Annotated in this window: 48 protein-coding genes; 18 read left to right on the forward strand and 30 right to left on the reverse strand. The window is 39.7% G+C overall.

Annotation, left to right across the window (positions count from 1 at the left end):
* Positions 1–82: 82 nt before the first annotated feature.
* On the reverse strand, positions 83–1,978 hold the full coding sequence (locus tag ACLN19_RS06215) for a M13 family metallopeptidase (protein ID WP_413384420.1): 1,896 nt from the start codon (positions 1,976–1,978) through the stop codon (positions 83–85).
* 176 nt (positions 1,979–2,154) lie between these two features.
* Here ACLN19_RS06215 and ACLN19_RS06220 point away from each other — a divergent pair, with 176 nt between their 5' ends.
* The 4 genes from ACLN19_RS06220 to ACLN19_RS06235 all read left to right on the forward strand — a co-directional run bounded on the left by ACLN19_RS06220 (position 2,155) and on the right by ACLN19_RS06235 (position 5,453).
* A complete protein-coding gene (locus ACLN19_RS06220) occupies positions 2,155–2,880 on the forward strand; it encodes a metal ABC transporter ATP-binding protein (protein ID WP_413384422.1) in 726 nt (241 codons plus the stop codon).
* Complete coding sequence (locus ACLN19_RS06225) at positions 2,877–3,728, forward strand: metal ABC transporter permease subunit (RefSeq protein WP_413384424.1); 852 nt, start codon at positions 2,877–2,879, stop codon at positions 3,726–3,728. Before ACLN19_RS06220 ends, ACLN19_RS06225 begins: the two co-directional genes overlap by 4 nt.
* 10 nt (positions 3,729–3,738) lie before the next feature.
* Entirely contained in the window at positions 3,739–4,668 is a 930-nt protein-coding gene (locus ACLN19_RS06230) for a metal ABC transporter substrate-binding lipoprotein (RefSeq protein ID WP_413384426.1), read from the forward strand.
* Positions 4,669–4,811: 143 nt separating this feature from the next.
* A complete protein-coding gene (locus ACLN19_RS06235) occupies positions 4,812–5,453 on the forward strand; it encodes a metal-dependent transcriptional regulator (protein ID WP_413384428.1) in 642 nt (213 codons plus the stop codon).
* 24 nt (positions 5,454–5,477) lie between these two features.
* Here ACLN19_RS06235 and treC read toward each other — a convergent pair whose 3' ends face one another.
* Positions 5,478–7,106: an alpha,alpha-phosphotrehalase gene (gene treC, locus ACLN19_RS06240; RefSeq protein WP_413384430.1), complete on the reverse strand. Its 1,629-nt coding sequence runs from the start codon at positions 7,104–7,106 to the stop codon at positions 5,478–5,480.
* A gap of 17 nt (positions 7,107–7,123) precedes the next feature.
* Entirely contained in the window at positions 7,124–9,139 is a 2,016-nt protein-coding gene (gene treP / locus ACLN19_RS06245; RefSeq protein ID WP_413384432.1) for a PTS system trehalose-specific EIIBC component, read from the reverse strand.
* A gap of 156 nt (positions 9,140–9,295) precedes the next feature.
* Here treP and treR point away from each other — a divergent pair, with 156 nt between their 5' ends.
* Positions 9,296–10,015, forward strand: coding sequence for a trehalose operon repressor (treR, locus tag ACLN19_RS06250; RefSeq protein ID WP_413384434.1), 720 nt, complete (start codon positions 9,296–9,298; stop codon positions 10,013–10,015).
* Positions 10,016–10,049: 34 nt separating this feature from the next.
* Positions 10,050–10,778, forward strand: coding sequence for a peroxide stress protein YaaA (gene yaaA, locus ACLN19_RS06255; RefSeq protein ID WP_413384507.1), 729 nt, complete (start codon positions 10,050–10,052; stop codon positions 10,776–10,778).
* 320 nt (positions 10,779–11,098) lie between these two features.
* Here yaaA and nrdG read toward each other — a convergent pair whose 3' ends face one another.
* From nrdG to argR, 17 genes are all read right to left on the reverse strand, one after another.
* Positions 11,099–11,716, reverse strand: coding sequence for an anaerobic ribonucleoside-triphosphate reductase activating protein (nrdG, locus tag ACLN19_RS06260; RefSeq protein ID WP_413384509.1), 618 nt, complete (start codon positions 11,714–11,716; stop codon positions 11,099–11,101).
* Complete coding sequence (locus tag ACLN19_RS06265; RefSeq protein WP_413384436.1) at positions 11,682–12,212, reverse strand: GNAT family N-acetyltransferase; 531 nt, start codon at positions 12,210–12,212, stop codon at positions 11,682–11,684. The genes nrdG and ACLN19_RS06265 overlap by 35 nt, the downstream gene beginning before the upstream one ends.
* 57 nt (positions 12,213–12,269) lie before the next feature.
* Positions 12,270–12,404, reverse strand: coding sequence for a hypothetical protein (locus ACLN19_RS06270; protein WP_413384438.1), 135 nt, complete (start codon positions 12,402–12,404; stop codon positions 12,270–12,272).
* A gap of 1 nt (position 12,405) precedes the next feature.
* The gene (nrdD, locus tag ACLN19_RS06275; RefSeq protein ID WP_413384440.1) at positions 12,406–14,619 is read right to left on the reverse strand and encodes an anaerobic ribonucleoside-triphosphate reductase; all 2,214 of its coding nucleotides are present in this window, start codon (positions 14,617–14,619) and stop codon (positions 12,406–12,408) included.
* Positions 14,620–14,718: 99 nt separating this feature from the next.
* Positions 14,719–16,248: a DUF2079 domain-containing protein gene (locus tag ACLN19_RS06280; RefSeq protein ID WP_413384442.1), complete on the reverse strand. Its 1,530-nt coding sequence runs from the start codon at positions 16,246–16,248 to the stop codon at positions 14,719–14,721.
* 295 nt (positions 16,249–16,543) lie between these two features.
* On the reverse strand, positions 16,544–16,849 hold the full coding sequence (locus ACLN19_RS06285) for a DUF1292 domain-containing protein (protein ID WP_413384444.1): 306 nt from the start codon (positions 16,847–16,849) through the stop codon (positions 16,544–16,546).
* A gap of 59 nt (positions 16,850–16,908) precedes the next feature.
* Positions 16,909–17,328, reverse strand: a complete 420-nt coding sequence (gene ruvX, locus ACLN19_RS06290) for a Holliday junction resolvase RuvX (RefSeq protein WP_413384446.1) — start codon at positions 17,326–17,328, stop codon at positions 16,909–16,911.
* Positions 17,325–17,591, reverse strand: coding sequence for an IreB family regulatory phosphoprotein (locus tag ACLN19_RS06295; RefSeq protein ID WP_413384448.1), 267 nt, complete (start codon positions 17,589–17,591; stop codon positions 17,325–17,327). Before ACLN19_RS06295 ends, ruvX begins: the two co-directional genes overlap by 4 nt.
* 188 nt (positions 17,592–17,779) lie before the next feature.
* Positions 17,780–18,178, reverse strand: coding sequence for a transcriptional regulator Spx (gene spx / locus ACLN19_RS06300; protein ID WP_413384450.1), 399 nt, complete (start codon positions 18,176–18,178; stop codon positions 17,780–17,782).
* Positions 18,179–18,322: 144 nt separating this feature from the next.
* On the reverse strand, positions 18,323–19,501 hold the full coding sequence (gene recA, locus ACLN19_RS06305) for a recombinase RecA (protein WP_413384452.1): 1,179 nt from the start codon (positions 19,499–19,501) through the stop codon (positions 18,323–18,325).
* Positions 19,502–19,584: 83 nt separating this feature from the next.
* Positions 19,585–20,844, reverse strand: coding sequence for a competence/damage-inducible protein A (locus ACLN19_RS06310; protein WP_413384511.1), 1,260 nt, complete (start codon positions 20,842–20,844; stop codon positions 19,585–19,587).
* Positions 20,845–20,924: 80 nt separating this feature from the next.
* Positions 20,925–21,476, reverse strand: coding sequence for a DNA-3-methyladenine glycosylase I (locus ACLN19_RS06315; protein ID WP_413384454.1), 552 nt, complete (start codon positions 21,474–21,476; stop codon positions 20,925–20,927).
* A 10-nt stretch (positions 21,477–21,486) separates the two neighbouring features.
* Positions 21,487–22,080 (reverse strand): Holliday junction branch migration protein RuvA, encoded by a 594-nt coding sequence (ruvA, locus tag ACLN19_RS06320; RefSeq protein WP_413384456.1) that lies wholly within the window; start codon positions 22,078–22,080, stop codon positions 21,487–21,489.
* 10 nt (positions 22,081–22,090) lie between these two features.
* On the reverse strand, positions 22,091–24,040 hold the full coding sequence (gene mutL / locus ACLN19_RS06325; protein ID WP_413384458.1) for a DNA mismatch repair endonuclease MutL: 1,950 nt from the start codon (positions 24,038–24,040) through the stop codon (positions 22,091–22,093).
* A 21-nt stretch (positions 24,041–24,061) separates the two neighbouring features.
* Positions 24,062–26,614 (reverse strand): DNA mismatch repair protein MutS, encoded by a 2,553-nt coding sequence (mutS, locus tag ACLN19_RS06330; protein ID WP_413384460.1) that lies wholly within the window; start codon positions 26,612–26,614, stop codon positions 24,062–24,064.
* Entirely contained in the window at positions 26,604–26,954 is a 351-nt protein-coding gene (locus ACLN19_RS06335) for a YlbF family regulator (RefSeq protein WP_413384463.1), read from the reverse strand. Before ACLN19_RS06335 ends, mutS begins: the two co-directional genes overlap by 11 nt.
* Entirely contained in the window at positions 26,951–27,388 is a 438-nt protein-coding gene (gene argR, locus ACLN19_RS06340; protein WP_413384465.1) for an arginine repressor, read from the reverse strand. Before argR ends, ACLN19_RS06335 begins: the two co-directional genes overlap by 4 nt.
* A gap of 179 nt (positions 27,389–27,567) precedes the next feature.
* Between argR and argS the strand changes: the two genes are divergently transcribed.
* Entirely contained in the window at positions 27,568–29,259 is a 1,692-nt protein-coding gene (gene argS / locus ACLN19_RS06345; RefSeq protein WP_413384468.1) for an arginine--tRNA ligase, read from the forward strand.
* Positions 29,260–29,294: 35 nt separating this feature from the next.
* Here the strand turns inward: argS and ACLN19_RS06350 are convergent, their stop codons facing one another.
* Genes ACLN19_RS06350 through aspS form a run of 3 tightly spaced genes read right to left on the reverse strand, consistent with a single transcriptional unit; the run spans position 29,295 to position 32,874 of the window.
* Positions 29,295–30,170: a YitT family protein gene (locus ACLN19_RS06350; RefSeq protein ID WP_413384469.1), complete on the reverse strand. Its 876-nt coding sequence runs from the start codon at positions 30,168–30,170 to the stop codon at positions 29,295–29,297.
* 18 nt (positions 30,171–30,188) lie between these two features.
* Positions 30,189–31,133, reverse strand: a complete 945-nt coding sequence (locus tag ACLN19_RS06355; protein ID WP_413384471.1) for a YitT family protein — start codon at positions 31,131–31,133, stop codon at positions 30,189–30,191.
* A complete protein-coding gene (gene aspS / locus ACLN19_RS06360; RefSeq protein ID WP_413384474.1) occupies positions 31,123–32,874 on the reverse strand; it encodes an aspartate--tRNA ligase in 1,752 nt (583 codons plus the stop codon). Before aspS ends, ACLN19_RS06355 begins: the two co-directional genes overlap by 11 nt.
* Before the next feature lie 242 nt (positions 32,875–33,116).
* Here aspS and ACLN19_RS06365 point away from each other — a divergent pair, with 242 nt between their 5' ends.
* Positions 33,117–33,338, forward strand: a complete 222-nt coding sequence (locus ACLN19_RS06365; RefSeq protein ID WP_413384476.1) for a hypothetical protein — start codon at positions 33,117–33,119, stop codon at positions 33,336–33,338.
* Positions 33,339–33,356: 18 nt separating this feature from the next.
* Complete coding sequence (locus ACLN19_RS06370; RefSeq protein WP_413384479.1) at positions 33,357–33,731, forward strand: hypothetical protein; 375 nt, start codon at positions 33,357–33,359, stop codon at positions 33,729–33,731.
* Positions 33,732–33,739: 8 nt separating this feature from the next.
* On the opposite strand, the gene ACLN19_RS06375 is transcribed toward ACLN19_RS06370, so the two are convergent.
* From ACLN19_RS06375 to ACLN19_RS06385, 3 genes are all read right to left on the reverse strand, one after another.
* Positions 33,740–34,309, reverse strand: a complete 570-nt coding sequence (locus ACLN19_RS06375; RefSeq protein WP_413384481.1) for a TetR/AcrR family transcriptional regulator — start codon at positions 34,307–34,309, stop codon at positions 33,740–33,742.
* 11 nt (positions 34,310–34,320) lie between these two features.
* A complete protein-coding gene (gene hisS / locus ACLN19_RS06380) occupies positions 34,321–35,604 on the reverse strand; it encodes a histidine--tRNA ligase (RefSeq protein WP_413384484.1) in 1,284 nt (427 codons plus the stop codon).
* Between the two features lie 97 nt (positions 35,605–35,701).
* Entirely contained in the window at positions 35,702–36,022 is a 321-nt protein-coding gene (locus tag ACLN19_RS06385; protein ID WP_413384486.1) for a DMT family transporter, read from the reverse strand.
* Between the two features lie 250 nt (positions 36,023–36,272).
* Here ACLN19_RS06385 and rpmF point away from each other — a divergent pair, with 250 nt between their 5' ends.
* Together rpmF and rpmG are read left to right on the forward strand one after the other, a co-directional pair.
* The gene (gene rpmF / locus ACLN19_RS06390; protein WP_115271487.1) at positions 36,273–36,449 is read left to right on the forward strand and encodes a 50S ribosomal protein L32; all 177 of its coding nucleotides are present in this window, start codon (positions 36,273–36,275) and stop codon (positions 36,447–36,449) included.
* A gap of 15 nt (positions 36,450–36,464) precedes the next feature.
* Positions 36,465–36,614, forward strand: coding sequence for a 50S ribosomal protein L33 (rpmG, locus tag ACLN19_RS06395; RefSeq protein ID WP_002262412.1), 150 nt, complete (start codon positions 36,465–36,467; stop codon positions 36,612–36,614).
* Positions 36,615–36,785: 171 nt separating this feature from the next.
* On the opposite strand, the gene ACLN19_RS06400 is transcribed toward rpmG, so the two are convergent.
* From ACLN19_RS06400 to ACLN19_RS06415, 4 genes are read right to left on the reverse strand one after another with little or no spacing between them, the layout of a single operon-like run.
* A complete protein-coding gene (locus tag ACLN19_RS06400) occupies positions 36,786–38,612 on the reverse strand; it encodes an ImmA/IrrE family metallo-endopeptidase (protein ID WP_413384492.1) in 1,827 nt (608 codons plus the stop codon).
* 15 nt (positions 38,613–38,627) lie between these two features.
* On the reverse strand, positions 38,628–41,762 hold the full coding sequence (locus ACLN19_RS06405) for a type I restriction endonuclease subunit R (RefSeq protein WP_413384495.1): 3,135 nt from the start codon (positions 41,760–41,762) through the stop codon (positions 38,628–38,630).
* Positions 41,755–42,864 carry a restriction endonuclease subunit S gene (locus ACLN19_RS06410; RefSeq protein WP_413384498.1) on the reverse strand — a complete coding sequence of 370 codons (1,110 nt, stop codon included), beginning with the start codon at positions 42,862–42,864 and terminating at the stop codon, positions 41,755–41,757. Before ACLN19_RS06410 ends, ACLN19_RS06405 begins: the two co-directional genes overlap by 8 nt.
* Entirely contained in the window at positions 42,851–44,455 is a 1,605-nt protein-coding gene (locus ACLN19_RS06415) for a type I restriction-modification system subunit M (RefSeq protein ID WP_413384501.1), read from the reverse strand. Before ACLN19_RS06415 ends, ACLN19_RS06410 begins: the two co-directional genes overlap by 14 nt.
* A 526-nt stretch (positions 44,456–44,981) precedes the next feature.
* Between ACLN19_RS06415 and ACLN19_RS06420 the strand changes: the two genes are divergently transcribed.
* From ACLN19_RS06420 to ACLN19_RS06450, 7 genes are all read left to right on the forward strand, one after another.
* Positions 44,982–45,416 (forward strand): sigma-70 family RNA polymerase sigma factor, encoded by a 435-nt coding sequence (locus ACLN19_RS06420; protein ID WP_269207627.1) that lies wholly within the window; start codon positions 44,982–44,984, stop codon positions 45,414–45,416.
* Positions 45,417–45,569: 153 nt separating this feature from the next.
* A complete protein-coding gene (locus ACLN19_RS06425) occupies positions 45,570–45,884 on the forward strand; it encodes a hypothetical protein (protein ID WP_025170996.1) in 315 nt (104 codons plus the stop codon).
* Positions 45,884–46,960: an AAA family ATPase gene (locus ACLN19_RS06430; RefSeq protein WP_060973112.1), complete on the forward strand. Its 1,077-nt coding sequence runs from the start codon at positions 45,884–45,886 to the stop codon at positions 46,958–46,960. Before ACLN19_RS06425 ends, ACLN19_RS06430 begins: the two co-directional genes overlap by 1 nt.
* 2 nt (positions 46,961–46,962) lie before the next feature.
* Complete coding sequence (locus ACLN19_RS06435; protein ID WP_413384504.1) at positions 46,963–47,580, forward strand: hypothetical protein; 618 nt, start codon at positions 46,963–46,965, stop codon at positions 47,578–47,580.
* Positions 47,581–47,774: 194 nt separating this feature from the next.
* Positions 47,775–48,362 (forward strand): replication protein, encoded by a 588-nt coding sequence (locus ACLN19_RS06440; protein ID WP_060973104.1) that lies wholly within the window; start codon positions 47,775–47,777, stop codon positions 48,360–48,362.
* A complete protein-coding gene (locus ACLN19_RS06445) occupies positions 48,352–48,612 on the forward strand; it encodes a MerR family transcriptional regulator (RefSeq protein ID WP_060973105.1) in 261 nt (86 codons plus the stop codon). Before ACLN19_RS06440 ends, ACLN19_RS06445 begins: the two co-directional genes overlap by 11 nt.
* A gap of 89 nt (positions 48,613–48,701) precedes the next feature.
* A complete protein-coding gene (locus tag ACLN19_RS06450) occupies positions 48,702–49,967 on the forward strand; it encodes a tyrosine-type recombinase/integrase (protein ID WP_336300778.1) in 1,266 nt (421 codons plus the stop codon).
* Positions 49,968–50,200: the final 233 nt, after the last annotated feature.

The raw sequence follows: 50,200 nt of genomic DNA on the forward strand, positions 1-50,200 counted from the left end.
TAGTGTCTAGTGAATTTTTGTTTTTTCACTGTCTACTATATGGGGAGTATATCATAATAGCTTTCAGTGAGGTTTTTAATTATTACCAAATAATCACACGATCTTCTGGCGAACGCCACATGCCATCTCCTTCGTGAACCTCAAATGTTTTATGAAATTCCTCAAAGTTTGTCACAGTCACATTGGTACGCCACTTCCCTGGCGCATGCACATCAACACTTGCCAGCATTTGCATATACTCTGGGCGAGCTTTAAGGCGCCAAATCGTCGCAAAATTAACAAAGAAATCCTCTGCTGAAAACTGCGCTTCTTTTTGAGCTGCCTCTAGTGCACAAGCCACACCACCAAGATCCGCAACATTTTCTGAAACGGTCAATTTCCCGTTGACTTTGGCACCATACGAGTCAAGCCCATCAAATTGTGCTACAACCTTGTCTGTACGCTCTGTAAAGGCTTGGTAGTCCTCTTGGGTCCACCAGTTATTAAGACTACCATTTTCATCAAAAGAAGCACCATTGGTATCAAAAGCGTGCGAAATTTCATGAGCAATAACCGCACCAATGCCACCATAATTAGCAGATGAGCTCTGCTCAAGAGAATAAAACGGTGCTTGCAAAATCGCTGCAGGAAAGACAATTTGATTTTGCTGAGGTGAATAATAAGCGTTCACGGTGTGTGCTGACATATGCCATTCACTACGATCGACAGGTTGGTTCCACTTGCTCCAGTGGTGTCTTATCACAATTTCAGAGAGAACTTGTGCATTTTCCACCAGACTTAGCTTGTCATCAATGATTTTCTTTTTATAGGTATCTGGCAATTTTTCAGGATAACCTATATGAGGCGTGATGACATTTAGTTTTGTGATAGCTTTTTGGCGTGTGCTGCTAGCCAGCCAGTCCGCTGCCTCAAGGCGTGTCTTATAGACCTCAATCATCGTCTTAACTTTAGCTTCTACGTCTGCCTTAGCTTCTGGGGAGAATTTCTCCTTAGCATACCAAAGACCAAGGGCCTGACTATAAGGCGATTGAGCCAGATAATAAGCAGCTTTTTTCTTATCCATGGCTTGAGGGGTACCTGATAAAGCTCGGCTATAACGACCCGATTGGATACGAATATCGTCTGTCAAATAAGCATTGAGACTCATAGCTGCCGATACCAGTAAACTCGCCTTCAAATACTCCCAGTTAGCCTCGGAATAATATTCGGCTGCAAAATCAGTCCAAAAACGCTCTTCTGGGACAATCACCTTATCAGGCACTTGACCAACTAAATCTGTGAAAATCGCATCAAGGGGCAACTCAGGTGCTAAAGTTTTAAAATCAGACCACTTATAAGGCTTATAAAGACTGACATAATCAGCTGATTCCTCATTTGAGAGGACATACTGTGCTAATTTAGCATCTAAAGCGATAATATTATCTAATAACGTTGCAATTTCATCTGTAGCAAAGCCAAACTGTGGCAATAGCTCTTCGTACATACTACGCCACTCAGCTAAAAGAACAGGAGCTTGTTCATTGCCTTCTTGATAATAGGTCGTATCTGGCAAAATCAAACTAGGTGCCTCTGCCCAAAGGACATTTATCTTGGCATCCATAAAGTCAGCAGCAACACCAAATGGTAGCGCATTGGGCTTTCCTGCCCATTCAAAAGCCGCCATCTTATCTGTCAAGGCTTTAAACGAATCAAGCGCTCTATATTCCTCAATGATAGGCAAGACAGGCTTAACACCTAGCGCCTCACGCTTCTCAAAATCTGATACCATACGATGAAAACGCACAAAATTCTCTAAAACTGGATCAATCGGCACCTCTTCTCCTCTAAGCCACTTATCAGTCGTCGTCAGCATAAGCTCCTCAATCTCATCTGAGAGGTCTGAAAAACCACCAGTCCGAGGTTTATCGTCAGGAATAACAGCAGACTCTGCCCATTTACCATTGATCGCATCATAAAAATCATCTTGTAAACGTACCATAAACATCTCTTTTCTATTTTTTATATTCATAATAGCAAAAACTTCCAATTTTTGCAGTCTTTTACAGGTATTTTGAGGTATCTTCGCCTAAAACACCAAAAATCTCGCCTTTTCTAAAAATTAACTTGACTTAATTTTTAGATTAAGTTATATTAAAAATAGAACGAGGTACACATATGATTGAAATCAAACAGCTCAGTGTCAGCTATCACAACGTGCTAGCGCTAGACACGATTGACTTACAAATAAATGGCCCTAGCATTGTCGGCATACTTGGTCCAAATGGTGGTGGTAAATCAACCCTTTTAAAAGCTATGCTCCATATCATAGACCACAAAGGACAAACCCTCATTGATGGTGAGCCTAGCCGTAAAAAACTAGGCTCAATCGCCTATGTGGAACAAAAATCAGCTATTGACTTTACCTTTCCTATCACTATCAGAGAGTGCGTATCCCTAGGGCTGTATCCCAAAGTCCCATTTTTTAAACGCTTCACGACAAAAGATTGGGACAAGGTCGGTGCTGCTCTTGATTTAGTAGGTCTCAAAGACTATGAAAACCGTCAAATTAGCCAATTATCTGGTGGACAATTCCAACGTGTCCTTATCGCACGATGCCTAGTCCAAGATGCTGACTACATCTTTTTAGATGAGCCCTTTGTCGGCATAGACTCCGTCAGCGAGGACATCATCATGACCACTCTTAGACGCCTAAGAGATGAGGGCAAAACCATCCTTATCGTCCATCATGACTTAAACAAAGTCAACTATTATTTTGATCAAGTCTTGCTGCTCAATCGACAAGTCCTTGCTTTTGGAAAGACCAGTCAGACCTTTACAAAAGATAATCTCATTGCCACCTACGGCAAGCAACTGATACTCATGGAGGATAAGGTTAAATGATTCAAGAGTTTATTGATGGCTTATATAGCTTTCACTTTCTACAAAATGCTGTCATAACAGCCATTGTCATCGGTATTGTTGCCGGAGCAGTGGGTTGCTTTATCATCCTAAGAGGTCTATCTCTTATGGGAGATGCCATTTCCCATGCTGTACTTCCTGGGGTGGTGCTATCTTATATCTTAGGTATCAATTTTTTCATCGGTGCTATTGCTTTTGGGCTCCTAGCTTCTGTCTTAATTACCTATATCAAGGGAAATAGCATTATCAAAAGTGACACAGCCATCGGTATCACCTTTTCTGCCTTTTTAGCACTTGGGGTTATCCTGATAGGCGTCGCTAATAGCTCGACAGACTTATTTCATATCTTGTTTGGTAATATCCTAGCTGTACAAGATGGAGACAAGTGGGTTACTATCGGAGTCGCTGTTGTCGTGCTTTTGCTTATTTTCCTCTTTTTTAAGCCTCTTTTAATCACCTCTTTTGACCCTGTACTTGCCAAATCCATGGGAATGCCTGTGAATGCTTATCACTATTTACTCATGATTTTGTTAACCTTGGTCTCAGTCACTGCCATGCAAAGTGTTGGTACCATCCTCGTTGTTGCCATGCTGATTACACCAGCAGCTACAGCTTATCTCTACACCCATAGTCTAAAGAGCATGATTTTACTATCGTCCACACTAGGAGCCAGTGCGTCTTTACTAGGATTATTTATCGGATATAGCTTTAACATCGCTGCAGGCTCTAGTATCGTCCTAACATCAGCTACTTTCTTTTTGATAGGCTTTCTCTTTGCTCCTAGACAGGGCATTTTGACACGCGCACTCAAAAAGTTGTTACAGTCATAAGGAGATTTTGATGAAAAAAATTGCTATTTTAACCCTTGCCTTACTCACAACACTGATAGTTGCCGCTTGCTCATCGAGTCATACGAGGACATCTCAGTCGTCTAAACTCCGTGTCGTCACGACAAATTCTATCATTGCTGATATGACCAAGACTATCGCAGGTGACAAGATTGACTTGCATAGCATCGTCCCTATCGGACAAGACCCTCATGAATACGAACCCCTCCCTGAAGATGTCAAAAAGACCTCCCAAGCAGACCTCATCTTCTACAACGGCATTAATCTTGAAACAGGGGGAAATGCTTGGTTTAGTAAACTGGTTAAAAATGCCAATAAAATCGAGAATAAAGATTATTTTGCTGTCAGTGATGGTGTAGAGGTCATCTACCTTGAAGGCGAAGATGAAAAGGGAAAAGAGGATCCACATGCTTGGCTTAATCTTGAAAATGGAATGATTTATGCTAAGAATATCGCCAAACACCTTATAGCAAAAGATCCTAAGAACAAAGAAAACTACGAAAAAAATCTAGCTACTTATCTCCAACAACTGTCTGAACTTGATCAAAAAGCTAAGGAAAACTTTAGCACTATCCCTTCTGATCAAAAAATGATTGTCACTAGCGAAGGGGCTTTCAAATATTTCTCAAAAGCCTACCAAATCCCATCAGCTTATATCTGGGAAATCAACACCGAAGAAGAGGGCTCTCCAGAACAAATCAAGCAACTCGTCGAAAAACTGCGCCAAACCAAGGTTCCCGCTCTTTTTGTCGAAAGCAGTGTCGATGATCGTCCTATGAAAACTATCTCTAAAGACACTAATATTCCCATTTACGCCAAGATTTTTACAGATTCTGTAGCTGAAAAAGGAGACGATGGCGATAGCTACTATGCTATGATGAAGTGGAACTTAGACAAAATCGCACAAGGGCTTAGTCAATAATCCCATCCATAAACGTGTTTTGAACTCCTATTTCATAAGTGATTAGGAGTTTCCTTTTTGGAGATACTTGGCATAAGACCTAGGCTTTACTTTTTATTTAGAATTTTGTTATACTATATAAGATAAAAAGAGAGGACAAACCGATGACGCCTAATAAAGAAGATTATTTAAAATGCATCTATGACCTCGGACAACAAGAACATAAAATTACCAACAAGCAAATCGCACAAGAAATGTCAGTATCAGCACCAGCGGCTTCTGAGATGACGAAAAAACTGATTGCCCAAAAGCTCATTCAAAAAGACAAGGACAAAGGCTACCTCCTCCAGCAAGAAGGCATGAAACAAGTCGCCAATCTCTACCGTAAGCACCGCTTGATTGAAGTGCTACTTCTAAACCACCTAGCCTATTCGACCGATGAAGTACATGACGAAGCTGAAGTTCTGGAGCATGTCGTCTCTGATCATTTCATTGAGCGCTTAGATAAAATGCTAGGTTATCCTGAGGAATGCCCTCATGGAGGCACTATTCCAAAGCCTAATTCTCCCTTGATTGAGGCTCACCAAACAACACTCAGCCAGATTGATACATTAGGCTCTTACACTCTTGTACGTGTTAGAGATAGCCGCAATCTCCTTCACTACATGGAACAGCACCAACTGCATATCGGTATGCCCATCCAGATTCTTGAGCATGATAGTTTTGCAGGGACTTATACCGTTTGCGCTTCTGGCAATACCTTTCAAGTCACAGAAACCATTGCTAAGCGTATCTATGTGGAGTAAAAAAGAACCCCTAAGGGTTCTTTTTTACTTTTCTACTAAAATAGCAACTGTCTGATAAGGTTTTAAAACCAACTTTTCTGATACTGTTGTCTCAGGGTAATTACTGATAAGCACTCGTCCTGCTTCATAACCAGCTAATAAATCCAGCTCAGCCTCTTTTGCTGTAAAGTTATTGACAACTAATAATTGCTCCTTGCCTAATCGACGCTCAAAGGCATAAAGCTGCTTGCTATCAACATAAGCCGCCTTATAATCGCCTTGTGCAATGATAGGATAAGACTTTCTCAGAGCAATCAATTTTTGATAAAACGAGAAGATATTGCCTGTCTTTTCATTAGCTACATTGATCGTCTGATAAGACTTACCAACAGCTAACCACGGTTTGGCTTCTGAAAAGCCAGCGTTTAGACTATCATCCCACTGCATAGGCGTTCGTGAGTTATCGCGAGACTTAGCTTTGATAATAGCAAACGCTTCATCAGCAGACTTCCCTGCCTCTAATAGTTCTTGATAAGCATTGAGACTTTCAACGTCAACATAATCAGCCATACTATCATAGTCAGGATCAATCATACCAATCTCCTCACCCATGTAAATGTAAGGTGTCCCACGTGAGAGATGGATACTAGCAGCTAACATACAAGCACCTTCTTGACGGAAATGCTTGATATCAACAAAGCGGTTCAAGGCACGTGGCTGATCGTGATTGTTCCAAAACAAGGCACTCCAACCATTGCCCTCGCTCATTCCTTCTCCCCATGTATGAAAAAGTGTTTTTAACTCTTCAAAATCAAACGGTTTGATCGTCCATTTTTGACCATTATCATAGTCAACCTTGAGATGGTGGAAATTAAAGACCATTGATAATTCATGATTATCCGGATTACTATACTTGACACAGTTGTCAATGGTCGTTGAGCTCATCTCGCCTACTGTCATACTGTGACTATCTTGTCCAAAAGTAGCTTGATTAAGCATTTTGAGATAGTCATGTGTGATAGGACGGTCAGTATAAGCGGGCTTACCATCGTTGACAGGGCAGTCAACTAAGATCTCATCTTTACCAATCAAGTTGACAACGTCAAATCTAAAATGCTTAACCCCTTGATCTCGCCAAAAATTGACCACATCAAACAAAGCAGCTCTGACATTTGGATTGCGCCAGTTCAGATCAGCTTGAGTCACATCAAACAAATGAAGATAATATTTGCCAGTATCACCAAAGGGTGCCCAAGCATTGCCACCAAATTTTGAAACCCAATCCGTAGGCTCATCTCTTAGGATGAAAAAATCTTGGTAATACGGATCGCCTGCTAAAGCTTTTTGGAACCATTCATGATCAGTCGAGCAGTGATTGAGCACCATATCTAGCATCAACTCGATACCGTACTCTTTCGCTGTCTCTGCCAATACCTTAAAATCTTCCATCGTTCCAAAGAGAGGGTTTACAGCTGTGTAATCTGACACATCATAGCCATTATCCCTCTGAGGACTTGGATAGAAAGGGTTGAGCCAGATGACATCAATCCCCAGCTCATGAAGATAAGGCAACTTCTCACAAATACCTCGTAAATCCCCAACGCCATTGCCACTGCTATCTTTAAACGACTTGGGATAAATTTGATAAACAACACTTTTTTTGTCAAATGCCATCTCTTTTTGGTCCTCCTTTAGATACGACTTGCCGTCAGAATCTCTGCTCCCTTAGCCACCTCAGTTGGCAAGTCAACAATCGTGTCAATTTGATAATCATTTTGGTTAGTGACAATGACAGGTGTCTCTGTGATATAGCCTGCTTCTTTGATAAGCGCCATATCAAAACTAATCAACTTATCACCTGCTTTGACACTATCACCTTGCTTAACATGTGCGCTAAAGCCTTTACCGTCTAAGTTGACAGTATCCATACCGATATGCATTAAGACATCAACGCCCTTATCAGAGACGATGCCTACGGCATGCTTACTTGGAAATAGCACTGATACCACACCATCAACAGGAGCAATCAATTCTCCTTCTGTCGGTTCGATGAGCACACCTTGTCCCATGACACCTTGAGCAAAGACAGGGTCTTTAGCGTCTGATAATGGTTTAACTTCACCTGTTAATGGGCTTTTAAGCGTTTCAAGAGTTCCTTTAGTGATACCTGATTGCGCTTGAGCTTCCTCAATCGCATCCACTTGTGGTGCTTTGACTGTCTCATCTTCTGTCTTGGTAAAATAACCTGCTTTTCTAAAGAAAATCGTAAGCACAATTGGTACCACAATAGCTACTGCCATAGCTAGTAAGAAGGCTCCCCAATATTGGCTCTTGATAGACAACAAACCTGGAATACCACCAATACCAATTGCCGTAGCAGTAATATTAAACGTTGTTGACAAGAAACCAGCAATTCCTGAACCAATCATTCCTGCAACAAATGGGTAAACGTACTTGACATTGACACCAAAAAGTGCTGGCTCTGTAACACCTAAGTAAGCTGAAATAGTCGCCGGAAGAGCAATTTGCGCTTCACGCTCATTATGACGGTTCATCCAGTAATAAGCCAAAACAGCTGAGCCTTGTGCAATATTTGATAGAGCAATCATTGGCCAAAGAGCTGTACCACCTGTATCTGCAACCAACTGTGTATCAATGGCATTGGTCATATGATGTAAGCCTGTAATAACAAATGGTGCATAAAGAGCGCCAAACACCGCTCCAAAGAGCCACTTAAACGAACCTGTCAAGCCCATAAGAACAACTGTTGACAACCATTGACCAATAGTCCAACCAATAGGACCAAGAACGGTATGAGCCAAGATAAGTGCTGGAATAAGTGATAAAAATGGCACAAAAATCATAGAAACCACTTCAGGAATGACTTTTCGCCAAAAGCGCTCAAGATAAGCTAAAGATAGACCCGATAAAAGTGCTGGAATGACCTGTGCTTGATAACCGATACGATTTACCGTAAAGAAACCAAAATCCCAAGACCAGTTTTTAGCAATCTCAGCTGCTGGCGTACTAGCTACTTCATAAGCGTTCAGAAGCTGCGGAGATACCAAACAAATCCCAAGAACAATCCCCAAAATCTGAGATGTGCCCATCTTACGTGTGACAGACCACACAATACCTACGGGTAAAAAGTGAAAAATAGCTTGCCCTGGTAGCCATAAAAAGCTATTAACCCCACTCCAAAATTGTGATACATCTACAATCGTGTTGTAAATAGGAGCCCCATCTGAGTTGACTTGTTTAACGCCATCAACAATTTTTTGACCGAGCCACTCCATCTGCACGCCTTCTAGGATATTTCTAAACCCTAGAATCAATCCCCCCACAATGATAGCTGGGATGATTGGTGTAAAGATTTCAGCCAACAAGGTCATCAATTGTTGAAGCCAATTTTGATTGCTTTTAGCAGCTGATTTTGCAGCTTCTTTGGACACACCTTCGATGCCAGAGACTGCTGTAAAGTCATTGTAAAAGATAGGGACGTCATTTCCGATAATGACCTGAAATTGTCCAGCATTAGTAAAGGTTCCCTTGACAGCACCAATAGCTTCAATCGCCTTAGTGTCTGCTTTTTTATCATCATTTAGGACAAAGCGCATCCGCGTCGCACAATGTGTGACAGCACTGATATTGTCCTTTCCGCCAATAGCATCTAAGAGCGTCTTGGCATCTTGTTCAAATTTTCCCATGGTTCCTTCTTCCTCCTCTAGGGATTGGTTTTAACACTTTTATTGTAACCGTTTTTAAAGTTGTATGCAATTTATTTTGACAAAAAGCCCTACTTTTTGGTAAAATAAGGTGAGTTGTATGTTTTTTTAACAACAAATCTCATCAAGGAAGACTATATGAAAAAATATCAAAGCATTGCAGAGCAGCTCGAAAAAGCTATCTTAGACGGTCACTATCCTGCCCATCATTTTTTACCTTCTGAGGACCAACTAGCAAAACACTATCAGGTCAGTCGTGATACCATTAGACGTTCACTCAAAGTACTCAGTGAGCAAGGACTAATCCAAAAAATCCACGGAGCAGGCTCACAGGTGCTTAAAAGAGAGCAAATCCATTTTCCTATATCAGAGCTAACAAGCTATCAAGAACTGACCCAAGCACTTCATATCAACTCAACAACCAATGTTATTGCCATTGATAAACTTATCGTGGACAAGAACTTATCTGAGTTAACACATTTTCCTATCAATAGTATTATTTGGCGTGTTGTACGTCAAAGAGTAGTCGATGGGGTTGCCTCGGTACTAGACATTGATTATCTCAGAAAAGATTTGGTCCCTCAGATGACTAGGAGTATCGCTGAGCATTCCATTTACCAATACTTAGAACAGGACATAGGCTTAGTGATTGACTTTGCTCAAAAAGAAATCACCATTGATCAAGTCACCTCTATGGACAAGCTTTTATTAGACTTGGGGGCTGAACATCATGTCGTATCGGTCAAATCACAGGTCTTTTTAGACAATCACCGCCAATTTCAATTCACAGAAAGCCGTCATAAATTGGATAAATTTAAATTTGTCGATTTTGCACGTCGTAAAAAGTCTCTGCATTGACATTTTGAGCGAGATTAGGCATAATGACACTATGATGATATTTTTACTACCAACTGCCAAAGAAATGACGGATACTGCTGAGCCTATTGGTATTGACCTAGAGCCAAAAACACAAACCATCGTAGATGAGATGGCTTCTCGTACTATCAGTGAACTGGCTACAAGCTATCACATCTCAGACGCTCAAGCGACAACAGAAGCTGAGCGCTGGCAAGAGCTGCAAAAGAAAAGAGCGCCTCTAAAAAAAGCCCTCCACCTCTTCAATGGTCTTATGTACCGCCATATCCATCGCAGTGATTTGACACCTGATGAAGAGACTTACATCAAAGAGCGCCTCTATATTACCTCGAGCCTTTACGGGATTATTCCAGCATACCAGCTGATTTCCCCACATCGACTTGATTTTAATACCAAAATACGAATCCACAATCAGACTTTAAAAAGCTACTGGCGCACTAGCTATGATGCCTTTTTAAAAGATCATAAGCTGGTCATCTCACTTCTGTCTAGTGAGTTTGAGCAAGTCTTTTCACCAGCTCTACGCCAAAACCTCATTCGAGTGACCTTTATGGAAAGTCATGGAGGTAACCTAAAAAACCACTCCACCATTTCTAAAAAGGCACGCGGACAGTTCTTTAGCCAAGCCGCAAACCACAATGTCCAAACGATGGATGAACTCAAACAGCTGAGCTGGCAGGGATTTTGCTATCGCAATGATTTATCCACAGAACAAGAGCTTGTCTTTGTCAAAGAAAAACACTAAAAGGTAGAGCAGTTGCCCTACCTTTTAGCTTGTCAAGACACTTGACGCTTTTAAACCAATGACTTATCCACAATTATCCACAGCCTGTGGAGAAAATAGAGGATAAGTTGGGGATAGCATCTTAGCTTGTGGAGAAAAAGACCTAAAGGTGACAATTAAGGTGTCAACACCTTCTCTAAAAACAGTTATGTAATCTCATTCTAGCTCTGTCAAGAGAGGAATCCACTTTTCCACACTATTTATCCACAAGTTGTTGATAAGAGGCATGTTGTTTTGTGGATAAAGATATACCATCCCTAACACAAGCTGTCAAGCTAATGTTACAGGAGCTCCTCTCGACTAACTTGTTCAAAGGTTTTTCCGTGTCCATCATTGAGCTTCTCCCAAATCACCACTTTATCTTGCTTTAAGGACTGCTGCACATCAATAATACGTTGATTAGACGACCCCCGAAATTGTAGCGTCAAATCTTTTTTACGGATATCAAAACGCCCATCCACTAAAATATCAATTAAAGATAACATCTCTAACTTATCCTCAGTCTCAACCATCAACTCTTCCCAAGTATAGCCCGTCCAAGACCAAATATCCTTATGTGGCAACTCACGTCGCACACGCTTAATCAAAGGAATCAAGAAACCGGTATTTAAAAAAGGTTCTCCTCCCAATAAGGTCAAGCCTTGCACATAGGGTTGTGCTAAGTCTGTCATGATTAGCTCTTCCAACTCTTGTGTATAAGGAACGCCAGCTCTAAATGACCAAGTTGCTGCGTTATAACACCCCTCACAGTGAAATTGGCAACCTGACACATAAAGAGAGTTACGGACACCCTCACCATCCACAAAATTAAAAGCTTTATAATCAATAATCCTTCCTTGGCTCAATACGTCACTACGCCATTCCTTAGGTTTTGGAGTGTTCCATCTTGCTTGTCTCATCATTTATCCTCTCTAACGGTATCCAATAACGCTCAATCCCTGCTTCTTTAGTCTCTAAGAGACCTCCATTGGCTAAAATAACCCGACGACTCGCTTCATTCTTCTCGTGGCAGGTCAGTAAAGCCTGTTTGATATTTTTTTGCGATGCTATATCTAGGGCTAGAGCTAGCATCTTCTTAGCATAACCACGACCACGCTCAGTCGGTCGTGTCGAATAGCCAATATGGCCTCCTCGATGTCGCAAAGACTCTGTCAGACGCAGACGTAGATGCACAAAACCAACAGGATTCTGACCATCAAAGGCAACAAATTGTATTGCTGGAGTTCCATTGAAGCCCATCTCTTGTGCTTGATTTGACTCTAACCATCGGTCATAATCCCAACTGTCCATGTCGATATGCCACGCACCATCCATACTGCTATCGTGTCTTTGAAAATCATCTATCATCTCTAAAATCGCTATCTCATCTGCTTTACTAGGTCGCCGTAGTTCCATATCACCTCTCCTTATAGTATAAAAGTGGAAGTGCTTCACGCATCCTCCACTTTCTTTTTAGTTTGTTTTTCCTGCTTTTTTCAATAGCGCCTTCACACGCTCTTTTTGCGTATTATGAAGCCCTTTGACTTGTTTTTCATGGTAGCGTTCTACCTGTGCTTGTCCTTTATAGTCCAACTGATATTTTCCCATATTACTTCTCCTTCTTAATAATACCTGTCATGTAAATACTTGAGCCGTTCATGTGCTTGACACGCGCAGCAATTTCTTTATGACGTCCATTGACCATTGGGCGCGCTTGGGGATTTCCTAGGTAGCCACATGTCCTTTTGACCACATCCACAGTCTTTGGATCACTATTATGGCAATTCGGGCACATAAAACCTCTCTCTGTCGGTGTGAAATCCCCTTCAAAACCACACTCATAGCATTTGTCAATTGGAGTATTGGTTCCCAAATAGCCTACCCTATCATAAGCAAAATCCCATACCGCCTCTAGTGCCTTTGGATTTTGTTGCAAAACAGGGTACTCACAATAATGGATAAAACCACCTGTCGCTCCTGCTTCTGGATAGACTTTTTCAAACTCTAATTTCTCAAAAGGAGTGGGATTTTTACGCACATCATAATGAAACGAATTGGTGTAGTATTCTTTGTCTGTAATGTCTGACACCACACCAAATTTTTCCGTATCTAAACGGCAAAAACGATCTGTAAGACTCTCTGATGGGGTCGAATAAACTGAAAAATGATAATCATATTCGTCCGACCAAGCCTCACACAGCGTTTTCATTTCACGTACGATAGAAATACTAAAGTCCTTAGCCTCGTCATTTGTCTCCCAGTCACTGCCATAAAAGACAGTCGCCACCTCATATAGACCAATATAGCCTAGTGAGACCGTCGCACGACGATGTCTAAAAAGCTTATCAACACTATCATACTTACCAAGACGCTCTCCAAAAGCACCATATTGATATAAAATAGGAGCATTGGCTGGTATTGCTTCCTTGACACGCTCTACACGATAGACCAAAGCATCTTTGGCAATGCCCATACGTTCATAAAAGAGTTGCCAAAACTTAGCCTTATCTCCCTCAGACTCCATCGCAATACGTGGTAGATTGACAGTCACAACACCTAGATTCATCCGTCCCGAATTCACTTCACGACCCTCATCATCTCGCCATCCTTGTAAAAAAGAACGACACCCCATAGGGACTTTGAAAGAACCCGTCAACTCAACAATCTTATCATAAGACAACACATCTGGATACATCCGTTTTGTCGCACACTCCAAGGCTAGCTCCTTGATATCGTAGTTAGGGTCTTCTGGAGCAAGGTTTAAACCACGCTTTAGTGTAAAAATGAGTTTTGGAAAAATAGCTGTTCGATGTTCAGCTCCCAATCCTTTGATACGAATATTTAAGATAGCTTTTTGAATCTCACGTTCAAACCAGCTTGTCCCTAAACCAAAACCAAGCGACGTAAACGGTGTTTGACCGTTTGAGGTAAATAACGTATTGATTTCATACTCTAAAGACTGCATCGCATCATAGATATCTTTTTGCGTCTTTGAGAGGGCATAAGCTTCACGCCTGTCCTCAGCCACCCATTCTCTTGCATCCGCCATATGTTTCTCATAATTAAGCTTAGCATATGGTGCCAAGGTCTCATCAATACGGTCAGCCGAACAGCCACCATACTGACTAGAGGCGACATTGGCAATAATCTGTGAAATTTGAGCTGTCGCTGTCTGGATAGACTTAGGACTCTCTACCTCAGCATTACCAATCTTAAACCCTTTAGCCAACATCCCTTCAAAATCAATCAAGCAACAATTGGTCATCGGTGTATAAGGGCTATAATCAAGGTCGTGATAATGGATATCCCCTTTTTGATGCGCATTAGCAACATGTTCTGGTAGCATCTTTAAGCCAATAGACTTACCAACAATACCCGCTGTCAAATCACGCTGAGTATTGAAAACATCACTATCTTTATTAGCATTTTCATTAACGACACGTTGATCTTTTTGCAACAATTGCTCAATCGTAAAGTTAATGTCTCTAGCCTGTGAACGCTTAAAATCACGTTGCGTACGGTAGTTGATATACTCTTGTGCAATAGCATAAGCATTAGCTTCTAGCAATTCATGCTCTACGATGTTTTGAATTTCATAGATTTTGACATTTTCTATAAAACGTGCATGAATTTCAGCTACCACACGCTCACAAACTGCCCTTAGCTGCGCTTCCACTAATGGCGTTAGAGGTTGTACCTTGTCACTAGCTTTTAACAAGGCTTTATAAATCTTATTAGCATCAAAAGCCACCAAGCGCCCATCGCGCTTAATCACTTTGATATCAGAATCTTGAGTTACAATCATGTCTTCTACTTTTAGCATGTCACGTCTCCTTCTGTGACATCTATTATATCACTATGGCAAAAAAAATCAATATCTTGTGTTTCTTTTTATATTAAAACACAAGATATTGTTATTTTTCTATTTTTTCTGATAAAGTGTAAAGTCTCTCACACCACTTACTGAGACTTTTTTATAATCTTTTTTAAGAAGATTTGTAATCTCAGCTGGTATCGTCATCTTATTCTTGACGACGATATAGGCTGTCTTATCTTCTAAAAGATTATCAATCAAGGTCTGTTTATGGTCTTGACTATGGGTGTTGACCTCAGGTAGAGCAAACTGCGAGCTCGTACGGCGTTGACTATGGCTGTAAATAGCTGCTGTTTTATCCCAGACATAGATGGTATCCTCATTTGTCGTCTCCTTAGACAGATACGCTCCAATAGTGACACGTTCTTGATTAGGACTGGTCATCATCACAAGGCGGTAAGCCGAATGTCCTAAAGCAAAGATAACTAATAAGACAGGCAGGTAAAAGCCACGCTTGACATACGTCAATACAATATCTGACATACCTGTTCGTTGCGCACGACGCCTACGAAACTGGCTAGCGGTCAATATTAAACCATACATCGTCAAAGGCAATAAATGATAGAGACAATAATCACCTGAAAATAGTGCTAAGAGAGTATATACTACGCTTGTAAGCCCTAAAAGTATGGATATAACACGAATGTCTTGACGTTTAAAGATGCCTAATAAACCAGCCAGTATCCCCGAACCAAGACTCACTGCCAATTGTAAAGCAAAAGATAAGATAATATTATCATTGCCCATAACTGGTGTCGTAAAAGGATAAATAAAAGCTTGCTTGATATAAGAGGACAGTATTTGAAGATTAAAGATGAAAAAGCCTGCGGTATAAATGATTAAGGAAGTCCCAAAAATAATACATAGCAATTGGTAAAACCCACGTGCAAAGTGCTTATGTCTGATATTATAGATAGCAATGAACACAAAAGATAGAAGCCAAAAAACGACAGACTGTGGGTCAAATAAGAGTGCAAAAGCTCCCATAATGCCATAAATAATAAATGCTTCATCTTTGACCATTCCTGCAAAGTAGCGCACTAAAAACCAAATGGCAATCAAAACAAAAGGCATGCCAAACTGACTAGGATACAGACCACCGAATCCAAAGACTATATTAAGCACATAAAAAATCAGGGTGAATGCTAGGGTAATATCCCTACGGTCACTGACATAGTAGATGATTTTATAAAAATAAACACCAGCCGTGTAAAAAAATAGCATCTGGATAGGAACCAACCAAAATGTAGAACCCAGTAGATAACTCACTAAAATAAGCAAATAATAAGCAAAACCACCTGTCGCAAACACATCACTATATGGGAGCTGTCCTCTAACCATCATCATCCCAATATAAAGATTTTCTGATTGGACGCTATTAGCATAGTGAGTAAATAAAGGTACAGCGACACTTAACAGACTCACGACAGCACTCAATAGCAAGAGATAAAAACGATGGGACGTCGGAACACGAAAATTGCGGTCATGATTACGTCGCTCACCTACCTGATAAGAACGTGAAAGACGACTAAGTGTTTCTCTAGATTGTCCTGAGAGAGTTTCTGATGTAAAATTCACCTGGTTCTCCTGTCATTTAAAAACTTTAGGCTCATGCCTAAGGAAATCTTTCCTATCTTACAGTATAACAAAAACTGTCATTTAGTCAATTTCTTTACTAGGTATAGATAGTAGCGGATTTCCCAAAAATAGTGCCATTTTTTCTGGCAATAAGTTGCTAAAAAAGCTGTTTCTTTCTCACTCAATTCTGCCATAATATCTCCTTGATAGATTGATTATCTATCTATTCGTAAATCTTATAGCAAACAGCGCTTCTAGCGAAAAAGGCTGGGCACACCCAACCTCTTGATAGCTGTTACTCAGCTTCTTCATCCATAAAGCTATTGAAAACTTCCTCAATCATGTCCCACTCAGCATCAGAATCCTCAGGAATTGGCTCAAGATTGCCTTCACGACCGTCTTCATTTTCTGTGAAGGAATAAGCTTGAATCTCAATTTGACCTGACTCATCCTCCTCAGCACCTGCTGGGACTAATAAAACATAGTTTTTGCCAAACTGTTCACGACCATCAATAGTCAATAAAATTTCAAATAGGGTTTCATTACCTTGGTCATCTACCAAAGTAACCATTTCATGATTATGTTCATGATTGTCTGCCATTGTGTTCTCCTTTTTATCTCATCATTGCTAAACACATCGTTATCAACGATGCTACACAATCAAATCATTCGGTCTAAATAATTTTGTAAAATGAGTTGTGCCGCTAATTTATCAATGACTTTTTTACGTTTATGACGACTCACATCAGCCTGCTCAACCAGCATGCGCTCCGCTTGGACAGTCGTTAGACGCTCGTCTTGATAATCTACGGGTAAATCAAACAGGTCTATAACCTGCTGACCATAAGCTTGACTGGCTTCAACACGTGGACCGCTAGTGTTATTCATATTTTTAGGCAATCCAATAACAAATTTATCCACATGATACTGCTCTACCAACTCACCTAGGCGCTCAAATCCAAATTCACCCGCTTCTTCATCTATCTTGATAATTTCAAGACCTTGAGCAGTGAAGCCTAAAGGATCACTGATAGCAACACCGACAGTCTTTGAGCCTACATCAAGTCCCATAATTCTCATAGATCAATCCCATTTCCTTTGAGGTAGAACTTGACTAATTCTTCGACGATTTCATCGCGCTCATATTTCCTAACTTTATTTCTCGCATCATTATAACGAGGGATATAAGCTGGGTCCCCACTTAGGACATAACCTACAATCTGGTTAATAGGATTATACCCTTTTTCTTCAAGTGATTTATACACTGTTGTTAGGGTATCGCTGATAGCTTGTTTGTTTCCATCATCAAGATTGAATCGAACAGTTTCATCTGTAAATCCCATACTTACACCTTCTTTCCAAAATGTCTAGTAAATGTTATTATAGCTCATTTTTGTACTTTTCACAAGTTGAAACACTCTAAAACTACAATTATCTGTTCATTATAGCACTTTTTCGCTATCCTGACCACAGCAAAACTCCCTCTAAATCAATTTAGAAGGAGCTTAAAGGAGTTATTTTACAAATGCGATTAAAGAGCTGCTCTCATACGTGCTTCTGTATTTTCAACATCACGAATAGAGCGTGGTAAGAAAGCACGAATATCATCTTCCTTATAGCCAACTTGAAGACGCTTGTCATCAATCAAAATAGGACTCTTTAAAATACGCGGATTTTCTTGAATCAAGTCAATGACTTGACTAAGACTCAAATCTTCGATATTACAGTTCAGAGCCTTAGCATATCGATTTTTAGAAGAAACGATACTCTCAATACCGTTTTCTGTTTTTGATAATATGTTTAAAATTTCGTCTTTTGTTAGTGGTTCTTTCCCAAGGTTTTGTTCTTTATAAGGAAGATGATGAGCATTGAGCCAAGTTTTGGCTTTTTTACAACTAGTACAACTTGAAATTGTATAAATCTTAATCATGTTCATCCTCACTTTCTATCCTATGATACTAATATTATAACATAGCTAGATAAATAAAACATAGGTCTTTAGACCTATTTTCATTCAAAACGAGTGATTAACTAAAAAAACAGTAAAAAACTAGCTTAAAGCTAGTTTTCAGCCTTATTCTTCGATTTCAATGGCATCATCAAGTTCTAAAACAAGGTCATCACTGTCTTCATCAGTTGATGTTTTGGAAGTTTTTGACGTGTCTTCTGGAGTTTTATGATCGGCTTTTTCGACATCTTCATCCTCAGAAATTAAGCCAAAATGAAGACGAACTTTACGATCAATTTCCTCAAAGACCTCAGGATGTTCTGCTAAGTATTTTTTAGCATTTTCAGAACCTTGACCAATTTTATCGTCATTATATGAATACCAAGATCCCGCTTTTTTGACAATGTCTAAATCACTGGCAATCTTCAACAACTCTCCTGTTTGAGAGATACCTTCGCCATACATGATTTCAACAACAGCTTCTCTAAAAGGTGGCGCCACTTTATTTTTCACCACTTTAATTTTAGTCTCTTTACCGACACTACTATCTTTTTGGTCTCCAGTACCTTTGATTTGTGTGTTACCCCTAACATCCAAACGCACAGAAGCATAAAATTTAAGAGCACGACCACCTGGTGTTGTCTCAGGATTACCAAACATGATACCAACTTTTTCACGTAATTGGTTGATAAAAATAGCAATCGTCTTGGTTTTATTGATAGAAGCTGATAATTTACGCATAGCCTGACTCATCATACGTGCCTGTAGTCCGACATGACTATCACCAATATCGCCATCAATCTCCGCACGAGGGACAAGAGCTGCCACAGAGTCCACAACCACTAAATCAATAGCACCAGAGTCAATCAGCTTACCTGCAATCTCGAGTCCTTGCTCTCCAGAATCTGGCTGTGAAAGCAATAATTCATCAATATTAACCCCAAGAGCCTGTGCGTAAGCTGGATCCAGCGCATGCTCAGCATCAATAAAGGCTGCAATACCACCTTCTTTTTGCGTTTGCGCTACGGCATGAAGCGCAACGGTTGTCTTACCTGAACTCTCAGGACCGTAAATTTCAACAATGCGTCCTTTCGGATAACCACCAGCACCCAAAGCGATATCCAGCGCTAAAGAACCTGAACTCATGACCTGCACTTTTTGCTCGGCACGCTCTCCAAGACGCATCACTGCCCCTTTACCATAGTCTTTTTCAATTGTCTTAAGAGCGATATCCAAAGCTTTTTGGCGTTCTTCACCAAATTTTTTTGTAATTTCTGCTGGTTTTTTACTTGTTTTTTTAGCCAAATCATTCTCCTTTTCTTACTGATTCTCTACAATCAAATGACCATATAGCTAATACTATATGCAACACTTCATTATATCAAATCTTAGTCATTTAATAAAGATTGACGTACGAGATTAAATGCATGTAAACAGCTAATATCGCGGACATCCTGACGGCTTCTCCCACCAATCAATACTTCGATAGAGTGCGTCCCATCTTTTGTGGCAATAGCGATGAAAACCGTTCCTGCTGGCTTGCCTTCGAGACTATCAGGACCTGCAACACCTGTCAAGCCAACTCCAATATCGGCTCCTAGTAAGTCACGAGAGCGCTCCGCCATTTTTTCTGCTGTAAAGCTACTGACAACACCATGTAAAGCTAAATCAGACAAGGGAATACCTAGCATTCGTGATTTTTCGTCCATACTATAAGTAACATAACCACCGTTAAAGACTTGTGATGCTCCTGAAAAATCCGCTAAACTAGCCTGAAAGAGTCCTGCTGTTAGACTTTCTGCGGCACTTATTGTTTTTTTCTTTTCCTTGAGTAAGTCAAAAACAACTCTAGCCAAACTCATATCATCCCCATAACCATAGTGAAACTCACCTAACAATCGTCCATCCAAACTCTTGACTGCTAAAATAGCCTCTTCTAAAGCGTCTAATTTAGCATCTGCTTCAGTCTGACTCTTTGCCTTCGTTGACAAGCGTAGGGTCACTTCACCCACTTTAGCATACGGCGCTAAGGTCGGATCACTCTGATGTTGAATCATATCCGCTAGTACCGTCACCAGTTGGCTTTCTCCGATACCAAAGAAACGCAATACTCTTGAATAAAGCCTCTGATGGTCACCCACCAAAAGCGGTAGTAACTCCTCAGTAACCATTGGTCTTAACTCACTTGGTGGTCCTGGCAATACAACATACGTCACACCATCCACACAAATAAGCCCTCCTACTGCTAATCCTGTTTTATTTTGTAGAGGAGTAGCCCCTTCAATCAATTGAGCTTGTCGTTCATTATTAGGCGTTCTACTATGCTCAGGTCTCATCGCAAAAAAGTCATCTAAGCGTTGACTAGCTTGCTCATCAAACACTAAGGAGCGTCCTAGGTACTTTGCTAGGGTCTGCTTAGTCAAATCATCTTCTGTCGGACCTAAACCACCACACAATATCACCAAGTCACTTCGCCTACGAGCTTGATCAATAACAACTAACAAACGCTCTTCATTATCTCCGACAGCCGTTTGAAAAAAGACATCGATACCTATTTCGGCACACTTTTCGGATAAAAACTGTGCGTTTGTATTGACAATCTGTCCTGTAAGAATCTCAGTTCCCACTGCAATCAGTTCAGCTTTCATCATTACCACCTACTTTTATATTCGTCATTTACTGTTATTGTAACAAAAAAAGTGATAAATCTACCACTTTTTATCATCAATCACTTAAAAGCACAATCATTTTCATGATCGTTGATAAGTCCTGCTGCCTGTAAAAAGGAATAGATGCAAACAGGACCGACAAAACGAAAGCCACGTCGCTTCATATCTTTGGAAATTCGCTCTGATAGCTCTGTTTTACTAGGAAGGTCCGTATAATGTTCAACTGAGTTGACCTGTGTCTTAAAACCAACAAACTCCCAAATATATGACGAAAAACTATCATAAGTCTCAAGTAATGTTTGATAAGCCCTAGCATTAGATCGCGTAGCGTATAATTTGGCACGATGACGAATAATATTGGGATTTTCTAACAATTTATCTAGTGCCTCATCTGTCATCATAGCTACTTTTTGAGGGTCATAATCATAAAAGGCTTCTCTGAAAGCTTGACGCTTGTTAAGTACCGTCTCCCAAGAAAGACCCGCTTGATAGGTCTCTAAACACAAAAGCTCAAATAAAGCTTGTTCCTTATGGAGCGGACGTCCCCACTCTTTATCGTGATAATCTATGTATAAAGGGTTTGATAGCTTAACCCATGAACAACGTTTCATCCTAACTCCTTTATGATTTCATCAACATTTTTAAGCTGGACTTGATGTAAGCTTCAGCCGTCTCATTGGTACCTTCAAAAAAGGCACGAATTTTCTTCAATTCACTAGCTTTATAACCCAGAGCAAGCAAGGCTTCCATAGCCTCTTCCAAAGCGTGATTACTAGCCGACTGTGCTTTGGCACTTTTCTTTGTATCCATACTTGGCTCGACAAATTTTCCAGACAAATCCAGAATCATCTGCTGAGCGGTCTTTTTTCCAATTTTAGGGAATTTAGTCAGATACTTGATATCGCTATTATCAATAGCACTCACCAGACCATCATTATCATCAACAGCAATAATAGCAAGAGCAGTCGTCGGTCCAATACCAGCAACAGAGATCAGATTTAAAAACACTGTTTTTTCATCTTGACTCTGAAACCCATACAAAAGCTGAGCATCTTCTCTAACCACTTGATGAAGGTATATCGTCACTTCTTGATTCACTTCGTCTGAAAAGCGATAAGGATTGGACACCATGATCATGTAGCCTAAGCCATAAGCTTCCACTACGATATACTTAGCTGTAATCCTCGTCAACGTCCCTTTGATATAATCGTACATCTTAACCTCTCTAATATTTTCCTAACTCACGCAAACTCGTGTGATTTTCCTGTATCCGACGAAACATTTTTTCCATATCTGATGGGCTAAAATGCACCAAAACAGGACGCCCGTGCGGACAATTGTAAGGATTTTGACAGTGAGACAGCTCTTCTAAGAGATGCCGCGCCGAGTAATCATCTAATTTATGATTTGCCTTGATACTACGTTTACAAGACATCATAATCGCAAGCTCTGCTCGATAACGTTTGATAGACACTTGATCTGTCAGCAAAAGCATATCACACATCTCATAGACACCTGACTCTATCTCAGCTTCTTTCATCCAGATAGGGTGCTCTCGTAAAATAAACGTATTGTCCCCATAAGGCTCCAAATGGATACCAACTTGGTTAAGTAGCGCCATTTTTTCTTGCAAAGCAATAAAGTCTGCCGCCGAAAATTCGAACAGATAAGGCACTAACAATTGTTGTAAAGCACTGTCAACATCACCAATCTTTTCACGGTAATACTCATACTTAACACGCTCTTGTGCGGCGTGTTGGTCAATAATAAACAATCCTTCACGACCTTGTGCAAATAGATAGGTCCCGTGCATCTGCCCAAAATAATCTATTTCAGGAAAAGTAGAGCTTTCTTCACTTTCTAGCTTGTTGACCATGCTAGAGAGTTTTCGCTTATTTCGCACGTCCAACTGAGGATGCTCACTATCTTGGCTAGCGTCTATATGACGCTCTGCATAATGAACCTTTTGACTAATCTGCGTCTCTTTCTTTACAGAAGTGTCAACCTCTTTGTCAAGAATCAGTTGGGGGCTAGCCTCTTCTACTAGCCTATCTGAAGTGAGAAAATCATTTTTGTCTTGGTCATAGTAGAGCTGTGGCTTTTTAAGAGGTAGTCTTGTTTGTTCACCATATACCTTTTGTCTAACACTTGACTTGGCTAAATTTTCCAGCGCATCTGGGATAAGCTCCTGTGCTTTAAGTGCCTCTTTGATAGCCTCACTAATGAGAGTCATCAATTCTTTTTCTTTAGAAATTCTAACTTCTTGCTTAGTGGGATGCACATTGACATCGGCTAAATAGGGATCAATCTGGATATCAAGCACAGCAAGTGGGAAACGCCCTACCATTAACTTTGATCCATAACCATCTAAAATCGCTTTATTCAATAGAAAATTTTTGATATAACGGCCATTTATCAAAAGAGTAATATAATTGCGGTTGGCACGTGTCAACTCTGGTAAGCTGACATAGCCAGCCACTTCAAAATCAAGATCAGCAGATGAAATAGCAATCATCTTCTTAGCAGTACTGATCCCATAAACACCTGCTATGGCCTGTCGTAAGTCACCATTTCCTGATGTTCTGAGTAACTCACGTCCGTCACTAATCAAGCGAAAAGCAATCTCAGGATGGGCCAAACTCTGCCGATTGAGAACATCTACAATATGCGAGAGCTCAGCTTGTAAGCTTTTCATGTATTTTAACCTGGCAGGTGTATTGAAAAAAAGGTCCTCTACACTAATCTTAGTTCCAACAGGAGTTGAAATCAGCTCTTCTTGCTCTATTTTGCCACCATTTGCCACAAGTAGCTTGCCAGAGGTGCTATCCTTAGTTGCTGTTTTAATCGTTAGACGACTAATAGAGGCGATAGACGGAAGCGCCTCACCACGAAATCCCAACGTCCGAATGCGAAATAGATCTGCTTGCTTTTTTATTTTACTGGTAGCATGACGGCGTAAACTGAGCGCCACATCCTCTGCTTGGATTCCCTCACCGTTGTCTGTGACGCTAATACGCTTCAAACCCGACTCTTCAATTTCAACTGTAATCTGACGACTACCTGCATCAATCGCATTTTCTAATAATTCCTTAACAACACTACTGGGTCTCTCGATGACCTCACCTGCTGCAATCTGATTGGCTAATATCTCAGGAAGTTCTATAATCTTTGACATATCTCACACTCCTTTTAAGCATTACAAGTCTTGTTTGAGTTTAAAAATCAAGTTCATAGCGTCCATCGGTGTTAGTTGCATCATGTCAATCTCTCTCAACGTTTTAATAATAGCCTCATGTGAATCATCTGCAAATAAAGACAATTGTTGCGCTGTCTCATAGACAGACGCTTGCTGAGTAGCTGCTAACTTATCTTCTTTGCTTTTGCTATGATCCTGTGACTCTAACTCTACTAAAATCTTATCTGCTCTATCTAACAAATCGCTTGGAAGCCCCGCTATCTTAGCAACATGGATACCGTAAGATTTATCTGCTGGTCCTGGAGCAATCTTATGTAGAAAAGTGACCTCGCCATCCTCCTCCAAGGTCGCAACATGCATGTTTACAAGATGTGTCAACGTATTTGACAAAGATGTCAACTCATGGTAATGTGTTGCAAACAAAGTTTTAGCTCGCACATGCTGATGAATATACTCTATTATCGCTTGTGCCAAGGCCATCCCATCATAAGTAGCAGTCCCTCTGCCTAACTCGTCAAAGAGAATAAGGGAATTTTCTGTAGCACGTTTAATCGCATGATTGGCCTCTGTCATCTCAACCATAAAGGTAGATTGCCCAGAAATAAGATCATCCGCTGCCCCAATACGTGTAAAGATAGCATCAAAAAGAGGTAAATCAACAGCCTGTGCCGCTACGTAAGAGCCCATCTGTGCCATGATAACACTCAAAGCTAGCTGACGCATATAAGTTGACTTACCAGACATATTTGGTCCTGTAATCAACTGAATACTGGTCGTCTCATCAAGCACAATACTGTTTGGGATATACTCTTGTACTCCCATGACTTTCTCTACAACAGCATGACGACCTTCTTCTATCTCAAGATGATGCCTTTGATTAAAGCGCGGTCTAACATAATGATTGGCCTCTGCGACAACTGCTAGACTTTGTAAAACATCAACTGTGGCTAGTTGTTTCGCTAAATATTGCAGACGCTTTATATAGCTTTCCACTTGACTGCGCACACGCATAAAGATATCATACTCTAAGTCAGATGATCGTTCACGCGCCTCTAGCATCTCTCCTTCTATCTTGGCTAATTCTGCAGTGCCAAAACGCTCCGAATTTTTTAAAGTCGCCTTGCGAAAGAAGTGCTCAGGTACTAGAGATAAGTTAGAGTTGGTCACATGAAAATAGTAGCCATCTTTTTTATTGTAGTCAATTTTAAGATTATGAATACCACTTGCTTGACGCTCCTTAGCTTCAATATCAGCAATCCAACCAGTACCTTCTTTTAGTACTTGACGATAATTATCTAATCTCTCATCAAAGCCTGTCTTAATGATATTGCCCTCTGTCAAAGTCAAGGGAGCTTCAGGATCGATCGCCGAAGTAATTAACATCTCAAGCTCTGGTAAAGGATCAATGTGCTGTATTAGATTGGCTAAAGAGGGACTCTCAAAGCTCTCTAAAATCCCCTTAATAACTGGAACTTGCGTCAGGGTATTTCCTAATTGCAGTAAATCTTTCGCATTAGCTTTACCAAACGACACTCTACTTGCCAAGCGTTCAATATCATACACACCCTTTAGACTATCACTCAAATCAGACCGCTCAAAAAAGTGATCCAAAAAAGTCTGAATGATGTCTTGACGCTCTTTTATTTGATCTTGACGTATCAAAGGACGATCAATCCATGTCCTAAGTAAGCGCATGCCCATAGCAGTCTTAGTCTGATCTAACAACCAGTAAAGACTACCGTGTTTTTTTCCTGTTCGAGCATTTTCAAGAAGATCAAGACTAAGTTTGGTACTGTAAGACATCTGTAAATAATCTTTGATCTCATAATGCCTCACAGCCTGCAAATGACTGAGTTCTCTTTTTTGCGTAACATGGATGTATTGGAAAAGTTTTTCTGCAGCTAAACGCTCCAAGACTGTCAAATCATCGGCTACCAGTGAAGAAGAGTAGCGCTCTGACTCCTTAGAAAGCAGAAGATTCATCTGTTTGACTAAAAGCTGCTCCTCGTCTTCTGACAGCTCATAGCCCACTACAATCTCACGCGCCTTGAGATTTAAAATCTCACTACGGACCAAATCAAAATCAGCCAGTTCCGTGACCAGGCACTCGCCTGTTGACACATCTATATACGCTAAACCGTAACCAGTTTGATCTTTGTCAATAGCAACCAGAAAGTTATTGCCATTGTCAGATCGGCTAGAATCTATGGTCGTCCCTGGTGTAATGACCTGCACCACCTCACGCTTAACCACACCGACTGCTTTTTTAGGATCTTCGATTTGCTCTGCAATAGCCACCTTATACCCTAAATCCACTAAGGTATCAATATATTGTTGGGCAGAATGAAAGGGAACTCCTGCCATAGGAATCGGCTCTTCTGCGTTTCGGTTACGACTTGTCAAGCTAATCTCTAATAGCTGTGCTGCCTTGACAGCATCTTCATAAAAAAGCTCATAAAAGTCTCCCATCCTAAAAAGCAAAAAAGCATCTGGATGCTCTTTTTTCATATCCAAATACTGCTGCATCGCTGGGGAAATTGTCTTATTTGCCATTTCCTAACTCCTCATTGATTCTCTCTTCTAAACGCTTAGTCACATATTGTAATAAATCACTAGCGTCTTGCATCTTTTCACGATAAGCCCAAATAAGAGGCTCTTTATCAAGCTGTTGATTAAGCTCTTTAGCTTCGTTAATCGCTTGCTTAGCGGCTTTATCTTTTTCAATCTTATGGTAGAGGACTGCCTCTTGTTGGCGCTCTTTCATCTTGATAATCAAAGGATTAAACTCATCTATCTGTAAAATGGTCTCTTCAATCTCATGAAATGCTTTGACACTGTCATGCTGACCAATCAGCTCAGTAAGCTTATCGAGCGCTTCTTGTAATGAACTCATAATTTATCCTTGATTTCTCGCTCAAAGCGTGTGGCTACCTGCTCATCTTGACAAATCACTAACAATGTATCGGCACCTGCTATTGTCCCTAAAACCATACCACTATCGTCACTATCAATAATATTAGCTAGTACATCTGCCTCACCAAGGCTAGTGTGTAACACTAGCATAAAGCCTGCTCGAGACACTTTCAAGATATACTGATACGCTCTTGGATTGAGGTCCAGACTAACAGGTATTGACAAACGATAGTACAATTTACCATCACTATAGCGTGCTTTCATCAAGCTCAGCTCACGCAAATCACGCGAAAGAGTCGCTTGTGTCACAAGGACACCTTCTGCTTCTAAACGTTGTCTAATCTCTTCTTGTGTCGCTACATTTTCAGTTTGAACCATTTGTTTAATACGCTCGTGGCGTTCTTTTTTATTCATAATTTTCCTCATTTATACAATCTTTCTTTAAGAATTATACCAGAATTCTTCCAAAAAAGCACCCCATGACTTATCATTCTTATCGCTTATTCATAAGAACCACTCTATTATCGTTTATTTTCCTAAAATATGGTATAATAATAAGACTAAATATACTAAATGAAACCAAGGAGAATGACATGGACACTAAATCTCTTGTGGCTACTACCATTCATCAGGCTGTTCCTGATTTGGCAGAAGACACCATTATCAACCTACTTGAAACTCCCAAAAATGCTGAGATGGGAGACATCGCCTTTCCAACCTTTACGCTAGCTAAGACACTTAGAAAAGCCCCTCAAATGATTGCTCAAGACATTGTGCAGTCTATCTCTACTGAGGCTTTTGAAAAAGTAGAGGCGGTTGGTCCTTATATCAACTTTTTCTTGGACAAATCAACCATTTCAGCAGAAGTATTATCAGAAGTTATCACTCAACAATCCAACTACGGTTCTCAAAATATCGGTCAAGGACGTAATGTGGCCATTGATATGTCTAGCCCTAACATTGCTAAACCTTTTTCTATCGGTCATTTGCGCTCTACCGTTATCGGCGATAGCTTAGCTAATATCTTTGCCAAAATCGGCTACCAACCTGTCAAAATCAATCACCTAGGGGACTGGGGCAAGCAATTTGGACTCTTAATTGTCGCTTACAAAAAATGGGGAGATGAAGCAGCTGTCAAGGCTCACCCCATCGACGAACTTTTAAAACTTTATGTTCGTATCAATGCAGAAGCTGAAAATGACCCAAGCATTGATGAAGAAGCAAGAGAATGGTTCCGAAAACTAGAAGCTGGTGATGAGGAAGCAACAGCTCTATGGCAGTGGTTCCGCGATGAAAGTCTAGTCGAGTTCAACCGTCTTTATGACAATCTTGATGTTACCTTTGACAGCTATAACGGCGAAGCCTTCTACAACGATAAGATGGACGAAGTCATTGACCTTTTAAGCCAAAAAGGACTCCTCCAAGAATCTCAAGGGGCTCAAGTGGTCAATCTTGAAAAATACGGTATCGAACATCCTGCTCTTATTAAAAAATCCGATGGAGCTACGCTCTATATCACACGTGATTTAGCTGCCGCTCTCTACCGCAAACGTGAATATGATTTTGCTAAATCCATCTATGTTGTTGGAAACGAGCAAGCTGCTCACTTCAAGCAACTCAAAGCCGTCCTAAAAGAAATGGACTATGAGTGGGCTGATGATATTACCCATGTTCCCTTTGGCTTGGTCACTAAAGAAGGCAAAAAACTTTCTACACGTAAAGGGAATGTCATTCTCCTTGAACCTACTGTCGCTGAAGCCATTAGTCGTGCTAAAGCACAAATTGATAGTAAAAATCCAAACCTTAACAATAAAGATGAGGTCGCTCATGCGGTCGGTGCTGGAGCTATCAAGTTTTACGACTTAAAAACAGACCGTCTAAATGGCTATGACTTTAATCTTGAGGCTATGGTATCCTTTGAAGGTGAAACAGGCCCATACGTTCAGTATGCCCATGCCCGTATTCAATCCATTCTAAAAAAAGCAGACTTTACACCTGATAACCATAAAACTTACAGCTTAAATGACAATGAAAGTTGGGAAATCATCAAGTTGCTCCAAGACTTCCCTCGTCTTATCGTCCGTAGTGCAGATAACTTTGAACCGTCTATCATTGCTAAATTTGCAATCAGCCTTGCTCAAAGTTTCAACAAATACTACGCACACACACGTATCCTAGACCAATCATCTGAGCGTGACAGCCGACTAGCCCTCTGCTATGCCACAGGACTAGTCCTTAAAGAAGCCCTACACCTATTAGGTGTGGACGCACCAGACGAAATGTAACTAATAAAAAAACAACGATAAAATCGTTGTTTTTTTTATTTATCATAATGCTTACGCCGAATCTTAAAATCCGAGCTCACGACTTCATCAACATCAATGATAGACACAAAAGCATCTTCGTCATACGCTGCAATAATGGTCTTGACGTCACGAACTTCGCTAGGATTTAAAACGACATATAACACATCAAAGTCGGCCTTTGAATAAGCTCCTTGCCCTTTTAAAAAAGTCACACCGCGATTGATTTCTTCTAAAATAGCTGTCGAAATCTCCTGAGATGCCTTGGTCACAATTAACATCCCACGAACTGTATAACCTCCATTTTGGACTATGGTGAGGACTTGGCTAAAGACAAAACTAGCGACCAAAGTATAAAGCATATGCTGCAAATCAATATAGGTCAAAGACGCCAACAAAACCAAGGCATCTATAAAAAGTAAGGTCTGCCCTAGCTTAAAGGAACACTTTTCCTCCAAGACACATCCGATAATATCTGTCCCACCTGTCGTAGCACCATAACGAAAGACAATACCGCTACCAATTCCTGCCAGCAAACCAGCTACCACAGAAGCCAATATCATATCATTACGAATGGGAAGCTCAAATGGCACACGCTGCCAAATCCAAATAAAGACAGACATCAAAAAGCTTGCATAGATGGTATAAGAAATAGAGCGCTTGCCAAAAATCATAGCTCCCATAATAAAGAGAGGAATATTCAACAATAATGACGTATAAGCTGGATTGATACCGTACAAAGAATGCACAATCAAAGTCACTCCGGCAATTCCACCTTCAGCAAGATGGTTAGCCATATTGAGCTTGACAAAGCCAAACGTATAAATGGTAATACCTAGACTGACCAAAAGAAGCTGTCTCAAGTGAGACATAATAGACCTTGACTGTAACATACTTTTCTCCTTCATTTCCTAATCATCGTCTTTAAAACGACCGATGATATGAACATTCTCTGCCACCGAGACGAAAGCCTCGGGGTCTGTCTTTTTCATCAAATGCTTAAATTCACTGTATTCCTCACGTGTAATAATGGTCAACAATACCGATTTTTGTTCGTGGTTATAAGTTCCTTCTGCGTCGTGGATACAAGTAACACCTCTCTCTAGCTTTTTATGAATCTTTCTGACCACACGGTCTGGATGGCTAGTCACAATCATCGCCTGCATCTTCTTTTGCTTGGTAAAAATCGCATCTGTCACACGACTAGAGACAAAAATAGTCACCATCGAGTAAAGCGCATATTTCCAACCAAATAAAACGCCTGCAAATACCATAATCACACCATTAACCATCAGAGAGATACTGCCGACATCACGCCCTGTTTTTTTACGAATAGCCAGGCTAATAATGTCCGTCCCACCACTTGAAATGCGTGATTTCAGACCATAGCCTATCCCTACACCCATGACCAATCCGCCAAAAATAGCGTTGATTAGAGGGTCTGAGGTCAAGGTGACTTGAGGAATAAACTGAATAAAAAGAGTACTAACCGTCACCGTTATAAACGTGAAAATAGTAAATTTATGACCGATTTGCCGCCAAGCCAAGATCAATAGTGGAATATTGATGGCATAAAAAGCTAGGGCAATGGGAATGCTCACTCCCCAAATCCTAAAACTAATCGCTGAGAGGACTTGAGCAAGACCTGTTGCCCCACTTGAGTAAACGTGACCAGGCTGAAAAAAGAAATTGACAGCGACACTAGAGAGTAAACCATAAAGTAGAGAAGCTGATATCTTCTCGGCATACTTTTCGCGAGAAATACTTTGTAAGGTATCAAAGACACCCATTTTTTTAGCGCATTTTCCCACAATATAGCTAACTTTTTTTAGGAGAGGGGCTTTTTTAATTGTCATGACTTTCTACATGAAGAGATAATTCTACTAATTGTTGATCAGAAACAAGACTTGGCGCCTGTGTCATCGGATCACTTGCCTTGTTATTCTTAGGAAAGGCGATAACTTCACGGATATTATCTTTTCCAGCAAGGAGCATGACAAAGCGGTCAAGACCAATTGCCAAGCCTCCATGCGGTGGAAAACCATAATCCATAGCTTCAAGTAAGAACCCAAACTGTTCTTGAGCTTCTTGGTGTGAGAATCCTAGCGCTGTAAACATACGTTCTTGCAACTCTTTTTGGTTGATACGTAAGCTACCACCACCGAGTTCGTATCCATTTAGAACAATATCATAGGCAACTGCACGTACCTTAGATAAGTCTCCCTCTAGCTCATTGGCGCTATCTGCTTGTGGCAAGGTAAATGGATGGTGAGCACTTGTGTAGCGTCCTTCTTCTTCAGACCATTCAAACATTGGCCAGTCAACCACCCAAAGGAAGTTAAAGAGCGACTCGTCAATCATACCAAGCTCTTTAGCAATACGTGTTCGAAGAGCCCCTAGTGTTGTATTGGCAATTTCTAGACTATCTGCCACAAACAAAACCAAATCCTTATCAGATAACTGTAAAGTATCTGTCAACTTGCTTTCAACACTTGTCAAGAATTTAGCAATAGGACCTGTCAGCTTACCTTCTGCATATTTCACCCAGGCAAGACCTTTTGCACCATACTGCTTCGCCACATCTGTCAGTCTATCAATATCCTTACGTGAATAAGCATCCGCCTGTCCTTTTACCACAATCGCCTTGACAGCGTCAGCTTCTGAAAAGACTTTGAAGTCAACATCCTTGACAACTTCTGTCAAGTCTTGTAAAAGCATCTCAAAGCGAGTATCAGGCTTGTCTGAACCATAATAATTCATCGCATGATCATACGTCATCCGTGGAAACGGCAGGCTAACTTCAATACCCTTTGTCTCCTTCATGACACGTGCAATCATACCTTCTGTTAGATCTTGGATATCTTTATCCGACAAAAAACTTGTTTCCAAATCGACTTGTGTAAACTCAGGTTGACGATCACCTCGTAAATCTTCATCACGGAAACATTTGACGATTTGATAATAGCGATCAAATCCTGCATTCATCAAGAGCTGCTTGGTGATTTGTGGACTTTGTGGCAGAGCGTAAAAATGACCTTGATTGACACGACTTGGTACCAAATAATCACGAGCTCCTTCTGGTGTAGATTTGGTTAACATTGGTGTTTCTACATCGATAAAGCCCAGCTCATCCAGATAATTACGAATGGTATGCGTCACCTTGGCACGTAATTTAAAGTTCTCTAACATCTCTGGTCTGCGAAGGTCCAGATAACGATAGCGTAAGCGTGTCTCATCTGAGGCTTCTATACCATCTTTGATCTCAAAAGGTGTGGTTTTAGCTGTATTTAAAATAGTCAAACTTTCAACCTGCAACTCAACATGCCCTGTTGCAAGATTTGGATTAGCCTGCTCACGCGCACAAACAAGACCTGTCACCTCAATAACAAACTCACTACGCAAGCTCTCAGCCAGCTCCATAACACTTGATGTTACCTTCTCTGGGTTGATAACCAACTGCATAATCCCTTCACGGTCACGCAAGTCTATAAAAATAAGACCTCCCAGGTCACGGCGACGGCTAACCCAACCTTTTAAAGTCACTGTCTGACCGACATTTTCTTCACGAACACGCCCAGCATACATACTACGCTTCATAATAATACCAAGATGTGCCTATCACATCTACTTCCTTTCATCCTAAAATAGGTTCATCTTCCTTATTATATCAAAAAGACACGAAAAACCATAGCACCCCAAAAGAAGTTTTAAAGCTTTTAAGTAAATAAACACTACTTTTCAAGGTTTTTGACTTATCCGACACTTTCTCGCAAATGTGTCGTGTTCATCCTCTTAAAACTAAGCTATACTACTATTATCTTAGGAAAAAGGAGAAACTTATGTCACTTACAGACAAACAACAACAAATAGCGAGCAAAGCTATCGCTACCCACCATAACATCGAAAAAAATGTCATCAAAGCCTACCAAAAAACGGAGAAAGTTGCCCTATCAAGCTTTAACAACATATCTGATAAGATGATTCGCACTTTTTTTACCAAGGACGGTGAAAGCCTTGCAGAGACTAAACAAAGATTAGCTAAGCAAAAAAACAAAAACTAGACTGCAGAGAGGACTATCATGAAACAATCACACTTTATCGCCCTTATCAGCTATAGCCTAAGTACCCTTGTCCTTGCTCTTGGTGTTTGTATGATGACTCTTGCTGAATGGCATCTGCAAACACTAGGGATGCCAATTAGCATTATCGGTGTAGTCTTACTTATCATCAGCTACATCTACCAACAAAAACGCGCTCAACAGCCACTACTTCCGTCATTATCTGCTAAAACAATTGGACAAGTCGCTTATGTAGTAATCGCTATTCTCACCTTTGGTGGTGGATTTGCACTGGTCACTCTAGGTAACCTATTACTTGGGAGTCTCGTTAGCATTTTAGGAATCATCTTACTTATTGGCATCATCCCCCTTGTTATCGGTATCAAAAAAGGTTAAGCACTCGCTTAACCTTTCTTTTGTTGACGCTTTGGAATGCAGAGCTCAAGCGTATCTGCCATAAAGTCAATACTGTCACAACAATCTGCTAAGACCCAAGCCATCACAGTCTCTGTGATAGCTGCTAGAAAAAAAGTGGACATATAAAGGATTTGTCGCTTATCAAAGACATCTTGCTCATGATAAATCGGTGTAAAGATACGCTCCACCAGTAAAGGTAGGCGTTCTTGATGCTGAAAATCAAGACTGTGCTCATGATAAATCCGATACAATTCACGATGTTCCTTGACAAACGTTAAATACGGCACCAAGTAATAACGACTACTTAGCTGAGAGCTGTAAGCTACCCCACTGTCCCTCTGATAAGCTCTAAACTGCTCTAAAAAGAGATTTTGTAGTGATAGGTAAGCGTCTGCCAATAAAGCGACTTGGTTATCATAATACGCATAAAAGGTCGAACGATGTACCTTAGCTGCTTTACAAATCGCACTAACGGTCAACTCAGAAAAATCCTTCTCATCTAAAAGCGTGATTAAGGCTTTTTGCAAGCGGTGCTTAGCTAACTCTTTGTTAGACATCAAACCGTCTCCTATTGACCCTCTAGCGCCTCAAGAATGGTAGCAAAATCAGTCTTTATCTCATCGACCTTAACGGTTTGACTAGCTCTTGTCTGATTATTTTTCAAGGTCACTGTCTGTGTCTCGACTTCACTCTCACCAAGTGTCAGAATGACTTTTGCACCAAAAGCATCCGCAGCCTTAAACTGGGCTTTAATCTTGCGTCCTAGATAATCCCTATCTGCACTAAAACCTTGTTTTCGAATAGCCTGTACCAAGTCCAGCGCAAGCGTATTTGCCTCATCACCAAGAACAGCAATATAAGCATCCAATTTCTCAACAATAGGTAGAGCAACCCCTTGCTTTTCTAAAATCATCAAAAGACGCTCAACTCCTATACCAAAGCCAAAACCAGCAGTCTTAGGGCCACCAAAATACTCAACCAAACCATCATAGCGTCCACCAGCACAAACGGTCAACTCAGTCCCATCAACTGTGGTAATAAATTCAAAAATAGTATGGTTATAATAATCAAGCCCACGAACCATATTGGTATCAATGACATACGGAATCTCTAACAAATCTAGCATCTCACGTACCTGAGTAAAATGCGCTTGACTCTCCTCATCAAGGTAATCCAGAATAGACGGCGCATTTGCTACGGCTTTCTTATCCTCTTTTTCCTTAGAGTCAAGGACACGTAGAGGATTTTCATCCAAACGACGCTGGCTATCTTTAGATAAGCTCTCACGAAGCGGTGTCAGATAGTTGACCAAAGCCTCTCGATAAGCACTTCGACTCTCTGGACTTCCAAGTGTATTCAAGTGCAGTGTCACCTCTTTGACACCTAGCTTGTTAAACAATTGGTAAGCCATAGCAATCGTCTCAACATCCGTTGCAGGATTGCTTGAGCCAAAACACTCGACACCAATCTGATGAAATTCACGCAAACGTCCTGCTTGGGGGCGTTCATATCGAAACATAGGGCCCATATAATATAATTTTACAGGCTTTTGCACTTCAGGGGCAAACAGTTTATGTTCCACAAAAGAGCGCACAACAGGAGCTGTTCCTTCTGGACGAAGAGTGATGTGACGACCTCCCTTATCATGAAAATCATACATCTCCTTTGTCACAATGTCAGTGGTATCTCCTACTGAGCGACTAATCACTTCGTAATGTTCAAACATAGGCGTACGCACCTCAGCATAGCGATAAGCCTTGAACGTCTCACGCGCCATTTCTTCTACATATTGCCATTTGGCAGAATCTTGGGGCAAAATGTCCTGCGTTCCTTTTGGTTTTTGCAATGTCATAATAGCTATCCTCGTCTTAAATATAGTCTCTTTATTTTACCACAATTCAAGGACAAGAAAAAGCTAGAAAACAACCTGTTTCACATGAAACGACTTCTCAATGACCTGAGCTCATCTTTAAGCCAATAAGTCCAACCAAAAGTAAGAAAACAAAAAACAACTTTGATAAGCTAACAGCTTCTTCAAACCATATGATTCCGACAAAAACAGCCCCTAGAGCACCGATGCCTGTCCAAATCGCATAAGCTGTCCCTAACAGCAGAGCCTTTGTTGACTGTGACAAAAAATAAAAAGGCACTACCATCCCAGCAAGGGTCAATAAAGTAAACTTCAAGTTGGTGAAACCATCAGATAGCTTGAGACAAGTCGCCCAAAAGACCTCTGTCAATCCTGCCATCATAACATATAACCAAGCCATAATAACCTCCAAAAAATAAAAAAGGCACCTAGTGAAACATCTTTAACAGCCTAACGATGTTTCAGTAAGTGCCCCTTGACAACACGACAGCTAATCAAGGTAGTTGTATTGTAACCGAGACAGTTGATAATATCAACACCAAAAATATCAAAAAAATCTGTCAAGTAACTTTACTTTACAAAAAAGATATGCTATTATAGTTTAGTTGATGTAACATCAAGAACATTATTACTATCGGAGGATTTAAAAAATGGCAGTACCTGCACGTCACACTTCCAAAGCGAAGAAAAACAAACGTCGTACACACTACAAATTGACTGCTCCATCAGTACAATTTGATGAAACTACTGGAGATTACTCACGTTCTCACCGTGTATCCCTCAAAGGTTACTACAAAGGACGTAAAATCGCTAAAGCTGGCAAATAATAGAAGGGAGATACCATGCGCGTAAACATTACACTTGAACACAAAGAATCTGGTGAACGCTTGTACCTTACTTCAAAAAACAAACGTAACACGCCAGACCGTCTTCAACTTAAAAAATACTCACCAAAATTGCGTAAACACGTGATTTTTACTGAAGTTAAGTAGACATTCAATACACGTCATCTGACGTTAAAAATGCTGATTTTAAGCGATTCTTGAAATTTCAAATTTCAATAGATTGCAATAAAAATCACCCGAATGACTACATTTTTGACTACATTTTTTGTGAAATAATTATAGAAATTCGGATATACAAAAGGAACTCTAGCTTAAGTGCTAGAGTTCCTTTTTTGTAGTTAAAAGTGAGAATTTACTTTGAGCTAATATCAAATTACAATGTTCAACTGTAAAATTTCCAGTAGCCATCATAAAGACATCTAACAGCAATTCTTCATCATTAGATTGAGTCCGTAATGTTCTTCCTGATAGCTCTAAAAATTTATAAGCTATCTTATGAGGTAAAGAAAGAGCTACAGACAAAGCAATCACTGTCCTCATCTTTGGTTCTTTAGTATTATTTAGTAAACTATAGATTGAGCGCTCTGATATTAACGATGTAAAGGCGAGGTCTTGAATCGTCATATCTCGCCAATCTCGTAAATAATTTAGCGCTCCCCCAAAGTCAGGTGGTAATTCATCAAGAACTTTTTTTATCTCATTCCCATGACTCATTAGCATCGAAGCTTCTTCTTCAAGCTTCAGATTTTCGTCATTATTTGGGTAGTGAAAATGAGAGGTGACACTATCATCGACTGAATTATCAAGCATTTTAGCAAATGACAATTTCGTTTTACTCTGAGATATGCTTTTCTTTTCAAAAACCAAACAACATTCTTCCATATGAGTTCTGGCATATGCCGTTAGCTCGGGAAGTTCGTTTGACTTGGTAGTAATATACTTAGCATCATTTAAACATACATGAGCTTCCGCATAAATCAGACCTCCTTCAGAAAGTCTATGACGTAATGACTCATGTTTTGATACTAACTGAGATAAATCAGAGAGTCCTATCGAAAATGTTTGGTCAACTCCTAGAAAACCTTTTTGCCAAGAATGGGCTGGAACATAGCGACCATCGACATAATTAAATGCTCCCCTAGCCTCCTCTACTCCAAATTCTGCTATCCGTTTTTGAGCTGCAATAATAGTCACCCCAAAATAATTCGCAGTAGCTTTAATTAAATCTTCAATGATATCTATCATTGAGTTCACTTGTCTATTTTCTTTTAACTCAGCAAATTTCAATTTGAGAAATTGTTGAGTCATAGCTTTAGGCATCATGATTTTAGGAGCGAGACTGTGTACTTGCCATTCCATCCAATCCGTTTCTACAGCTTCTTCAGTTATTGAAATTTGAGCCACGCTATCAGCAGAACCCTTCTCTAGCTCCACTGAATATCGGTGTAAAATCCAATGTAAACATTCATGAACAATAGTATTATTGACAGTTCCTGATGGTCTAATTTTTTCTAGGTTACTATCGATAACAATAGTCATTTTAGATATCTCTTGCTCCGTGTCATCCTCAAAATAAATCCGCCCGAAAATAGAAGTGTCAGTGTTGATTTCTCTAAATTCAACACTAAGCCCCAATGTTTGAGCTAGAATATATGGATTAATTTGCATGGGTGACTTGAGTGCATCTGGATAATACAGTCTCAAAATTGCTTCCGCGGTATCATCTAGTTCATCTTTCCATAAAAAAGGTACTAGCTCATCAGAAAGAGGATGCTCGAAAAGACTTATCCTGCCCCTCTTGTATGGAGCAACCGATTGAATTTGAAAATTTTTAAGACCATCATCTACAAGTGCAGTACATGAGACACGTAGCCAACGATTTTTCTTTTGAGTATCTTCTGATTCAAAAATAGAACATCTAGACACCTCCGCATAGATGTTCACTAACACATCAATTTCTATTAAATCATCTTCTCTATTCCCAGCAGAAACATACTTTATTTCACTAAACTCAACAGAAACCAACTCTTTAAGCTCGTCAGCAATAACCCCTAAACGAATAACATTCTGCAGAACATAGTCAGTTCCTGCTCTAGATACCTCATCAAAGTAATGCTCTTTTACATAATTTGTAATTGAAGCCATATATCCTCCTAGGTATCAATTTGTAGACTTTTTAAAGTTCTCAGCTTGTCCAAGTACTTGCTCAAAGACTTCATCATTCCATTGCGGTGGGTATCCGTTTTCGTAGAGTAAGATTGTTAAGTCCATGTTCAGCTGACTCTTAATGTCCTCACGACTTGACCAGTCTGCATACTGAGCTTTGTCATCAACCAATTCTTTAATAACTTTAGCTAGGTCAATACATTTTTCATCAGCATATTCAAATTCATGTTCATCACGAACCTTGATAAGAATGTCATAAAAGGCTTTTTCTTCATAAGAAATTCCTAAATCTTTGAAAGAATCCATATCAATTTGAAGGTCTTTCAAAATCTTCATGATTTCATCCGAAAGGCTATTGATGAAATCTGCTGTCACCTCTGAAACAAAGATTTGACTATCTCTGTTATTATAGGCTTCAACAACTATCTCTAGTCTCTCTGAAAATTCAATGGCTTTAACCTGATTAGTTCCGCCGTACTGGTCAATGGCACGTTTTAACAACCTAAGCAGGGCATTAAATTTGGTGATTGGCATTTCTAAAGCATCAAGTTCATCTAGGAAACTTTCATCAAATAACTCTTGCTTATCATTATTAACAATATCCTCTACACCCGTTGAAGCAATAGCATTCTCAATCATCGTTTGAACATGCTTATTCATCATCTCAGCATCTGGAGCATTTCCCTTAGTTTGCTTATAAATAATAGAGCGGATAGCTAAATAAAATTGTGCCTTTTCAGTCTCTCCATCAGTAAGCTCACCAGATGGATAAACAATCTCATAAGCTGCTTTCATGCGGCGTGAGAGGTACATAAAACGTACTTCCATATCATGACTAGTCTGAACATACTCTGCCCCTTTATTAAGGCATAAAAGGCGTTCTGCTGGTGTTCCTTGATAAAAGTCTGTCGCATCAAAGTTGACTAATAATTCATCAATCAGACTCAATTGATTTCTAAATATTTTTAATGTAATATCTAGCTCATCAATCGGACTCTCTTGGTCGTCACCATACTTCTTAACAGCCTCTAACATTGCTCGCTTAATACCGATATAGTCAACAACTAAACCATGGTCTTTCCCTTCAAAGACGCGATTTACACGGGAAATCGTCTGAATGAGGGTATGTTTTTGAAGGGGTTTATCAATGTACATAACGGCAAGGGATGGTACGTCAAACCCAGTAATCCACATATCCACTACAATAACAATTTGAAAGTTTGAATCATTGTTTTTAAATTGAGCGTCTAACATCTTACGGTGTTTAGCATCTCCCAATAAATCATACATCTCCTTGACATCATCTTGGCTACGAGTTGCAACTATATTGACTTTAGGAAGAGATTCTAACTTCTCTAGTTCCTGCGGTGATAAGTCCTTACGCTCTGTTTTCTTCGCAATGAACCATTCTGGACGAACTGATTTTATAGCTTGGTAAACGTTAAAAGCATGTTCACGGTTCGAACAAACAACCATGGCTTTTTGAACAATCTCAGGTTTCTCACTAACTACCTTTTCATAGTGTTCAACAATATCATTAGCTACTTTTCGGATTCGGTCTGGGTGATTTAAAATTTGTGTCACCTTAGACATGGTACGTTTACTTGCCTCTATCTGCTCAATATTGGCACCCTGTTCCTCAACTTCTTTGTAGTAGTTGTCAATCTCAGCAACCTGTTCTTCATTCGTGATAACACGCGCTAGACGTGGTTCATAGGAAATACGAACCGTAATGCCGTCATCTGTTGATTCCTTCATTGTGTAAGATTCAACCACTTCACCAAAAACATGGATAGTCTCATCAATCGGTGTTCCTGTGAAACCAGCATAAGTCGCATTTGGAAATGAATCCCTCAGATACTTTGCAAAACCGTAAGAAGTTTCAACTCCAGCCTCTGTGTACTTCAGCTTAGAGCCTACATTGGTCTGTGTACGGTGTGCCTCATCTGAAATACAGATGATATTTGTTCGTTCAGAAAGCAGTCCTGTCACCTCTTCAAATTTTTGAATCGTGGTAATATAAACACCGCCACTTTCATTGATAGATAGCTCTTGCTTAAGTTCTGCTCGACTTCCAATCGTTTTAACTTTTTCTGTTTTCAGGTAACGTTTTGACCCTTCAAAAAGCTTACTAGTCTGGTCGCTTAAATCCTCACGGTCAACCAAAATAATCACCGTTGGAGATTTGAAGGTTTCTCGGTCATGTGTAGCTAGCAAGCGTGACAAGAAAAGCATGGTATTGGTCTTACCTGAACCAGTCGCACCAAAGTAAGTACCTCCTTTGCCGTCTCCATGAGGTTTTAAATGCAATTTAATATTTTCCAGCATCTTATTGGCTGCAAAAAACTGAGGATAGCGTGTCACGATAGCTGTATCCTTCTTATCAGAATCAGGATAGTAGATGAAATCTCGTAAAATAGCCACCACTCTATCTTTGGCAAAAGCTCCATGAATCATGGTCAAAAGAGCAGAGATACCGTTAGATACCTTCTCATCATCATTTGCCTTATTCCATGAATAGTAGTATTCATAAGGAGTGAAGATAGAACCCAACTTGGTATTAGCTCCATCAGAAATAACTGACAAGAAAGCATACTTCATCAGAGATGGAATATCCCTATTGTAGCGAATGGTAATCTGCTTCCAAGCGTCATAGACAGTTGTTATCTCCTGAATGGCTGTTTTAAACTCAAAAATAGCAACAGGGATCCCATTGATAAAGAGAATCAGGTCAGGTCGTCGCTCACGGACATCTTGAACAGTATATTGATTAACAACTTTAAAAATGTTATTTTCTGGATTCTCAAAATCAATATACTCAATATGAATCGGTGCTAGCGCTGAGTCATCACGAACTAAGTTAAAACCCTCATTTACTAGATAAAACGCTTCACGGTTCCCCCTATAAAGTGGAGTGTTAGGGACATATTTAAGTTTATTGATGACCTTTTCAAGTTCTGTAGCGGTTAGATTTGAATAGCGCTGGCTCAGAAACTCCCTCATATCTTCTTCAAGCAGAATATCATCATACTTGCGATGAAGTTTGTCGCCATTGATATAGTTATACCCCTGTTCTTGAAATAGCTCAATAATGGCTTCTTCAAGTTGAGCTTCGGTAAATTTAGGCATTCGCATTCGCCTCCTTTATCGCTCCAGCAATCAAAATAGGACAAATATCCTTGATTTGCTGTTTGAGTCTTTCATTGATGTCTTTGCGAGTGGTATAGGCATTGTAAATATCCACAATGGATTGCTGGACGTGAATGTCTGGGATTGGGATTTCAAATTCTCTCATCAAAGAAAAGTCAAACGTATCTCTTACCGACCCCATCGCCTTAAATAGAGTATAACGATGAGTCTCTCTTCGAGATAACCACATGATAAGGTATTCGGGTAATAAGCTACTCTTATCTATCACGTCGAAAACTACATACATTGGTGATACTATACATTTTTCTTTACATAGTGCAACGGAACCTAGATTTATTCTGGAAGGATTATAGGCTATTTCTCTTTCGTTAACAATAGAATATTTTGTAATATCAATTCCAGCCATCTTGGCTTTTGTTATCATAAAATTTCCCGTAGATTCTACGCCTCTAACACTAGTTACCATTCCTTCTATATTTTTAGAACCTGTCAGTTCAATATACTTCCCAATCGCTTCACTTGGCAGCTGTCGTCTGAGTTTTTCAATGGTTGCATCGCAGACCAATTTCAAATCTTCTAGCCCGTTTTCATATGACTTTTGATTGGTGAGCATGGCTTGATAGACAGCTACATACTTTTCTTGAATATGTAGAGGTGGAAGGTCAATTTCAATATCACACATATCATCCCATGAGAAAGTTTCACGTGCTGAACCCCATGAATTGTAACGTGCAAAACGGTCAAACTCTGGACGATTGAAGTACATAAAAAGGAACTCTGAGGAGAGTAATTCTGGTTCTTTTACTCTAAAAACAGTTGAAATAGATGAAACTAAATACTCATCATCTGACGAATTATAAGATAAGGAAATCTTTTCCCCACGTCTTGAAGTGTCTGCCACATAAGCAAAATACTTAGGTGGGATAACTTTATAAGATTTTAAACTGACCCCGTCTAATTTTGCTTTAGTTTCAATAAATTCCTTACTCGTTGAAATACCAACAACAGAATCAGCTCCCAATCTATTTTGGTTACGTTCATCATAGATTTCAATGTATTTTCCCAAATTAGTCAATGTCATAACCAATCCCCTTAAAGGCTTCTTCTAGGCTAACTTGTGAGGCTTTTTCTAGCGTCAAGACTTCTTTCATTTCGGCTTGAATACGAGCCATTTCTTTCTCATAATCAATTTCTAAGTCATGGTCAATAAATTCAACATACTTAGAAGGTGCAAGTGAGTAGCTAGCTTTGCGAATCTCCTCTAGACTTGCTGATTTGCATAATTCAGCTACATCTTCATAGCCTTCACCTGTTTGCCATGAGCGATAAATTGCTTTTACATCAGCAATTTGCTTATCAGTCAAGACTGTTTTTTTCTTTTTCTTGCTTTTTTCAACAACATATTGCTCTACATGGTCATCCCAGCGTCGTAAGTCACAGAAAAGAATTTCATGTTCACGATTACGGTATTGATGACCGTTTTTCAGGCCACCTTTTTTATTGTTGTTCAAAATCCAAAGCGTTACTGAAATATCTGTCGTATAGAACATATCACGAGGTAAGACGATAATCGCTTCGACCTTATCATTTTCAATGAGCTGTTTACGGATTTGATACTCTGTCCCATCGGCATTCAAAGCACCATTAGCCAGAAGAAAGCCTGCGACACCATCCGTCACATCTAATTTCGATAACATGTGCAGAATCCAAGCATAGTTGGCATTTGAAGCAGGTGGGACTTTATATCCTTCCCAGCGAGCGTCATTTAGCAACTCTTTTTCCCCACGCCAATCTTTTAAGTTGAATGGCGGATTAGCCATGATGTAGTCAACCTTCATATCCTTATGTTGGTCATCTGTAAAGCTCGAACTTTCGCCATAAGGCTTATTCCCGAGGTTATATGAAATTCCTCGAATCGCAAGATTCATTTTTGCCAAGCGACGGGTATCAGGGTTCTTTTCTTGACCAATGATAGAAATGCTTTTTTTGTTGCCATGGTGTTGCTCAACGAATTTCATAGACTGAACAAACATTCCTCCAGAACCACAAGCAGGGTCATAAACTCGCCCAGAATATGGCTCAATAAGTTCAGCAATCAACTTAACTGCTGAAGGCGGAGTATAGAACTCCCCCTCTTCTTTGGTACTCATCACTGCATAAGATTGCATGAAATATTCATAAACACGCCCAATCAAATCCTCTTCATGGAATTTATTTTGGTCAATCTTATTGATTTCGTCAATCAAGTTCTTTAAGGTTCTAATCTCGACACCTAAGCCAGCATAGAAGTTTGACAAAAGAGCACCTTCCAGAGAAGGATTGTCCTTTTCAATCGTTGCCATGGCTGTGTCAATTTTAATAGCTATATCATTGGAGCTTGATTCTTGAACAAGATAAGACCAGCGACTCTCTGGTTCAAGATAGAATACGTTTTGCGACGTATACGAGTCTTTCTTCTCGGCTAAAATCTTCACCAGTTCAGGTTTGTCAGCATATTCACGACTAATCTCCTGACGGCGATTTTCAAACTTATCACTAGCAAATTTAATAAAGACTAGACCAATAACGGCATCGCGGTTCTTTTCTGTTCCACCTGCTCCACGTAGAGCATTACGGCAATTAAAAAGAATTTGCTCTAGAGTTGCCTCTTTAGAAACTGTTTTTTTAGCCATTAAAAAGCACCTCCATTCTCAGTGAGTGAAGGTGTTTTTTTGCATGCTGAAAAAAGGTAGAAACTACCTGCTGTGTTGTGCTGTGTTGTGTTGTCAGATTGTATCACAACTGTTCTCCTAATCAAATTTTACTTACTACTATTATATCACGTGAGAAAATTTTTTGAAAAAAAGTTACGTGTTTTATGAACTAGGAGTTCATGTTTTATCACAGAATTAGCCCATAATTTGAACTTTATACTATAAAAATCCCTTAACAGTCGCCTAAAACACATGAACTAACAGGTCATGGGAAAAGTGATTACTATCAACTACAATGTAAACATAAGATGAAAATCTTAACAAAATCATTTTTATAGTCCTATATTGATGCGCATCAAACGGACGGATTGAAACTCAGAACATAGCTACATCATCAGGTGTAGACTGTGCCAACTGTTTCGCCGTTTCTTTGGTGTGCATTTTTCATACTCAATTCGGCAAACTACTGTGTTTCTCTTCCGTCCTAGGACGGAAAGGAAACTTTATGACTAACAAAGTCGAAGATAAACGTGAACGCAAGATTGCAAATGCTGTTAAGAGTGGCGATTGGAGCGGAGTTAATAAACTGCTCAGTCAAGCAATGGATAACCTTGAACGCAAGGAACGCTATTATGGCAAGACTAGTCTAAATGCTACTGTTACGAACGAAGGACGAGCAACGGAGCTTATGGATTTATATCCTGATAATACTTATAACCCCATTGAACAGTTACTTATCAAGGAGCGTAATGAACACCTCTACAATGTCCTCTCTAAGCTTCCAGAAGTTGACCTTCATATCTTCTTAGAAATTGCACTCTATGGCACTTCTGCACTACAACTGACCAAAGAGACACCATTCAAGAGCCATAAAACCGTTAAAAAGCACTATGAGGACACCCTTAATATCTTAAAAGAAGAACTCGGAAAATATTTCTAAAAAACTTTTAGCAGGAACTACCAATTTCCTGCTTTTTTCTCCTTATAGATAAGGAGGTAAGAAATTATGACCTAACAAGAGTCCAGCTCAAGACTAAAAAGGAGCACATCGACCCAACTCTACAAACACAATGAAAGATAAATGGTGAAAACTATGAAAACTCGTAATCGTAAAGGTGGCTACTCAGCCAATACAGCAACTGAATATATTGACATCAAACAAGCAATTCATTGCTTGAGCACTGAACTTGAACCTCAAATGAGATTTGAAGACGGTCAGCCGACAGGAGAAATTATTGCTCATAAAGCTTGGTTCTCTCAAAAAGGACTTCCACCCTTCCAAGTTAAATTTGAATCTGAGCTAACACTGCCTGCCTATATGACTATGGTTGAATTTGAGAACCTAGAAGCTTGTGAAGTTGGCTATAATGTCTATTTCCGTGCTACTAGTATTAAGGAGGTTAAATGATGACTAATAAAGAACTAGCTCAATACCTGCTCCAAAGTCTCAATATGGGACTTGGAGCCCTCATGCAAGGAGAAACTAGCTATACCAATAGCTTTGACACTAAGATTATGTCTGATGGCTTTCTGTTTATCCCTCGCTTACCAGCAGGTTATATCATTGATGATGAACTCTATCAGAAAATTTTCTTGATTGCCAATGCTTCCCTTTACCCACGTTATACCCTCTTAAAGCAAAATTCAGCCTATTTCATGGCATTAGATACTGATGACATACATGTTCAGCGAGGGCTTTTCTTTCCTTGGAAAAAAGGTGTTTCTGAGCGTTTAGTCATCTCAGATTTAGAGGAATTTTCAAAAATGCAGGAAAAAGATATTCTTCCAATTATGAAAAATCTCACTCTAAACTTTAATAAGGTTACTTCGCTAGCAATTGCTGGTAATAGTGGCTCTGGGAAGTCATATGCTCTTACCTACTTTCTAAGTTTATTAAAAAATTATTCTGAACTTATTATTGTAGACCCAAAGTTTGATACGCCGTCTCGCTGGGCTCGTGAAAATGGTATTGCCGTCATTCATCCTCAAAAGAACCGTTCAAAATCAGATTTTGTTTCGGAAATCAATGAAAATCTCAGTAATTGTCTAAATCTCATTCAGCAACGCCAAGAAATCCTTTACGACAATCCTGAACATCAATTTGACCATTTGACAATTGTCATTGATGAGGTACTGGCCTTGAGTGAAGGAGTAAACAAGACTATTAAGGATTCATTCTTTTCACTCTTGTCTCAAATTGCTTTACTTGGACGTGCCACTAAAGTCCACCTATTTTTAGTCAGCCAGAGGTTTGACCACAATACAATACCTGTATCAGTTCGTGAACAATTGAATGTACTGGTTCAAATAGGGAATATCAATAAGAAAACGACACAATTTCTCTTTCCTGACTTAGACCCTGAAGGAATTGTTATCCCAATAGGTAAGGGAACAGGACTCATCCAAATCATCGACAATGAACATCCCTATCAAGTTCTTCCTCTTCTTTGTCCTACCTACTACGCTAAGAAAGGTATACTCTAAACATGAAAAAGACTTTCTTTCAAAAATCATACAATCTTATTTCCTCCCTTCTTTTCGTTGGGGTAATTAGCTTCATACTCAGTTTCGCTTTCAATCTGCTTGTAAAATTGTTTGGAGATTTTGATATCCCATCTTTGAATAGTTTTATCATCATTATCCAAAATAAACTTATTCTTCTAGGAAGCTACACAAGCCAAATAGCCACCATACTTGTACTAGTTGCTGTTTCTCTGATTATCGTTGAGTTAGCCCAACGAATGATTAGCGATAGTATTTTGAACTACTTCAAGTCTGTCTACCAGACGATACGCCTGCGACAATTTCTCAGACAAGATGATAAATCAGAGTCTGCTATCACGATTGATAATCAGACAACCATAACAAAATTCAATCCAATTCTTAAAAATTTCAACCAAACAGGAAGAAAAGCAACTGTTGATGTCAGAAAAAGCACTGTTGTCGTCTTTCTCAAATATCCAAGGACACAACAAGCTCAGAAACTTCTGAGAGATATGGAAGCTCATATCAAGGAAGAAATTTCTAGCCGTAATCCAAATTATTATTTTTCTTCACCTAATCGGGAAGGAAATAAGCTCTGGTTTAAAGCTACAAGAAGATAAGGAAAGGGCGGTGCTTGGCTCACAAAGTGAAAGCCAAAGGCACTGCCCTTTCAAACTATCTAACTTAGCTATGTAATGGGGCTACTACGACCCCCATTACACCAATAATCAATAATCACAGTTTTGAAACAAGACTACCAAAATCACCCTAAAATTCTCCTAACAGATAAGAACTAGAAACGAGGTACCTGCCTATGGCAAAAGAAAAACGTTCTAACAAATGGGCTTTCCTTCTCTATCAAGAGAGTGCTCCTGAAAACTATTTGGAAATCCTTGAAGAAATGCACGTCCCCTTTGTGCTCAGTCCATGGCATGATAAAGATGTCAATAGACAAACAGGTGAGTTTAAGAAGTCGCATAAACATGGCGCTTTGTTCTTTGATTCACTTAAAAGCTACTCGCAAGTCTCAGAACTTTTGACAGAGAAACTAAACACACCTAGTCACGTTGAAATCGTCATGTCCCCTAAAGGTATGTATGATTACTTTATCCATGCTGAAAATCCTGAAAAGACACCTTACGATATCGAGGATATTGAATCAGGGTGTGGCTTTGAACTTGATAAATTTCTTATAAGCAATAACAACGATGAATTTCTTTCGACTGTGATTGATACTATTGAGGAGCATAATTTCACAGAGTTTAATAATCTTGTCATATATGCTCGTGAGGAAAACCCATTACTACTGAGTGTTATAGTTGATAAAACCTACTTCTTTGCGAAATATCTTGACTCTCGTCGTCACTCAGGCTATGGAAAGGACAACGATAATGACCAATAATGAATATGCCAAATTAACCCAAATTGAACAATTGTTAAATACCTTATTAACCATCATTCAACATCAACAAGAACAACAGAAAAGCTCTAACATCGTCACTCAAAAGGAATTGTTGTCAATTCTTCAGATTTCTCCTAACACCTTAAAATCGTGGGAGAAAACTGGTCTAAAGAGGCTTGAACCTCCTATAGAAGGAACACGTACAGTCTATTACAAAATGGAAGATGTTATAAAATACTTAACTCCTTAATCCAAAATGTGCTAAAATAAAACTATCACAATAAATAAATGTGAGGTTGTTATTTTAGCCTTTTATATATCCGAAATAAGAAGGCTACTATGCAAAAAGAAACTATCATTCACAACAATCGAAAGGTAACAAAAACTACAAAAAACAACGGTACAATCAGCTACACTCAAAGAGGTGTTTATATTGGGATTGATGTTAAGACTGGTAAAAAAGTCACCTCATCCATCACTGCCAAAACTTTACGAAGTCTTGACCGAAAAATCATGCAGGCTAGACTAGACTTTGAAGAAAAAGGGGCTACCTTAAAAGAGACTCTTGTCATCAATAATTTTGAAGAACTCGCAGAAGCGTGGTTCACTAGCTTTGTAACATGGGTGACCTCACAAAATACTATCAACCGTGTTAGAGGATACTTAGATACTTATATCATTCCAAAATTTGGTACTTATAAGCCTGAGGAAATAAAATCTGTTGATATTCAAGTATGGGTAAACAAACTTGCTCAACAATCAAAGAAATCTGTGGAATCAGGCGCTAAAAAGTCTAAAAAAGGACATGCCAAAGAGTTTGGGGCTGTTATCTATAAATTAAGTGATATTTTCGACTACGGTATTACCAACTTTGAACTCTCTTATAACCCAGCTAGAACAATAAAAATCCCACCTAAACCAAAACCATCTAAAGAGCGTATTATGGTGTTACATGAAGATGATTTAGCAACTTGGCTGAATTATCTAAGTAGCTTACCAAATACACGGGCTAATAGACGTTTTAAGGTCATATGTGATACCTTGCTAGCTTCTGCTTTGCGTATCAATGAACTGCTTGCAATGACCGTTCATGACCTTGATTTTGATAACAATGAGCTTATTGTTACCAAAACACTTATGTGGAGAGCTGCCAATAAAAAGCTTGGCATCAAGGGGGAGGTTGTCTGCAAAAATAGCGCTAAAACAGACTCAGGAAATCGCAGGGTCGCCGTTCCTAGAAAAACATTGGAAGACCTTAGAGATTTTCATAATGAGATGAACACTTACTTTGAAAAGCACGATTTACCCCCTACAGACCTTATTTTCCCGACTATCTATGGGAATTATATGTGCGATAGAAACGAGCGTACAACGCTTAAAAAGCGCCTCTCAGAGCTTGGCTTACCTGATTATGGTTTCCATCTGTTTCGTCACACACATGCTTCCATGATGCTTAATGCAGGTGCAAACTGGAAAGAGCTCCAAATCAGAATGGGGCATAAGTCAATCAAGACAACCATGGACACCTATGCTGAACTAGCACCTAAGAAAAAGTCTGAGGCTGTTGATATTTATCTCAAAGAAATTGCCAAACTTACATCTTAATAAAATGACTACATTTTTGACTACATTTTATTAGATATAAACTCAAAAACGTTGATATAACAACGTTTATGCCATGCTGAAATAACACTAATAAACCTTTACTGAGGTTAAATAAAACAAAATCCGAGAGATTACTGAACTGCACCCCAAAAGTTAGACATAAAATCTAACAATTGGAGTGCTTTTCTTATGAAGTTAAGTTATGAAGATAAAGTAGAAATCTATTATTTACG

Origin of the sequence: Streptococcus lishijunsis (assembly GCF_047290665.1) — a bacterium.
GTDB lineage: Bacteria > Bacillota > Bacilli > Lactobacillales > Streptococcaceae > Streptococcus.

Bases quoted from the DNA above. Each gene is read 5' to 3' on its own strand.
- ACLN19_RS06350 (WP_413384469.1), bottom strand. From the start codon at position 30,170: ATGTTACAGTCAAGGTCTATTATGTCTCACTTGAGACAGCTTCTTTTG.
- ACLN19_RS06370 (WP_413384479.1), top strand. From the start codon at position 33,357: ATGAAACAATCACACTTTATCGCCCTTATCAGCTATAGCCTAAGTACC.
- ACLN19_RS06230 (WP_413384426.1), top strand. From the start codon at position 3,739: ATGAAAAAAATTGCTATTTTAACCCTTGCCTTACTCACAACACTGATA.
- treC (WP_413384430.1), bottom strand. From the start codon at position 7,106: ATGGCATTTGACAAAAAAAGTGTTGTTTATCAAATTTATCCCAAGTCG.
- nrdD (WP_413384440.1), bottom strand. From the start codon at position 14,619: ATGCTAAAAGTAGAAGACATGATTGTAACTCAAGATTCTGATATCAAA.
- ACLN19_RS06295 (WP_413384448.1), bottom strand. From the start codon at position 17,591: ATGGGATTTACAGATGAAACTGTTCGATTCAATCTTGATGATGGAAAC.
- ACLN19_RS06440 (WP_060973104.1), top strand. From the start codon at position 47,775: ATGGCAAAAGAAAAACGTTCTAACAAATGGGCTTTCCTTCTCTATCAA.
- mutL (WP_413384458.1), bottom strand. From the start codon at position 24,040: ATGTCAAAGATTATAGAACTTCCTGAGATATTAGCCAATCAGATTGCA.
- ACLN19_RS06430 (WP_060973112.1), top strand. From the start codon at position 45,884: ATGACTAATAAAGAACTAGCTCAATACCTGCTCCAAAGTCTCAATATG.
- ACLN19_RS06285 (WP_413384444.1), bottom strand. From the start codon at position 16,849: ATGGCAGACAATCATGAACATAATCATGAAATGGTTACTTTGGTAGAT.
- ACLN19_RS06420 (WP_269207627.1), top strand. From the start codon at position 44,982: ATGACTAACAAAGTCGAAGATAAACGTGAACGCAAGATTGCAAATGCT.
- hisS (WP_413384484.1), bottom strand. From the start codon at position 35,604: ATGACATTGCAAAAACCAAAAGGAACGCAGGACATTTTGCCCCAAGAT.
- ACLN19_RS06310 (WP_413384511.1), bottom strand. From the start codon at position 20,844: ATGAAAGCTGAACTGATTGCAGTGGGAACTGAGATTCTTACAGGACAG.
- ACLN19_RS06415 (WP_413384501.1), bottom strand. From the start codon at position 44,455: ATGGCTAAAAAAACAGTTTCTAAAGAGGCAACTCTAGAGCAAATTCTT.
- ACLN19_RS06450 (WP_336300778.1), top strand. From the start codon at position 48,702: ATGCAAAAAGAAACTATCATTCACAACAATCGAAAGGTAACAAAAACT.
- yaaA (WP_413384507.1), top strand. From the start codon at position 10,050: ATGATATTTTTACTACCAACTGCCAAAGAAATGACGGATACTGCTGAG.
- ACLN19_RS06335 (WP_413384463.1), bottom strand. From the start codon at position 26,954: ATGAGTTCATTACAAGAAGCGCTCGATAAGCTTACTGAGCTGATTGGT.
- mutS (WP_413384460.1), bottom strand. From the start codon at position 26,614: ATGGCAAATAAGACAATTTCCCCAGCGATGCAGCAGTATTTGGATATG.
- ACLN19_RS06270 (WP_413384438.1), bottom strand. From the start codon at position 12,404: ATGGGAAAATATCAGTTGGACTATAAAGGACAAGCACAGGTAGAACGC.
- ACLN19_RS06215 (WP_413384420.1), bottom strand. From the start codon at position 1,978: ATGGTACGTTTACAAGATGATTTTTATGATGCGATCAATGGTAAATGG.
- nrdG (WP_413384509.1), bottom strand. From the start codon at position 11,716: ATGAGACAAGCAAGATGGAACACTCCAAAACCTAAGGAATGGCGTAGT.
- ACLN19_RS06375 (WP_413384481.1), bottom strand. From the start codon at position 34,309: ATGTCTAACAAAGAGTTAGCTAAGCACCGCTTGCAAAAAGCCTTAATC.
- ACLN19_RS06410 (WP_413384498.1), bottom strand. From the start codon at position 42,864: ATGACATTGACTAATTTGGGAAAATACATTGAAATCTATGATGAACGT.
- ACLN19_RS06235 (WP_413384428.1), top strand. From the start codon at position 4,812: ATGACGCCTAATAAAGAAGATTATTTAAAATGCATCTATGACCTCGGA.
- treP (WP_413384432.1), bottom strand. From the start codon at position 9,139: ATGGGAAAATTTGAACAAGATGCCAAGACGCTCTTAGATGCTATTGGC.
- ACLN19_RS06435 (WP_413384504.1), top strand. From the start codon at position 46,963: ATGAAAAAGACTTTCTTTCAAAAATCATACAATCTTATTTCCTCCCTT.
- ruvA (WP_413384456.1), bottom strand. From the start codon at position 22,080: ATGTACGATTATATCAAAGGGACGTTGACGAGGATTACAGCTAAGTAT.
- argS (WP_413384468.1), top strand. From the start codon at position 27,568: ATGGACACTAAATCTCTTGTGGCTACTACCATTCATCAGGCTGTTCCT.
- ruvX (WP_413384446.1), bottom strand. From the start codon at position 17,328: ATGAGAATTATGGGACTTGATGTAGGCTCAAAGACTGTCGGTGTTGCT.
- ACLN19_RS06445 (WP_060973105.1), top strand. From the start codon at position 48,352: ATGACCAATAATGAATATGCCAAATTAACCCAAATTGAACAATTGTTA.
- ACLN19_RS06405 (WP_413384495.1), bottom strand. From the start codon at position 41,762: ATGCCTAAATTTACCGAAGCTCAACTTGAAGAAGCCATTATTGAGCTA.
- rpmF (WP_115271487.1), top strand. From the start codon at position 36,273: ATGGCAGTACCTGCACGTCACACTTCCAAAGCGAAGAAAAACAAACGT.
- ACLN19_RS06220 (WP_413384422.1), top strand. From the start codon at position 2,155: ATGATTGAAATCAAACAGCTCAGTGTCAGCTATCACAACGTGCTAGCG.
- spx (WP_413384450.1), bottom strand. From the start codon at position 18,178: ATGATTAAGATTTATACAATTTCAAGTTGTACTAGTTGTAAAAAAGCC.
- ACLN19_RS06425 (WP_025170996.1), top strand. From the start codon at position 45,570: ATGAAAACTCGTAATCGTAAAGGTGGCTACTCAGCCAATACAGCAACT.
- ACLN19_RS06385 (WP_413384486.1), bottom strand. From the start codon at position 36,022: ATGGCTTGGTTATATGTTATGATGGCAGGATTGACAGAGGTCTTTTGG.
- ACLN19_RS06400 (WP_413384492.1), bottom strand. From the start codon at position 38,612: ATGGCTTCAATTACAAATTATGTAAAAGAGCATTACTTTGATGAGGTA.
- ACLN19_RS06315 (WP_413384454.1), bottom strand. From the start codon at position 21,476: ATGAAACGTTGTTCATGGGTTAAGCTATCAAACCCTTTATACATAGAT.
- ACLN19_RS06265 (WP_413384436.1), bottom strand. From the start codon at position 12,212: ATGGAACTACGGCGACCTAGTAAAGCAGATGAGATAGCGATTTTAGAG.
- rpmG (WP_002262412.1), top strand. From the start codon at position 36,465: ATGCGCGTAAACATTACACTTGAACACAAAGAATCTGGTGAACGCTTG.
- treR (WP_413384434.1), top strand. From the start codon at position 9,296: ATGAAAAAATATCAAAGCATTGCAGAGCAGCTCGAAAAAGCTATCTTA.
- ACLN19_RS06225 (WP_413384424.1), top strand. From the start codon at position 2,877: ATGATTCAAGAGTTTATTGATGGCTTATATAGCTTTCACTTTCTACAA.
- argR (WP_413384465.1), bottom strand. From the start codon at position 27,388: ATGAATAAAAAAGAACGCCACGAGCGTATTAAACAAATGGTTCAAACT.
- ACLN19_RS06365 (WP_413384476.1), top strand. From the start codon at position 33,117: ATGTCACTTACAGACAAACAACAACAAATAGCGAGCAAAGCTATCGCT.
- ACLN19_RS06355 (WP_413384471.1), bottom strand. From the start codon at position 31,133: ATGACAATTAAAAAAGCCCCTCTCCTAAAAAAAGTTAGCTATATTGTG.
- aspS (WP_413384474.1), bottom strand. From the start codon at position 32,874: ATGAAGCGTAGTATGTATGCTGGGCGTGTTCGTGAAGAAAATGTCGGT.